At 64.3% G+C, this 45,297-nt stretch carries 46 protein-coding genes and 1 pseudogene (1 of these 47 only partly in view); 18 read left to right on the top strand and 29 right to left on the bottom strand.

The window, feature by feature from the left end; genetic code table 11:
• The 8 genes from BLT66_RS23585 to BLT66_RS23620 all read right to left on the bottom strand — a co-directional run.
• A protein-coding gene (locus tag BLT66_RS23585) for an AraC family transcriptional regulator (RefSeq protein WP_092761829.1) crosses the window boundary here: on the bottom strand, positions 1-470 show its 5' portion. The gene continues 358 nt to the left of window position 1, outside the view; only the first 470 of its 828 coding nucleotides appear in the window; it begins with the start codon at positions 468-470; its stop codon lies off the left edge, out of view.
• A gap of 24 nt (positions 471-494) precedes the next feature.
• Complete coding sequence (locus BLT66_RS23590; protein WP_092761831.1) at positions 495-1,103, bottom strand: LysE family translocator; 609 nt, start codon at positions 1,101-1,103, stop codon at positions 495-497.
• Between the two features lie 167 nt (positions 1,104-1,270).
• Entirely contained in the window at positions 1,271-3,943 is a 2,673-nt protein-coding gene (locus BLT66_RS23595; protein WP_092761833.1) for an EAL domain-containing protein, read from the bottom strand.
• Positions 3,940-6,981: a sensor histidine kinase, YfiR-like protein-associated gene (locus BLT66_RS23600; protein WP_092761835.1), complete on the bottom strand. Its 3,042-nt coding sequence runs from the start codon at positions 6,979-6,981 to the stop codon at positions 3,940-3,942. Before BLT66_RS23600 ends, BLT66_RS23595 begins: the two co-directional genes overlap by 4 nt.
• The gene (locus BLT66_RS23605) at positions 6,978-7,532 is read right to left on the bottom strand and encodes a TOL_0243 family YfiR-like periplasmic protein (protein ID WP_092761837.1); all 555 of its coding nucleotides are present in this window, start codon (positions 7,530-7,532) and stop codon (positions 6,978-6,980) included. The genes BLT66_RS23600 and BLT66_RS23605 overlap by 4 nt, the downstream gene beginning before the upstream one ends.
• Entirely contained in the window at positions 7,532-9,493 is a 1,962-nt protein-coding gene (locus tag BLT66_RS23610; RefSeq protein ID WP_092761839.1) for a TOL_0244 family TonB-dependent receptor, read from the bottom strand. Before BLT66_RS23610 ends, BLT66_RS23605 begins: the two co-directional genes overlap by 1 nt.
• A 262-nt stretch (positions 9,494-9,755) precedes the next feature.
• Positions 9,756-10,595, bottom strand: coding sequence for a pirin family protein (locus BLT66_RS23615; RefSeq protein WP_092761841.1), 840 nt, complete (start codon positions 10,593-10,595; stop codon positions 9,756-9,758).
• Entirely contained in the window at positions 10,592-10,972 is a 381-nt protein-coding gene (locus BLT66_RS23620; RefSeq protein WP_092761843.1) for a DoxX family protein, read from the bottom strand. The genes BLT66_RS23615 and BLT66_RS23620 overlap by 4 nt, the downstream gene beginning before the upstream one ends.
• A gap of 123 nt (positions 10,973-11,095) precedes the next feature.
• Between BLT66_RS23620 and BLT66_RS23625 the strand changes: the two genes are divergently transcribed.
• Entirely contained in the window at positions 11,096-12,037 is a 942-nt protein-coding gene (locus tag BLT66_RS23625) for a LysR family transcriptional regulator (protein ID WP_092761845.1), read from the top strand.
• Complete coding sequence (locus tag BLT66_RS23630) at positions 12,034-12,855, top strand: posphoenolpyruvate synthetase regulatory kinase/phosphorylase PpsR (protein WP_092761847.1); 822 nt, start codon at positions 12,034-12,036, stop codon at positions 12,853-12,855. The genes BLT66_RS23625 and BLT66_RS23630 overlap by 4 nt, the downstream gene beginning before the upstream one ends.
• Before the next feature lie 156 nt (positions 12,856-13,011).
• Here the strand turns inward: BLT66_RS23630 and BLT66_RS23635 are convergent, their stop codons facing one another.
• From BLT66_RS23635 to BLT66_RS23690, 12 genes are all read right to left on the bottom strand, one after another.
• Positions 13,012-13,302, bottom strand: a complete 291-nt coding sequence (locus tag BLT66_RS23635; RefSeq protein WP_255407058.1) for a hypothetical protein — start codon at positions 13,300-13,302, stop codon at positions 13,012-13,014.
• Between the two features lie 86 nt (positions 13,303-13,388).
• The gene (locus BLT66_RS23640) at positions 13,389-14,480 is read right to left on the bottom strand and encodes an ABC transporter ATP-binding protein (protein ID WP_092761849.1); all 1,092 of its coding nucleotides are present in this window, start codon (positions 14,478-14,480) and stop codon (positions 13,389-13,391) included.
• 8 nt (positions 14,481-14,488) lie between these two features.
• Positions 14,489-15,511 carry a Gfo/Idh/MocA family oxidoreductase gene (locus BLT66_RS23645; RefSeq protein ID WP_092761852.1) on the bottom strand — a complete coding sequence of 341 codons (1,023 nt, stop codon included), beginning with the start codon at positions 15,509-15,511 and terminating at the stop codon, positions 14,489-14,491.
• Positions 15,508-16,389 carry a sugar phosphate isomerase/epimerase family protein gene (locus BLT66_RS23650; protein WP_092761855.1) on the bottom strand — a complete coding sequence of 294 codons (882 nt, stop codon included), beginning with the start codon at positions 16,387-16,389 and terminating at the stop codon, positions 15,508-15,510. Before BLT66_RS23650 ends, BLT66_RS23645 begins: the two co-directional genes overlap by 4 nt.
• 28 nt (positions 16,390-16,417) lie before the next feature.
• Positions 16,418-17,257, bottom strand: coding sequence for a carbohydrate ABC transporter permease (locus BLT66_RS23655; protein ID WP_092761858.1), 840 nt, complete (start codon positions 17,255-17,257; stop codon positions 16,418-16,420).
• Complete coding sequence (locus BLT66_RS23660; RefSeq protein WP_092761860.1) at positions 17,254-18,135, bottom strand: carbohydrate ABC transporter permease; 882 nt, start codon at positions 18,133-18,135, stop codon at positions 17,254-17,256. The genes BLT66_RS23655 and BLT66_RS23660 overlap by 4 nt, the downstream gene beginning before the upstream one ends.
• 42 nt (positions 18,136-18,177) lie before the next feature.
• A complete protein-coding gene (locus BLT66_RS23665) occupies positions 18,178-19,410 on the bottom strand; it encodes an ABC transporter substrate-binding protein (protein ID WP_092761862.1) in 1,233 nt (410 codons plus the stop codon).
• Between the two features lie 37 nt (positions 19,411-19,447).
• On the bottom strand, positions 19,448-21,043 hold the full coding sequence (locus BLT66_RS23670) for an alpha/beta hydrolase fold domain-containing protein (protein ID WP_092761864.1): 1,596 nt from the start codon (positions 21,041-21,043) through the stop codon (positions 19,448-19,450).
• A 159-nt stretch (positions 21,044-21,202) separates the two neighbouring features.
• Positions 21,203-23,011, bottom strand: coding sequence for a methyl-accepting chemotaxis protein (locus BLT66_RS23675; protein WP_092761866.1), 1,809 nt, complete (start codon positions 23,009-23,011; stop codon positions 21,203-21,205).
• Positions 23,012-23,239: 228 nt separating this feature from the next.
• Entirely contained in the window at positions 23,240-24,505 is a 1,266-nt protein-coding gene (locus BLT66_RS23680; protein WP_092761868.1) for a DEAD/DEAH box helicase, read from the bottom strand.
• 62 nt (positions 24,506-24,567) lie between these two features.
• Entirely contained in the window at positions 24,568-25,299 is a 732-nt protein-coding gene (locus BLT66_RS23685; protein WP_092761870.1) for an SDR family NAD(P)-dependent oxidoreductase, read from the bottom strand.
• Positions 25,287-26,387, bottom strand: a complete 1,101-nt coding sequence (locus tag BLT66_RS23690) for a patatin-like phospholipase family protein (RefSeq protein WP_255407059.1) — start codon at positions 26,385-26,387, stop codon at positions 25,287-25,289. Before BLT66_RS23690 ends, BLT66_RS23685 begins: the two co-directional genes overlap by 13 nt.
• A 38-nt stretch (positions 26,388-26,425) precedes the next feature.
• Between BLT66_RS23690 and BLT66_RS23695 the strand changes: the two genes are divergently transcribed.
• Positions 26,426-27,619 carry a phosphatase PAP2 family protein gene (locus BLT66_RS23695; RefSeq protein ID WP_092761874.1) on the top strand — a complete coding sequence of 398 codons (1,194 nt, stop codon included), beginning with the start codon at positions 26,426-26,428 and terminating at the stop codon, positions 27,617-27,619.
• Positions 27,616-28,236: a CDP-alcohol phosphatidyltransferase family protein gene (locus BLT66_RS23700; protein ID WP_092761876.1), complete on the top strand. Its 621-nt coding sequence runs from the start codon at positions 27,616-27,618 to the stop codon at positions 28,234-28,236. Before BLT66_RS23695 ends, BLT66_RS23700 begins: the two co-directional genes overlap by 4 nt.
• Here the strand turns inward: BLT66_RS23700 and BLT66_RS23705 are convergent.
• The 3 genes from BLT66_RS23705 to BLT66_RS23715 form a co-directional block, all read right to left on the bottom strand.
• Complete coding sequence (locus tag BLT66_RS23705; RefSeq protein ID WP_092761878.1) at positions 28,148-29,986, bottom strand: bifunctional alpha/beta hydrolase/class I SAM-dependent methyltransferase; 1,839 nt, start codon at positions 29,984-29,986, stop codon at positions 28,148-28,150. The genes BLT66_RS23700 and BLT66_RS23705 overlap by 89 nt on opposite strands.
• 22 nt (positions 29,987-30,008) lie before the next feature.
• The gene (locus BLT66_RS23710) at positions 30,009-30,911 is read right to left on the bottom strand and encodes a phosphatidate cytidylyltransferase (protein ID WP_092761880.1); all 903 of its coding nucleotides are present in this window, start codon (positions 30,909-30,911) and stop codon (positions 30,009-30,011) included.
• Between the two features lie 96 nt (positions 30,912-31,007).
• The gene (locus tag BLT66_RS23715) at positions 31,008-31,907 is read right to left on the bottom strand and encodes an AraC family transcriptional regulator (RefSeq protein ID WP_092761966.1); all 900 of its coding nucleotides are present in this window, start codon (positions 31,905-31,907) and stop codon (positions 31,008-31,010) included.
• Between the two features lie 71 nt (positions 31,908-31,978).
• Here BLT66_RS23715 and BLT66_RS23720 point away from each other — a divergent pair, with 71 nt between their 5' ends.
• Positions 31,979-32,338 carry a cupin domain-containing protein gene (locus tag BLT66_RS23720; protein WP_092761882.1) on the top strand — a complete coding sequence of 120 codons (360 nt, stop codon included), beginning with the start codon at positions 31,979-31,981 and terminating at the stop codon, positions 32,336-32,338.
• On the opposite strand, the gene BLT66_RS23725 is transcribed toward BLT66_RS23720, so the two are convergent.
• Entirely contained in the window at positions 32,330-32,686 is a 357-nt protein-coding gene (locus tag BLT66_RS23725) for an antibiotic biosynthesis monooxygenase family protein (RefSeq protein WP_092761884.1), read from the bottom strand. The genes BLT66_RS23720 and BLT66_RS23725 overlap by 9 nt on opposite strands.
• Positions 32,683-33,834, bottom strand: coding sequence for a cytochrome P450 (locus BLT66_RS23730; RefSeq protein ID WP_092761886.1), 1,152 nt, complete (start codon positions 33,832-33,834; stop codon positions 32,683-32,685). Before BLT66_RS23730 ends, BLT66_RS23725 begins: the two co-directional genes overlap by 4 nt.
• 72 nt (positions 33,835-33,906) lie before the next feature.
• On the opposite strand from BLT66_RS23730, the gene BLT66_RS23735 reads away from it, so the two are divergent.
• The 4 genes from BLT66_RS23735 to ggt all read left to right on the top strand — a co-directional run bounded on the left by BLT66_RS23735 (position 33,907) and on the right by ggt (position 37,288).
• The gene (locus BLT66_RS23735) at positions 33,907-34,632 is read left to right on the top strand and encodes an ArsR/SmtB family transcription factor (protein WP_092761888.1); all 726 of its coding nucleotides are present in this window, start codon (positions 33,907-33,909) and stop codon (positions 34,630-34,632) included.
• Positions 34,625-35,182, top strand: a complete 558-nt coding sequence (locus BLT66_RS23740) for a GNAT family N-acetyltransferase (RefSeq protein WP_092761890.1) — start codon at positions 34,625-34,627, stop codon at positions 35,180-35,182. Before BLT66_RS23735 ends, BLT66_RS23740 begins: the two co-directional genes overlap by 8 nt.
• A 73-nt stretch (positions 35,183-35,255) precedes the next feature.
• Positions 35,256-35,690, top strand: a complete 435-nt coding sequence (locus BLT66_RS23745; protein WP_092761892.1) for a nuclear transport factor 2 family protein — start codon at positions 35,256-35,258, stop codon at positions 35,688-35,690.
• Entirely contained in the window at positions 35,687-37,288 is a 1,602-nt protein-coding gene (gene ggt / locus BLT66_RS23750) for a gamma-glutamyltransferase (protein WP_255407061.1), read from the top strand. The genes BLT66_RS23745 and ggt overlap by 4 nt, the downstream gene beginning before the upstream one ends.
• Here ggt and BLT66_RS23755 read toward each other — a convergent pair.
• Positions 37,285-37,761, bottom strand: coding sequence for a GNAT family N-acetyltransferase (locus BLT66_RS23755; protein ID WP_092761896.1), 477 nt, complete (start codon positions 37,759-37,761; stop codon positions 37,285-37,287). The genes ggt and BLT66_RS23755 overlap by 4 nt on opposite strands.
• Entirely contained in the window at positions 37,749-38,207 is a 459-nt protein-coding gene (locus BLT66_RS23760) for a rhodanese-like domain-containing protein (protein ID WP_092761898.1), read from the bottom strand. Before BLT66_RS23760 ends, BLT66_RS23755 begins: the two co-directional genes overlap by 13 nt.
• Before the next feature lie 86 nt (positions 38,208-38,293).
• Here BLT66_RS23760 and BLT66_RS23765 point away from each other — a divergent pair, with 86 nt between their 5' ends.
• The 7 genes from BLT66_RS23765 to BLT66_RS26590 all read left to right on the top strand — a co-directional run bounded on the left by BLT66_RS23765 (position 38,294) and on the right by BLT66_RS26590 (position 42,907).
• Positions 38,294-39,745 (top strand): MocR-like pyridoxine biosynthesis transcription factor PdxR, encoded by a 1,452-nt coding sequence (locus BLT66_RS23765; protein ID WP_092761901.1) that lies wholly within the window; start codon positions 38,294-38,296, stop codon positions 39,743-39,745.
• A gap of 96 nt (positions 39,746-39,841) precedes the next feature.
• Entirely contained in the window at positions 39,842-40,123 is a 282-nt protein-coding gene (locus tag BLT66_RS23770; protein ID WP_092761903.1) for a putative quinol monooxygenase, read from the top strand.
• Between the two features lie 46 nt (positions 40,124-40,169).
• A complete protein-coding gene (locus tag BLT66_RS23775; RefSeq protein ID WP_092761905.1) occupies positions 40,170-40,436 on the top strand; it encodes a helix-turn-helix domain-containing protein in 267 nt (88 codons plus the stop codon).
• Positions 40,437-40,475: 39 nt separating this feature from the next.
• Positions 40,476-40,697, top strand: a complete 222-nt coding sequence (locus BLT66_RS23780; protein WP_092761907.1) for a DUF7661 family protein — start codon at positions 40,476-40,478, stop codon at positions 40,695-40,697.
• 133 nt (positions 40,698-40,830) lie between these two features.
• Positions 40,831-41,331: a hypothetical protein gene (locus tag BLT66_RS23785; RefSeq protein ID WP_143029278.1), complete on the top strand. Its 501-nt coding sequence runs from the start codon at positions 40,831-40,833 to the stop codon at positions 41,329-41,331.
• 170 nt (positions 41,332-41,501) lie between these two features.
• Positions 41,502-42,557 (top strand): MerR family transcriptional regulator, encoded by a 1,056-nt coding sequence (locus BLT66_RS23790; protein WP_092761911.1) that lies wholly within the window; start codon positions 41,502-41,504, stop codon positions 42,555-42,557.
• Between the two features lie 86 nt (positions 42,558-42,643).
• Positions 42,644-42,907 carry a hypothetical protein gene (locus tag BLT66_RS26590; RefSeq protein WP_176955151.1) on the top strand — a complete coding sequence of 88 codons (264 nt, stop codon included), beginning with the start codon at positions 42,644-42,646 and terminating at the stop codon, positions 42,905-42,907.
• Between the two features lie 153 nt (positions 42,908-43,060).
• Here the strand turns inward: BLT66_RS26590 and BLT66_RS23800 are convergent, their stop codons facing one another.
• Positions 43,061-43,609: a YdeI/OmpD-associated family protein gene (locus BLT66_RS23800; RefSeq protein WP_092761915.1), complete on the bottom strand. Its 549-nt coding sequence runs from the start codon at positions 43,607-43,609 to the stop codon at positions 43,061-43,063.
• Between the two features lie 157 nt (positions 43,610-43,766).
• Between BLT66_RS23800 and BLT66_RS26880 the strand changes: the two genes are divergently transcribed.
• Positions 43,767-43,937 carry a hypothetical protein gene (locus BLT66_RS26880; RefSeq protein ID WP_176955140.1) on the top strand — a complete coding sequence of 57 codons (171 nt, stop codon included), beginning with the start codon at positions 43,767-43,769 and terminating at the stop codon, positions 43,935-43,937.
• 194 nt (positions 43,938-44,131) lie between these two features.
• On the opposite strand, the gene BLT66_RS23805 is transcribed toward BLT66_RS26880, so the two are convergent.
• Positions 44,132-44,683 (bottom strand): hypothetical protein, encoded by a 552-nt coding sequence (locus tag BLT66_RS23805; RefSeq protein WP_092761917.1) that lies wholly within the window; start codon positions 44,681-44,683, stop codon positions 44,132-44,134.
• 385 nt (positions 44,684-45,068) lie between these two features.
• On the opposite strand from BLT66_RS23805, the pseudogene BLT66_RS23810 reads away from it, so the two are divergent.
• Positions 45,069-45,297 (top strand): annotated as a pseudogene (locus BLT66_RS23810) (IS30 family transposase); the annotation flags it as partial.

A 45,297-nucleotide genomic window follows, 5' to 3' on the forward strand; every position in this document is an offset into this window, starting at 1 on the left:
AAGCAGTCCATCAGAAAACACACCAGTTGCTCTTCGGCGGCCAGCCCATCGGCGTCCTGCGCCAGGGTCTGGAACAGCCGGTCAAACCGCCGGTACAGCAGGGGCTGGGCGCTGCTATGGGTGGCAAACGCGGCGTAGTCGCGGCCGGCCAGCGGCAGGCTGTCGGCCTGCAGGCGCGCCAGCCACGGCGTGTCAATGAACAGCATGCGGTACGACCAGCTCTGGCCCACGGTCGCGTTGCAGGAATGGGTATCGCCGGGGTTGACCATCACCAGCATGCCCGGGTACAGCGCATCCTGCCGATGCCGGTTGCGGTAGACCGCGCTGCCCGCATCGACCACGCCAACCGAAAACTCGTCGTGGGTATGCGGCTGGTAGCAGGCCGCAGCATGGCCGGCCTGGCGCATCTCCACATGCGGCAAGCGCCTGCTGCGCTGGAAGGATTGCGAAGCCGCGGGGGCCAGGGTCATGGGGTCAAGCACCTTTTTGTCTGCTCAGGGCAGCAGCATACTGGCAACCGACAGCGCCAGGGCCAAAGCCATGCAGCGGTTGAACAGAAGCTGGTAAGGCGGATGGGCCAGCCAGCGGCGGATCCAGCGGCCCAAAGCGGCCCAGGCGGCGACCGCGCCGAAGCATACGCCGCCAGAGATGCCGCAAAACAGCAGCAGGCTGGCCGAAGCCTGCGGCCCGCCAGCGACAAACAGGCTGACACCCGAGAGCGCGACCAGCCAGGCCTTGGGGTTCAGGGTTTGCGCCCCTATGCCCAGCACCAGGCCGCGGAGCCAATCTGGCGCCGCACCCACTGGACTCGCCTGCTGCACCGGTGGGGCCGTGGCGATCCGGGCCGACAGGTACAGCAAATAAGCCGCGCCCGCGTACTGCACCCACTGGCTGGCCCAGGGATAGGCCAGCAGCACGCCATGGAAGCCGCTGCCCATCAGCCAGACGATGGCCGCATAGCTGAGGCTGGCGCCCGCCACATGCGGCAAGGCGCGGTAAAAGCCCGCACTGGCCCCGAGGCTGGCGGCCACCAGGTTGACCGGGCCGGGCGAAATGGCGCCGGCCAGGGCGAATAAAAACATGGGCAAAACGAGAGAAGGCATGCAGCTCCTGCGCGACTTGGGGTTAAGTCGGCGCAGTGTCGAATGCCTGGGCGCTGGCGTATTGAACGAAATTGCTGTGCTGCCCCGTTTACACATAAAAACAGCCCCTAGCGCAGAAAAATACTGCGCAAGCAGCTATTTATTTAGGAGCAATACCCCAAACCACCTCAGTGCCAGACCCGCTGCGCAGCCACGGCATCGGTGGGCCGGTAGCGGCGGAAGGCCTCGCGGATGTTCTGCCGCAGCTGACCGTCGTCCCAGGGCTTGGTGAGAAAGCGGTAGATCTCCGCGCGGTTGACAACATCCAGCACCGACTGCAGCTCGGTATAGCCGCTGAGCACAATGCGCATGGTGTCCGGGTACAGCTGGGCAACGATGGTGAGGAAGTCCACGCCCGTGGTCTTGGACAGGCGCTGGTCGCACAGCACCACCTGCACCGAATGGGCGGCCAACAGCTCCAGCGCTTCCAGGCTGCCCTGTGCGGTGAGGATGCGGTAGCCCTCGCGGCGCAGCGCGCGGTTCAGGGCGGACAGGGTGGACTCCTCGTTGTCCACAATCAACAGGGTGGGCTGGTCGGCGTTCTGCTCCATCGCCATCTCCAGGTGCTTGTCGCCGCGCAGCATGGCCGCGAAATCATCCGCCAGCACAGGGCGGCTGAAGTAGTAGCCCTGCATCTGGTCGCATTGGCGATTCCGCAGAAACTTCAGCTGCGACTCGGTTTCCACGCCCTCGGCGATCACGTTCATGCGCAGGCTATGGGCCATGCCGATGATGGCAGTGTTGATGGCCGCATCGCCGGGGTTGCGGGTCACGTCGGTCACGAAGGCGCGGTCGATCTTGACGGTATTGAAGGGGAAGCGCTTCAGGTAGGCCAGCGACGAATAGCCGGTGCCGAAGTCGTCCAGCGACAGCGACAGGCCCAGGCCGCGAAACGAGCGCAGGGTTTTCTCCGCCCCTTCCGGGTCTTGCATGACCAGGGACTCGGTGAGCTCCAGCTCCAGCCAGGTCGGATCCAGGGCATATTCGCTCAAAGCCTCGCGCACGACCTCCAGGATATTGCTCTCGCGGAACTGCAGCGCCGACAGGTTCAGCGCAATCGGCACCACCGGCAGAAAGTCGCGCAGCCAGGCCGCCTGCTGCGCACACACGGTACGGATCACCCAGGCGCCGATGGGGCCGATCAGCCCGGTTTCTTCGGCCAAGGGGATGAATTCGGCCGGCGACACCATGCCGCGCTCGGGATGCTGCCAACGGATCAAGGCTTCGGCGCCGATGATCTGGCCGGTGCCCAGATCGACCTTGGGCTGGTAGTGCAGCACAAACTGCTGCTTCTCCACCGCGGCCTTCAGCAGGTTCTCCATGGCGAACTTCTCGGCCATGCGGGCGTTGAGCTGCGGCGAGTAAAACAGGTAGCGCGTCTTGCTCGACCGGGTCTGCTTGAGCGCCACCTCGGCATTCTTGAACAAGGCCTCGGCCGTGTCCGCGTCCGCCGGGAACAGCGCGACGCCGAGCCGGGCCGACACATGCAGGGTCGCGCCGTCCAGTACCATCGGCGCCATCAGGGCGCTGGTGATTTTTTCACACAGGGTGCTTACGTCCTTGCTGTGGGCGTGTTCGCCCAACACCGCAAAATTGTCGGCGCCCAGGCGGGCCACGCTGCAGGTGGAGGTGACGGCTCCCTCCAGGCGTTTGGCCACCAGCCTGAGCACCTGGTCGCCCACATGGCGGCCAAAGGCGTCGTTCAGCTGTTTGAAACGGTCCAGGTTCAACGCCATCACGAAGGCACCGCTGTTCGCCCGCGCTGCGGTTTTGACCAATTGGTCCAGCCGGTCGAGGAACAGGCTGGTATTGGGCAGCGCCGTCAGCGGGTCGTAGTAGGACAGGAAGCGCGCGCGCTTTTCATATTCGATGGCTTGCAGGGCGAACGAAATGTCGCCGGACAACTCGTTCAGCAGTTTCAGCTCTTCCTCGTCAAAGAAGCCACGTTCACGCGCATACAGCACCATCACGCCAACCACTTTTTCCTCGACGACCAGGGGCAGCCCGACGATGGACAGATAACCCCGGCTCAGCGCGTCCTGGCTGCTGCGGTCCTCCCGCGCGGTGGTGCGCACATCGTTGCAAAACAGCAGCTTGCCACGGGCCAACACCTGCGCAGGAATGCCCAGCCCGGTGGCCGCCACACCGGCCTCCAGGCCCAGCGCGCTGGCCAGCTGGCCGGGCTCCGCGCCCTGGCTGGCGGCCAGCGTCAGCACCGTGCCCCCCTCTTCCGCCAGGCCGATCCAGGCCAGGCCAAAGCCGCCCAGCTTGACCACGATCAGGCAAGCCTCTGCCATCAGGGCCTGGGGCTCGCGGATTCTGACGATGGCCGAATTGGTGCCGCTCAGCACCGTGTGGATGCGGCTCAGCCGCGCTGTCTTGGCCTGCTCGATTTCCAGCTGTTTGACATAGCGCTCCAGCGTGGTGGCGCGTACCAGCGACAAATGGGTGCGCACCCGCGCCAGCACCAGCGCGGGCGACACCGGCTTGATGATGTAGTCCACGCCACCGCTGTCAAAACCCGCCGCCTCGGCGCCGGTTTCGCCGAGTGCCGATACAAAGATGACCGGCGTGCTTTCGGTCAGCGGGTCGGCCTTGAGCAGGCTGCAGACGGCATAGCCGTCCATGTCGGGCATCTGGATATCCAGCAGTATGAGTATCGGCCTGTGCTTGCGGGCTGCCGCCAGGCACTCGGCCCCGTTGCGGGCAAAGGCCAGGGGATAGACCGGACCCAGGATTTGCTTCAACGTCGCCAGGTTGCTGGGTTCATCGTCAACGATCAGTATGGGTGAGCTGCTCATTTGTGTGCCTCCAGGCCAATATCAAACTTTTCGGCCAGGAGTCGAACCTCGGCCTCGGCTTTTCGAAAGTCGAAATCGGTGATGCATGCCTGCAGAGCCTGCAGGGCATCGGGCGGCAGCAGGGGCGCCAATACCTCCAACAGCTGGCTGGCCCCGTCCGGGTTGTCGGTGTCCAGCGCCCCCAGCAACGCGACCAGCAGCGGGCCCACGCGCTGGGCGTCAACCTGCAGCGCAGCGGCGGCCGCTGCCGCCGGTTTCTCGGCGGTGAACAAGGCAATGGAAGCCAGCGCGGTATCCAACGCCGCGCGCAACTCCACCAATGCCGGGCCGGGATGGACCCCGTCTCCAGCGGCTTCCGCAGCGGCGGCGCAGCGGGCCACATCGGTCAGCGCCAGGTTGCCTGCGGCACCATGCAGCTTGTGCACCAGTGCCCGGGCGGCCCGCGTATCTGCTGCGTACTGCGGGCTGAGCTGCGCCCCAAAGTCGGCGTAGTCCGCAGCAAAGCGGGTCAGGAACCGGCGGTACACCGCCAGGTCACGCCACACATGCAAGCCCTTGCCGACGGCGATGCCCGGCATGTCCAGCGCTGCAGAGGCCGCCGGTGGCAGTGGCAAAGGCAGGGGCAGGTTCACCTGGCCAGGCTCGGCCAGGCGCGGCTGGAAGTGCGTCAGGCGCTGGATGGTCAGCATCAACTCATCTACATCGAAGGGCTTGGCCACGAAGGCGTTCATGCCGGCCTGCAGGGCAGCGTCCTGCTGCGCCTTGAACGCACCTGCCGTCAGGGCCACGATGGGCAAGCCCGCAAACTGCGGCATGGTTCGCAGCTGGCGGGTGGCCTCGTAGCCGTCCATCAGCGGCATCTGCACGTCCATCAAGACGATGTCCGCGCCTTCAGGGTTGGCCTGCAGCCAGTCGAGCGCGGCCTGGCCATCGTTGGCCAAATGCACCACTGCCCCATCGGCCAGCAGTATGCGCATCGCCACCTCGCGGTTGATTTCGCTGTCGTCCACCACCAGCACGCGCACGCCCTCCACCCGCTGGGTCATGCGCCCCAAGGGGCCGGCAGCAAGCCGGGCACTGCCATGGCCACGCCGGTGCAGGGCTTCAGACACGGCGTTGTAGAGGGTGGAGCTGGTCACCGGCTTGCTGAGAACGCCGTCCACCGCCTCTATGCCCGGCTGTCTGAGCAAGTCATCGCGCGAGAACGCGGTCACCATCAGCACGATGGGCGAGGTGGCGTCCTTGAAGGTATGGCGGATCTTGGCGGCCGCCGCCAGGCCATCCATGCCGGGCATCTTCCAGTCGAGCAAGAGCACGTCGTAGGCGTTCTTGTTGTCGAACTTGCCCTGGATCTTGCGGATGGCGGCTTCACCCGACTCCGCCTGGTTGGCCGTCCAGCCGATGGAGCGGGCGGTGAGCGACAGGTTTTCCCGCGCGGCATCGTTGTCGTCGGCGATCAGCACATCCAGCGAGGCCATTTCCGGCAGCGCGTAATCGGTCGACGCAGACCATTCAAACGGAATGGTGAACCAGAATTCGCTGCCCCGGCCGGGTTGGCTGCTCACCCCAATCTCGCCGTTCATCTTGGCCACCAGGTGGCGGCAGATGGTCAGGCCCAGCCCGGTGCCGCCAAAGCGCCGCGTGGTGGACACATCGGCCTGGGCGAATGCGGCAAAGATGTTGGCTTGTTTGTCGAGCGGAATGCCGATCCCGGAATCGCTGACCGAAAACCGCAGCTTGACGGTCTTTTCATCGCGGGACAGCAGCTGTATGCCCACGGTGATACTGCCATGGTCGGTGAACTTGATCGCGTTGCCGGTCAAGTTGATCAACACCTGCTCCAGCCGGAGCGCATCGCCGAGCACCTGGCCGGCGATGTCGGGCAGCGGTGCTATCACCAGCTCTAAATCCTTGTCGCCGACATTCGCCGCCATGATGCCGGCCAGGTTGTCGAGCACATCGGCCAGGCGGAATGGCGCATGTTCGATCTCCAGCCGCCCCGCCTCGATTTTCGAGAAATCCAGAATGTCGTTGATGATGGATTGCAGCGAACGCCCGGCTCCGCGGATCTTCTTCACCAGGTCCGACGCGTCGGCACTCAGCTGGCTGCGGTCCAGCAAATAGGCCAGCCCGAGAATCGCGTTCATGGGGGTGCGGATCTCGTGGCTCATATTGGCCAGGAAATCGGCTTTGGCCCGGTTAGCAGTTTCTGCTTCTTCGGTGCGCGTCACCAGCGTCTGGTTGGCGATCTGCAGCTCGGTGGTACGGCCGGCGACACGCTGCTCCAGCTCGGCATTGAGTGTGCGCACCGCGGTTTCGGCCCCGCTGCGTTCGGCGATCTCATGCTCCAGGGTCTGCAGCATGCCGTTGAATGAATCGGCCAGTTGGCCGACCTCGTCTTCTGTCGTTTTGTCGGCACGCAGCTGGTAGTTGCGCTGCTCCATGACACGCTGCGCCACGGTGCTGACCGCCTGGATAGGGCCGGATACCCAGCGCTGCAGCCACGCAGAAATCAGCAAACCCAGCGCCAGGCTGCCCAGCAAGACCGAGCCCAGAATGAACAGGTAGTCCCGCAACCAGGTCGCCAGCTCGTAGCGCTCCTTGAGATAGATGGTGCCTACCGTGGTGCGCTGGATGCGGATGTGTTTGAAGGCCACCAGCCCACCGTTTTCGAAGCGAAAGCCCTCGGGCTCCGGCCCTGCGGGAATCGCGGCTTCGCGGCCAGAGTTGTCTACATACTGGGCAAACAAAGTGCCGGTCGCGGTGTAGATGGCGGCCGCAACGATATCCGGATTGGCCCGCAACTGGGCCAGGTTCTCGTGCGCGACCTTGGGGTCGTCGAACTCCAGCGCTGCCGCACTGCCCTGGCCCAGGATGCCGGCCAGGGTCGTCAACTCCGCCGCCGTCTTGGTGCGGTTTTCCATCAGGTCATGGTAGAAAAGTGCGGCCCCCGCGGCCATGAGCGTAAAGAAGTTGGCCACCAGCACCATCAATAGCAGCTTGTGGCGCACCGACCTGAGCCGTAGCCTGAACATCATGGCCTCCGCGGCTCTATCTTCTGCGCCACGCCGAGCAGGCGCGCGCTGATCTTCAAGCCGCTGCGCTCAGCGTTCTGGACCGACACCTCAAAACGGATACGGTCGCCTACCGGCAGGAAGTTGATGACGCTGCCCGCATCGAGTGCACCCGCCGACTCCGTGACCACCAGCATGGACTGCGACTGGATGCTGTCCAGCAAAGATTTGAGGCGCCCGTTTTCCTGGCGGCCAATGAACAGGATCTGCACCCCTGTCAAGGCTTCGCCGGGTTTCAGGCGCTTCACCTCCAGCGCCCGGTTCTGCATGGGCTGGGTACTCTTGAGATTGCCCAGCTCGGCGGCTATGGCTTCCGCCCCCAGGATGCCGATGGTCAGCGGCGTATCGGCTTGTACGAAGACGGTGGCCGGCCATTCGACATACGCGGCAAACTTGTACAGATAGGCCGCCTTGACCTGGTTTTCGATTTCATTGGCACTGCCCGCCGCGGCCCAAACGCCCGCCGCAAAAAAAGGGACCGCCAGCAGGAGCGCCATCCGTCGGGTACGGGCCATCAGAACCTCACCGTCAGCGCAATGTCGATCGCGCGTTCTACCTGGACGGGATTGGGCTGCGTGCTGCTGCTTGCAAACTCCTGGTGCCGCCGGTCGAACAAATTCCGCCCCGTCACTGCCAGTTCCACCGATTTGGAAACCCGCCAGCCGTAGCGCGCATCCACCGCGGTATAGGCCGGAACCAGGGGCGACGGCAGCTTGCCCACATGGCGCACCGAGAGGTTCAGCTGCTGGCTATCACTGAGGTTCCAGGTGGAACCCAGCCTCCACTGCGTACGCGGGTCGTTACCGGGCGAGGATAGTGCCAGATTCGGACCGCTGAACCGCCCGTGCAGCAACACCGCGCTAGCCTCCAGCGACCAGGTCTTGCTTGCCTGGAAGCTCGCCGATGCTTCCAGTCCATCCATCCGGCCCTTGATCTGGTTGCCGACCACAAAGACCCCACTGGGCAGCACATCCAGGCTGCGCAGATAGTCGTAGGTACTCCGGAAGACCACCAACGCATACGACAGTGCGGGCCCAGGGCGGGAGCGCAAGCCCAGCTCCAGCGTATTGGCGATCTCGGAGCGGAAGTCCGGCCCACCCGCCAGCGCCAAGGGCGGCGTTCCGAGTACATACAGGTCGGTATCGATACGCGACGGCGCGCGCACCGCCCGGGACAGGCCCGCCCACAGCAATTGGTCGGAAGAGGGCTTCCAGGCCAGCTTGAGGTTGGGCAGAAAGTCGACGCCCGAATAGCTATTGCTCTCCAGCTTGCCGCCGGCTATCAGCCGCAAGTCTGGCTGCAGGGTCCATTCCTGCTGCGCGAACAGATTGGCCCAGCGCAGTTGGCGGTGCGTGGGCAAGAAAGAGAGCAGGCCCAGGTTTTCGACACGGTCGTCGCTCATGCGCAGGCCGCCGCCCCAGATCAACTGCCCCCCGCCGGCTTCGGGCATGACTTGCTGGATGTCCAGGTCCAGCGTGTCGAGCTTTTCGTTGATGACGCCGGGCATCTCGCGGCTGGTGTGGTCCCAATAGGTTTGGACCCGCAGTTCGGAGCCATCGGTCAACAGCTTGCTCCAGCGGGCCAGCAAATTGGCACCACTGGCCTTCTGCTGCGCAGGTACCGCCTGGTCGGTCGAGCCGCGGTAGAGATCACCCTGGACAGTGACGTCGCCGTCCGCAGCACGCAGGTCTGTGCGAAAGCCTATCTGGCTGTGCTCCCAGGCATCCGGCACGGCCGCTCCATTGGCGCGGATGCTGTGCCGCCCGCGGTCAGATTTGCCATACACCCGGTAAGCGCCGCCACTTCCATCCAGCACCCCGCCATGGCGAAACGCCACGCCCGAGCCAGAGTCGCCACCCGAGGCGTGCACCAGGTTGCCCGTGGTATCGGCCGCCTCCTTAGTGATGATGTTGATCACGCCGTTGACCGCATTCGCGCCCCACAGGGTGCCGCCCGGGCCACTGATGACTTCGATGCGTTCCACATCCTGCAGCAGCACATCCTGCGCATCCCAGAACACCCCCGAATACAACGGGGTGTAGACCGTGCGCCCATCCACCATCACCAGCAACTTGTTGGCCGTGCTGGAATTGAAGCCGCGGGCGCTGATCGCGTACTGGTTGGCGCCGATCTGCGCCACCTGCAGGTTCGGCGCCAGGCGCAAGGCCTCGGGCAGGCTACGCACCCCGGCGCGCCGAATCGCATCGTCTGTCACCACATAGATGGAGGCTGCGGCGTCCGCCAGGCGTTCTTCTTTTTTGGACACCGAGGTGACCTGCACGTTGCCCAGTTCTTCCAGGGACAGGTCGATGAAGGCGTGGGATGGAAGCTCGGCGCCGTAGCAGCTGCCGGCTGTCAAGAATGCGCAAATAGCGTGGCGGGCCGCGGGCCGACGTGGATAGCCCGCGCCCCAGCCGTGCCGGAACAGCCCCCGTCCAAAGCCGTTGATAGCGTGGTGGACAACCGATTGCGCCATAGTGTGCCCTCCGCCTGCTTGGCTCTTGTCTTAAGCAGTAGCGCCAGCTCCCTCCCCTTCGCCGAGAGCGGCGACGTAACCCTCACTCCAGATTGCTACAGCTGCTGCGTAAACAAATAGAACAGCTGTTAACAAAAAGTAGCACTGGGCCATTCTGGACTGCAAGCAAGAAAGACGGCATCCCCAAAAAGGGGGATGACCCGCAGCGGAAATCTACCTAACCGGCACGCGGTGGGTACGTGTACCTTGCCGGTTGGACCGCCTAAGCCCGGCCCAGCCGCCCTTCGCTGCGCAGGCGTTGGCCAATCTGCTGGATGCCGGCCTGCCCGATTTGCAGCGCTGCGGGGCTGGTATGCACCGAGTAGTTGCCCAGCACCAGGTCGTGCGCATGCGGCTCTGCCGAGCCCAGCACAAAGCTGCAGTCGGTTTGGGCTTCGAAATCAATGGCGGTCTCGGATGCGTCGAACAAGGCCAACTCGCCTTGGCGCAGCTGCTCCGGTGCCTGCAAATCGCCCTCCGCGACGGCCGCCCAGGCCACCGTATGCCCAGCCGGCGGCTGGTAGCGCCAGCGTTCGCCGGCCTGCAGCCGCACCGCCAGGTAATTGATGGGCGCAGGCGCCTGGATCGCGCTGCGCGCGCTGCCGTACTGGCCCAGCAGCACCCGCGCCGGCCCGTCCTGCGGTATCTCGTCCGGAGCCAGGTACTGGCTGAAGGCTGGAGCCAGCTCCAATGCCGGTGGCAATGCCACCCACAGTTGGAAGCCGCGCAGCCGGTCCGAGCTGCCCGCCCCGCCCGAATGCCAGGCGCCACCGCCGGCCTGCATCCACTCCACGCCGCCCTCGGCCAATACGCCCTGGCGGCCCGAGGTATCTTCAAAAGCCAGGTCACCCTGCAGGCTCCAGGACAAGGTGGCGATGCCCGAGTGCGGGTGCAGGCCGAAGCCCTTGAACGCGCTGGCATCGGCATCGAACAGGTCCAGGAACACAAAGGGCTTGAGGTACTGGCCCAGGTCCGACGGGCTCATCAGCCGGGTCACAGGCCCATGGCGTTGGCCGCGTGTACGGTGCACGATGGCCCGGTTGGCAAGCAGGGTGGTGCTCATACACCGGCTCCTGCAGCCAGCGCGCTACCCGGCCGCAGCCGATAGACCACAAAACCACACAGCACAGCCAGCACCAGGGCTGGAACCGCTGTGCCGCCGAGCACCAGCAGGTGCGTGGCGATGGCGCCCAGCATGGTCACGCCCAGCAGCAGTCCACCCCAGAAGCCGGTGCGCGGCAGCAGCAATAGCAGCACGCCAGCGATCTCGACCAAGCCGGTCACATAGCGGAACCACTGGCCCAGGCCAATCTGTTCGAAGTTCTGCACCATCATGGGCACACCCGCCAGCTTAGCCGCGCCCGCCGCGCCAAATGCCAGGGCCAACACCAGCCGCACCGCCCAGACGATACGCCCCTGGTTCTTTACCGATAACGCCATACACCATCCTTTGAAAGTTGAAAAACCGGCTCTTTCGCCGTATGCCGCAAGCGTAGCCAGGCATCAATACGGCGACTAGTCGGTAGAATTTGATTTCACTCATCCAAAATATGAAGTAATCGCATGCTGGACCTGAATGACGTGGCCTTGTTCGTGCAGGTGGTCGAAGCCGGCAGCTTTGCCGCGGCCGCCCGGCGCCTGGGCATGCCGGCCAATAGCGTGAGCCGCCGGGTGCAAGGCCTGGAGCAGCACCTGGGCGTGCGCCTGATGCAGCGTTCAACCCGCAAACTGACACTCACCGATGCCGGGCGCGGCTTCCATGCGCGCTGCGCCGAGCAGGTGCAGACCCTGGCGCAGGCCGCCCAGGAGCTGGCCGATGGCAGCCAGCAACCCCAGGGCGCGGTACGGGTGGCCGCACCGGCGGATTTCTTCAACTGGTTCCAGATGGACTGGGTGACCGAGTTCCTGGCCATGCACCCGCGGGTCAAGCTGGATTTCGTGCTCAGCGATGCCCGCGCCGACCTGATTGGCGAGGGCATAGACATCGCGCTGCGCACCGGCAGCATCCAGGAGCCCAACCTGGTGGCCCGGCAGATCGGCACCAGCAATACCTTGATAGTGGCCAGTCCGGCCTATCTGGCAGCCCGCGGCACGCCGGAGCAGCTCAGCGATCTGGCTGGACACGACTGCATCATCCGCGCGCCGATGGCGGGCACGGCCATTTGGCGCCTGGAAGGCCCGGAGGGCAAGGTCGAAACCAACGTCCAGGGGCGGTTTGGCGTCAACACCATGGACGCCGTCATCAAAGCCACGCTGGCCGGCCTGGGGGTGGCGCTGCTGCCCGCCATCATGGCCCAGCCACTGATGGACGCGGGCAAATTGCAGCCCGTGCTGCCCGCCTATGGGGTGCACGGCGTGGGTATCCACCTGGTCTACCTGAGCCGGCACCACCTGCCGCGCGCCGTGGCCAGCTTCATTGCGTTTACGATGGACAAAGTCCAGAACCACACCATGGCCGTCCAGACTGCCCAACCTAGCTCTTCCACCCGCAGAATGCCCCTATGACCGACCGCACCGTCTTCTTCATCTCCGATGGCACCGGCATCACCGCCGAGACGTTTGGCAACGCCATCCTGGCGCAGTTCTCCATGGCGCCGCGCCATGTGCGGCTGCCGTTTACCGACACGGTGGACAAGGCCCACCAGGCGGTGCGCCAGATCAACCACACGGCCGAGCTGGAGGGCAAGCGGCCCATCGTATTCACCACCCTGGTCAACATGGAGGTACTGAAGGTGATCACCGAGAACTGCAAAGGCATGCTGCTCGACATGTTCGGCACCTTTGTGAACCCGCTGGAGGCCGAGCTGGGCATCAAGTCCAACCACCGCATCGGCCGCTTCAGCGACGTGAGCAAAAGCCAGGCCTACACCGACCGCATCGAGGCCATCAACTTCAGCCTGGAGCACGACGACGGCCAGACCCACCGCGACCTGGGCCAGGCCGATGTGATCCTGGTCGGCGTGAGCCGCAGCGGCAAGACCCCGACCACGCTGTACCTGGCCATGCAGTACGGCCTGAAGGCCGCCAACTACCCGCTGATCCCCGAAGACTTCGAACGCCGCCAGCTGCCCCCGGCGCTGGTCGAATACCGCAAAAAGATCTTTGGCCTGTCGATCCAGCCCGAGCGCCTGAGCGAGATCCGCAACGAGCGCCGGCCAAATTCCAGATACGCTTCGCTGGAAAACTGCCGCATGGAGGTGAACGAGGCCGAGGCCATGATGCGGCGCAGCGGCATTCGCTGGCTGTCCAGCACCACCAAGTCGATCGAAGAGATTGCGACCACCATCCTGCAAGAGATACGGCCCGAGCGGCTGGTCTACTGAGTACTCAGGACTTACGCAGCGCCCTCTGTGTGCCCGGAGGGCGACACTGAGGGCGCTGTGCAAGTCCTATTACTATTTTTTTAATAGCGGCCGGCGCAAGTGGAATAAGCGCCGGAGCCTGATTTCTTATAAATCCGCCAGGTTGGCGGAAAACCCTCAGATGCTGAGGGTGTAGACCTTGGCTTCAGCCCGCTCGCTGCGGTTATGGCCTTGCAGAGCCACATCCCACTCGCTACCGCCAGCGCCGGTTTCCGGCACCAGGCCGTTGGTCATATGCGATACCTCTTCCACGCTGGCATCGAACTCGGCCACCGGCTCGCGCGAGGCGAGGAACAAGCGCGCCACCATCGACCCGCCAGAGTCGATGACCACCAGGTAACGGGTGGGCTGGCGGTGCGCAGACAGGCTGTGCGCCGACGGAGTTTCCATACCGAATGTTTGGCTCATAAAACCATCTTGCCACACATGCGCCGCCAGGGGTAGTGCGATTTACGCAGAGTAAATCGTCCCGACGCAGCGGGACGCACTAACGCCTAAACCACCTCGCCCGACAGCTGGTCAAACAGGTGAAAGTGGCTGGGATCGAGTGCGATCGAAAGCCGGCTTCCAGCGGACGGCCGCACATCGGGCGCCAGCCGGGCCTTGAGTTCGTGCGCACCCAGCTTGAGGGTCACCAGGTTTTCCGCGCCCAGCAGTTCCACCAATTCAACCTCCGCCTCGATCACCGGCCAATCGCTATGCTGCGGCACCAGGCTCAGGTTCTCCGGACGGATGCCGAACTCCACCGCGCGTCCTACATGCGACTGCCAACGCTGCGCAAGCGCCGGCGGCAGCACCAGGGCCTGCGCATTGGCGATCTGCAGCTGCACCTGGCCGCCCTGCCGCTCCAGTGTGGCAGGCAAAAAGTTCATCGGCGGCGAACCAGTGAAGCCGGCCACAAAGCGGTGCTGCGGGCTTCCGTAGATCTCGTCCGGCGTGCCGACCTGCACGATGCGCCCGGCCTGCAGCACCACGATGCGGTCGGCCAGGGTCATGGCCTCGACCTGGTCGTGGGTCACGTAGATCACCGTCTCGCGCACCCGGCGGTGCAGCTTCTTGATCTCGACGCGCACCTGGTTGCGTAGCAGCGCGTCCAGGTTCGACAGTGGTTCGTCGAACAAAAACACCTGCGGCTGGCGCACGATGGCGCGGCCCATGGCCACGCGCTGGCGCTGGCCGCCCGACAAGGCCTTGGGCAGGCGGTCCAGCAGATGGGTGATCTGCAGCGTCTCGGCGGCGCTGTTGACTCGGCTGTTGACTTCGGCCTCCGAGAACTTGCGCAGGCGCAGGCCGAAGGCCATGTTGTCGCGCACGGTCTTGTGCGGGTACAGCGCGTAGTCCTGGAACACCATGGCGATGTCGCGGTCGCGCGGCGCCAGGTCGTTGACCCGCTTGTCGCCGATGAACATGTCGCCGTCGGAGATAGTCTCCAGCCCAGCCACCATGCGCAGCAAGGTGCTTTTGCCGCAGCCCGACGGACCGACGAAGACCACGAATTCGCCGCTGCGGATGTGCAGGTCGATGCCGTGGATGATCTCCAGGCTGCCGTAGTTCTTGCGGATCTGCTTGAGGGTGACGTCTGCCATGCCCGCCCCTAGCGCGCCACGGAGATACAGGCCCCCGGACGCGCAATGCCCTCCAGCATGGCGGCCATCACGCGCATGGCTTCCACGCCGTCGACAATCGTCGGCAGGTCGGTGTTTGCACCGCCGAGCTGGGCAAAAAAGGCCTTGAACAAGGCGTTGTAGCCTTTGAAGTCCTCGTTGGCGGCGGCGGTGAAGTTCGGCTTCCAGCTGAGGTTGTCCACGCCATCGGCCAGGGTCGCGTCCAGGTCGTCGGCCTTGAACAGCGGGTTGCGGAAATGCGTGACCTCGATCACACCGTTGACTTCCACACGCTGGTGGTCGCCCATGATCTGCAGCCGCTCCATGGGCGTGCCGCGTGACTGGATAGTGCCCATCACCACAGTGCCGATGGCGCCGTTCTCGAAGCCAAAATGCACATGCAGCAGCTGCTTGCCCGGTGCGATCTCGTTGCGGAACACCGTGACATTGAGCACCGGCGCGACGAAGTAGCGCACCAGGTCCATGTAGTGCACGCAGTGGTGCAGGTAGAAACCGGTGTAGTCCACATTACCGCTGAAGTAGGTGGGCGCGGTCATGTATTCGCCAAAGAAGCCCGCCACCGGACCGAACTCGGCGCGCTTCACCACGTTGTGCGCCATGCGGTTGGCGGTGGCAAAGCGCTTCATGAAACCCACGCCCACGGTCTTGCCGGCCTTGATTGCCGCAGCCTGGATGGCCAGCGCATCGGCCACGTTGGCGCCTGTGGGCTTTTCCATGAACACATGGCAGCCGCGCTCCAGGGCCGCAATCGACATGTCGCGGTGCTGCGTTGGGCCCACCGCCATGCCCACCACGTCAAGATCCGGCACCTCCAGCAGCGTGTGGAAGTCGGTACCCACATGGGCCACGCCGTAGCGCCGGCCGATCTTCTGCGCGGTCTCGGCGTTGATGTCGCAGACCGCCACCAGTTCCACATCGTGCCGCGCCAATTGCGGTAGCAGCATCTGTTCGGCATGCCGGCCGCAGCCTATCCAACCTACGCGGTACGTCATTTCCGGCCTCCGTTCAGGGCGATCAGGTTCTTCAGGAAGCCGCAGGCGGCAGCCAACTCTTCCTGCTCGTCTTTGACTGGCGGCTTCCACTGCGCGAAGGGAATACCAATGCGTTCATCGCGGCGGCGGAAGGGCTCCAGCGAAATGGTGCCGGTGTAGCCGATTTCAGCCAGGGTGCGCACCACCGGGTTCCAGTCGATGTGGCCCGTGCCCAGGTAGCCGCGGTGGTTTTCGTTGGCCTGGAAATGCAGCATGTGGGCCGCGCCCTCGCGCAGCGCGGTACAGATGTCGTCGTCCTCCATGTTCATGTGAAAGGTGTCGAGCACCAGGCCAACGCTCTTGTGATTCACCATCAGCATCAGCGCCACGCCCTGGCGGGTGGTGTTGAGGATGTCGGTTTCGAAGCGGTTCAGCGGCTCGACGCCGAAGCGGATGCCGCAGCGGGCAGCCGCGTCGCCGCCCTTCACCAGTCCTTCCACACACCAGTCAACGCGCGCCTGGCGCAGCGACTCGGGCACGACATGCGGCGCACGCCCGGCGAACACCAGCGGGTTGCCGTACAGCGGCCCGCCCACAATCTGGGCACCCAGGGCCTGTGCGGTTTCGGCGCAGTAGGCCAGATAGTCACGCCCGGCCTGGCGCTTGGCGGGTTCGTCGCTGGTCAGGTTGCGGTCCAGGTTGACCCGTGCCGCCAGCACCACGCCCAAGCCAGCATCTTCCAGTGCGCGGCGGGTAGCGGCCAGGTCCAGCTCGCCGGGTTCGGGCACCAGCAGCTCAGCGAAGTCGTAACCCGCGGCCTTCCAGCGGTCAAACTGGGCGAAGTCCGCCGCGACGAACGGGCGGTTGAATTGCATCGAGATGATGCCGATGGGGTTCATGGAATGTGTCTCCTTTTGGAATGGGGAATCAACCCTTCACCGCGCCTTGAGTCATGCCCGCGACGAGCCGTTTTTGAATGAGCATAAACAGCAGGGTGACGGGCAAGGCCCCCACCACGCCGCCCGAGGTCAGCAAGCCCCAGGCAATTTCGTATTCACCCACCAGGGTCTGGATGGCGACGGTGAGAGTGCGCACGTTCTGCCCGGCCAGGATCGAGGCGTACAGGTACTCGTTCCACGAGGTGATGAAGATGTAGATGCCGGTGGCGATGATGCCGGGCACGGTCAGCGGTATCACCACCCGAAACATGGCGCCGATGGGGGTGCAGCCGTCGACCATGGCGGCCTCGTCCAGGCTGCGCGGGATGGCGTCGAAATAGCTGATCATCATCCAGGTGGCGAACGGGATCGAGAAGGTCGAATGCGCGAGGATCAGACCCAGGTGCGTGTCCAACAGGCCCAGGCTTTTCATGATGATGAACAGCGGAATGATCAGCAGCACGATGGGGAACATGTTGACCAGCAGGAACTGCAGCATCAGCGCGCGCCGCCCGGCAAAGCGGAAGCGCGAGAACGCATAGGCGGCCGTAATGCTGACCGACAAGCCCAGCAGCATGGTGCCGCTGGAGACGATCAGGCTGTGGCCCAGGTTGCTCAGGAAAGTGGTCTTCTGGAACAGCCGCAGGTAGTTCTCCAGCGTGACCACCGTGGGCAGAAAAGTACGCTCCGGCGAGAACAGCGTGGACTCCTGTTTCAGCGAGGTCAGCAGCATCCACAGATACGGCCCCAGCGCGAACAGCACGATGGCCAGCATCGGCAGGTGCAGCGTGAAAATGCGCCGCAGCGGCTGGTGTTTGACGACGCTCATTCGATGCCCTTCCCGACCCGGCGCAGGTAGACGTAGATCGCGCCTAGCAGCAACAGCGAGAAACTCACCGCCAGCGCCGAGCCGTAGCCGAAGTCCATGCTGGCATAGGTGCGCTTCAGCGCGTACAGCGGCAAGGTGTGGGTGGCATAGCCAGGGCCACCGCCGGTCATTACGTAGATCACGTCGATCGAATTGGCGACCCAGATGATGCGCAGCATCACCGCCGTCACCAGCACCGACTTCAGCGCCGGCATGGTGATGTGCCAGAACTGCTGCCAGTCGCTGGCGCCGTCGATGTCGGCCGCCTCGTACAGGCTGTGTGGAATGGTCTGCAGTCCAGCCAGGATCATGATGGCGAAGAACGGAAAGCCCTGCCACACCAGCGCGGCGATGATGGCGTACAGCGAGGTGTCGGGATTCGCCAGCCAGGGCATGGCGGTCTGCAGCAGGCCCAGGCGCAGCATCAGGTCGTTCAGCAACCCAACCTGCGGGTTATAGATCCACGACCACATCAGGCCGATCACTACGCTGGGCAAAGCCCAGGGAATCAAAATCAGGCTGCGCGCCAGGCCGCGCCAGCGGAACTGCTGGTTCAGCAGCAGTGCGGTGACTAAGCCGAGCAGCAGCTGCAACGGTACGGTCAGCCCGATCCAGATCGCCGTGCGCCCCAGCGAGGCCCAGAAAACCGGGTCGTGCCAGATGGCGATGTAGTTGTCCAGCCCGATGAACTTCACCGCGCGCGGCTTCCACAGGATGTTGTTGTACAGGCTGGTAATCAGAGCCTGCAGCATCGGGTAGAACACCACGATCACGGTGGCCAGCACTGCCGGCGACAGCAGCACGTAGGGCAGGATGCTGGTGCGGGATTTCTGGCTCATGGTGTGCCGTGCCGAGCGGTGCAATCCATTGCTTGGCCTTGATTATTTGGCGTTGAAGTGCTTGTCGATGGCGTCCATCATTTGCGCGGACGTGATCTCGCCATTCAGCGCGCGCTGCATGGTGGTGGGCCAGACCGAGGACACAAAGTCTGCGGTTTGCGGCACCAGCGGCAAGGGCTTGGCGAAGGCCAGCGAGTCCATGGTCGCCTTCACGAAGCGGGCGGGCTGCGGCACCTTGAGCGCGCCGCTCTTGGTCACCGTCAGCTGGCCGGTGGCTTCGTTGAACTTCAGGTTGTTGTCGCTCTCGCTCAAAAAGCTCATCCACTTCCAGGATGCCTCCTTGACCTTGGAGGTCTTGAACATGGTGGTGGACTCATCGCCGAAATAGGTCCAGCGGCCGCCGCCGCACGAAGGCACGGGCACGGCCGAAACCTTGTCGCCCAATGCGTCGGCCATGCTCTTGGCCGAGCCGATGTGGTGGAAGATCATGGCCGTGCGGCCGGCCTTGAAGGCGCTGATGATTTCGTTGAAACCGTCGTTGGGGGCAGAGGGTGGCGCCACCTTGTGCTTGCGCAGCAGGTCGATGTACCAGCTGTTGGCGGCCACGGCCTTGGGCGTATTCATGGCACCCGGCGCGAAGCCGGTTTGCGACAGCACGAACGGCCCCCAGTTGTCGTGCCCACCCTTGCCGCCGCGCATGCCAAAGCCGTACAGCTCGGTGCCGCCGTTGGCGCTGGCCGGCAGGGTCAGCTTCTTGGCGGCCTCCAGAAAGTCTTCGCAGGTAGCCGGCGGCTTCAGGTTGTACTTGGCAAACAGGTCGGTGCGGTAGTAGAGGTAGATGGCCACGTACTGCAAGGGCATGTAGTAGTACTCGCCGTCCGAGGCCTTGTTGATGTCCAGCAGGTTGTTGGCCAGGTCGGCCTTGCCGGGCCAAGCGGCCAAGCGCTTGGTGATGGGCTCGATGGCGTCCATCTCCAGCAGCTGCGGCTGCAGCGCCAGCCGGGTGACGGCCACGTCGGGCGCTTTGCCGCCAGCGATGGAGATGAACAGCTTGTCGAAGTAGTTGTTCCAGGGCACGTTCTCGGCCTTGATTTTGATGTCGGGGTTCTTGGTCTCGAAGCTCTTGACCAGCTCGTCCATCAGCTTGGTGTTTTCCGCGTTGTCCACGTGGTACCAGAAATTCACGGTCTGCTGGGCGGCGGCGCTGGCGCTAAAAGCCAGGGCCAGCGCACCGGCAAAGGCGCTGGCGAGCAAGGGGCGGCGTAGGATCTGCATGCTGTCTCCTGTAGGTTTTATGGGGCAGGGAAAGTGATCACCAGGACCGGGTGAACGCGGCGGCATCCTGGAACGCGGCCTGGGCTTCGGGCAGCTCGCTGCCCATTTGCATGAAGCCATGCACCACGCCCTCCACCACCTTGAGCTGGCACGGCACATTGGCCTGCGCCAGGCGCTGGGCCAGCAGCAGGCTGTCGTCACGCAGCGGGTCCAGCCCGGCGGCATTCAGGAAGATCGGCGGCAGGCCTTGCAAATTTGCCAGCAATGGCGAAACCCGCGGGTCGGCCGGGTCGCGGCGGTCGCCGCTGAGGTAGTGCGCGCGGTACCAGGCCATTTTTTCGGTGGTCAGGCCAAACTGGCCCTGGCCGCAACGCAGGTGCGATTCAGTCTGGTGGTTGGCATCGAACACACCATAGAACAGCAGGGCCGCATCGGGCAGTGTTTCGCCCGCGTGGCGCAGATCCAGCATCGTGGACAAAGCCAGGTTCGCCCCCGATGAATCGCCCGAGATAAACCACGGTGCGCCCAGGCCCCGCGCAGCCTGCTCGGCGCGCAGCCAGTGCCAGGCCCAGACGGCATCGTTCAAGCCCGCTGGAAACGGCGCATCGGGCGCCAGGCGGTAGTCGATGCCGACCACGGTCAAGCCGCTGAGTGCCGCCAGGCGGCTCATCGCCCCCAGATGGGTGTGGATGGAGCCGAAGACCCAGCCACCGCCATGCAGATACAGCAGCGTGCCCTTGCGCGCGCCGGCCTTAGGCGCGATGCGCACGGCCGGCATCTGGTGCGCCGGGCAAGGAATGCTGAAGTAGTCGATGGTGAAGGCGGTGGTGTCTATCTGGTTCCAGCGCGCATTGATGGCGTTGAAATTGGTGCGCGCCTGGTCCAGCGGAATCTGCATCGGATTGGGCAGGTGCGCATCCTCTTTTTGCAGGCGCTGGAAGATGGCGGCCATAGCGTCGGACATGCGCAGTTCGGGCGCAGCCTTGCTAGCGCCGTCGGCATCGCCAATCACACTCGATACATGGTGAAACAGCACGCGCTCGAGCTCGGCAGCGCTGCCGGACTGCACCGCCTCGACGATCTTCCAGTGCCGCAAAGCCGTGTCGCGCAAGGTGCGGCGCGTGGTGGACTGGGTGATCTTGTAGCGGTGGCTGCACAACGAGCAGCGGTCCAGGATGGGCATCAGCGCCGGTAAATTGGCGGCCTCGTACAGCGTGTGGTGGAACTCCTGGTCCAGCTCGAACAGGCCGTATTCATCGCCCTGCTCGGCCAGCACCTCCATCTGCTGCACCAGCGCGCTCAGAGCGGCAATGTGCGCAGAGGTGAAGTTCCCCATGGACAACGCCGCCGCCCGCGATTCGATGCGCGCACGTATGTCCAGTGACTCCTGACCCTCGGTGGCCGACACCGATGACACCAGCGTGCCCCGGTAGCCCTGGCGCACGATCAAACCGTCCTCCTGCAGGCGCATCAGCGCTTCGCGCACCGTGCTCTGGCTGCAGTTCATCTGCTTGGCGACTTCGAGCTCGACCAGTTGCTGGCCAGCGGGCAATTCGGCCAGGACGATCTGCTTGCGCAGATCGCGGTAAACGCTATTGCTTTTACGACCGGAAGAAGGGGTATTTAGCTTCATGACAGGCCAAATTTTATTATCGATAGTCTGAACATTAACTATCGATAACCCTATCAACCACCCTCTTCAAGCAGTAAGCACTCTCTTTTTAATAGCTACCTACGCAATAGCTGTGAGCGCCAGAGGCCAGAATCATTTTTTTTTGACCGACCGCTCCACTTAGAAACTGGTCCAGTCGTCTTCGTTGATGGCCGGCTTGGGGGCGCTCAGCTTGGCCACGGGCTTGGCGGCGGGCTTTGTTGCAGGTTTGGCAGGCGCTGCCGGTACACGGGCAGCAATAGCGGCGGGCTTGGGAACCGCGGCGGCGCGGGGTGCACCGATCTTGGCGGCGGGACGGGGCGCAGCGGCACGCTGGGGCGCGGGCACAGCAGCACGCACGGGTGCGCGCGCGGCCGGTGCGGCCTGCTGGACGGCACTGCCATCCAGCTTGAACACCGCTACCACCTGCACCAGGTCCTGCGCCTGGTTGCGCAAGCCGTTTGCGGCGGCGGCCATTTCTTCGACCAAGGCAGCGTTCTGCTGGGTGGCCTGGTCCATCTGCGTCACGGCTTCGCCGACCTGGGCCACGCCCAGCGACTGCTCATTGCTGGCGGCGCTGATCTCGCCCATGATGTCGGTGACCCGGCGGATCGAGCTGACCACCTCGGTCATGGTCACGCCGGCCTGGTCGACCTGGGCCGTACCCTGGGCCACGCGCTCGACGCTGGCGTTGATCAGGTTCTTGATTTCCTTGGCGGCTTCGGCGGAGCGGCCGGCCAGATTCCGCACCTCGCTCGCCACCACCGCAAAACCGCGGCCTTGTTCGCCGGCACGGGCGGCTTCGACGGCCGCATTCAGCGCCAGGATGTTGGTCTGGAAAGCGATGCCGTCGATCACGCTGATGATGTCGGAAATCTTCTTGCTGCTGTCGTTGATGCCCTTCATGGTCTCGACCACCTGGGTCACCACGTCGCCGCCCTGGATGGCCACGGTAGACGCGCTCATGGCCAGCTGGTTGGCCTGGCGCGCGTTGTCGGCATTCTGTTTGACGGTGGAGCTGAGTTCTTCCATCGAGGCGGCGGTCTGCTCCAGCGCGCTGGCCTGGCTTTCGGTGCGGGCGCTGAGGTCGTCGTTGCCCTGGGCGATTTCGGCACTGGCGGTCGCCACGCCTTCGGAGCCGGAGCGCACATTGGCGACCACGCGCACCAGGCTGACCTGCATATCGTGCAGGCTGGACAGCAGTTGGCCGACTTCGTCGGTACGGTCGTTGGGGATATGCGCCGTCAGGTCGCCAGAGGCCACTTGGCGGGCCACCGCGGTGGCTTGCGCCAGGGGCCGGGTGATGGTGCCCGACAACAACCAGGCAATCAGGGTGCTGAGCGCAATGCTGACCACGCCCAAGGCCAGCATCAGGCTGCGGCTGGCGCTGTAGTTGGCCTGGATATCCTTGGCCACGGTGTCGATTTCGTCGCGCTGCTGCTTTACCAGGGCCTCGACCTTGGCGATGTAGGCCTTGGAAGCTGGCACGAACTTTTCGTCCAACACCTTGCCGGCCTCTTCGGTTTTTTCTTCCTTCTTGAGGGCCAGGATTTCGTCACGCGCGGCGACGTAAATCTTGCGCTGTGCGCCGATTTCGGCGAACAAGGCTTTTTCCTTGTCGGTCGTCAGCAGCTCCTCCAGGGCTTTTTGCAGCTCGGCCGAGCTCTTGGACGAAGCCGCCTGGTCTTCCGCAAAATAAGCGGCCACCGAAGGGTCGCTGCTCTTGGCGATCGCACCAGTGCGGCGCACGCCGGTGTGGATATTGCGGTACCAGTCGCTGACGACGCGCTCGGTCTGCACCGGGCTCGCCACCATCTCCTGCGTTGCCTGGGCCACCGAGCTCAGGCGCGACAGCCCCATGACGATGCTGATCAAGGACAGGATCAACACCAGGGCAAAACCCAGACCTAGGCGTTTGGCGGTGGACAGATTGGTAACGAAATTGGGCATGGCGTGTGTCTCCGGCTGTGATGACGAAGAAATATGGAACAAAACAGGGTTATCGGCAGTTCTGCGGCAATCTCAAGCCACGGATGTGGCCGTTTGCGCCCCAGACACCGGGCCAGAGGAAATCTGCCGCCATTATGCAAACACTATGCTTTCAATAGCATTACACGCACACAATATATGCGCTGCAAGGCATTTTTATCTATGCCCGGCACACGGGCGCCGCGGAGTCTAGGCTTGGCCAGCCGCAGCGGCGGCGGCGCGCAGCTTGTCTTTCTTGCTGGGCCGCTTGCCCTTGATACCGCCGTTGGACGGCGCTGCCGGGGCCACGTCGGTGGGGGGCAGCTCCACGGGCTCAAAGCCCGCGACTTCTTCGCGCGACAGGCTCAGGCCCTGGCGCTTCTCTATCAACGCAAAGTGGGCGGCCATGTCGGCGGTGACGAAGCTGTAGGCCTCACCGCTCTGCCCAGCCCGGCCGGTGCGGCCGATGCGGTGGATGTAGTCCACGGCCGAGCGTGGCAGGTCGTAGTTGACGACGACTGGCAGCTCGGTCACGTCGATGCCACGGGCCGCCAGGTCGGTGGCCACCACCACATGCACGCGGCCGGCCTTGAAGTCGTCCAGCACCTGTGTGCGCTTGCCCTGGCTCAGCTGGCCATGGAAGGGCTCGGCCAGGATGCTGGCCTTGCGCAGCTTGTCGGCCACGATTTCGGCAGAGAACTTGGTGGCCACAAAGACCAGCACGCGTTCCCACTTGTTCTGTTGCACCAGGTGCCGCAGCAGTTGGGTACGCCGGCTGGCGTCCACCGCAATCGCGCGTTGGGCAATGGCCGGGGCCGCCAGGTCGGTGGTGGGCTCGGCCGCCAGCTCGATGCGCACCGGGTCGCGCAGCAGTTGGGCCGCCAGCGCGTCGATGGCTGGAGGAAAGGTGGCCGAGAACAGCAGGTTTTGCCGCTGGGCCGGCAGCAGGGTCAGCACGCGGGCCAGCTCGTCGGCAAAGCCCAGGTCCAGCAGGCGATCGGCCTCGTCCAGCATCAGTGCCGCAACGTTGGACAGCTGCAGCGCGTTGTGGTCCACCAGATCGAGCAGGCGGCCCGGCGTGGCAACCACGATGTCGGCACCGCCACGCAAGCCCATCATCTGCGGGTTGATGGAGACACCGCCAAAGATCACGGCGATCTTCAGCGGCTGCGGTAGGTGCTGGGCCAGGCCGCGGAAGACTTCGGCCACCTGGGCCGCCAGCTCGCGCGTGGGCACCAGCACCAGCACACGGGTACGGCGCTTGCCATCGGCGCGTGGGGCATCCAGCAGACGCTGCAGCAGGGGCAGCGCAAAGGCCACCGTCTTGCCGGACCCGGTGGGCGCGGCGGCCCAGACATCGGCGCCGCGTACAACCGCTGGAATGGCCGCAGCCTGGATGGCGGTGGGGACTGAATAGCCCTGTTCGCGCACGGCGCGCAGCAAGGCGGGAGCAAGTCCCAGGGAAGCAAATGGCATGGAGGATGCGTCGGGCAAGACGTCGAAGAAGGGGTAGGAGTTTACCCCCGGGCCTCAGATGCTCAGCGGCGCAGCGCCAGCAGACTGCGCGGCAGCCGGTTCAGCAGCCCCACCAGCCAGCGCATCTGCCAGGGGAACACCCGCACCGCCTCGCGGCGCTGGATGGCCTGCGCGATGTGGGCCACGGCCTGGGCCTCGGACTGGACGAAGGGCTTGTGGCTGGCATCGCCGTGGTTCAGTACACGTAGTTTTTCGGTATCCACATAGCCGGGCACGATGGCGGTGACGGCGATGCCAAACGGCTGCAGCGCGATGCGGTAGCTCTCGCAGATGCTCAGCACGCTGCGCTTGGTGGCGCTGTACAGCGAGGCGCCGGGGTAGTCTTTCAACAGCCCGGCAATCGACGAAATCGCCACCAGCTGGCCCGACTGCTGGGCCAGCATTTTCTCGGCCGCCAGCTCGAACGCGTGAGCCAGGCCGCTGATATTGGTCTGCAGCATGCGCTGCGTGGTGGCGGCATCCAGCACATGCTGCCGGGTGTTGAAGTAAAAGCCGGCGGCCACCACCAACAGGTCTAGCCGGGGCACGGCGAGTTGATCGACCAGTTGCGCCAGCGCCGCGCGGTCGGTGATGTCCAGCTGAAACGTCTGCAGGCGCGGTTGCTGCTCGGCCAGACCCGCCGGCAGCCGCGCCAGATCGCGCCCGCAGACTGCCACCTCGTCGCCCTGCTGCAGATAGTGCAGCGCCAATGCCAGGCCGATGCCGCTGGTGCCGCCAATGATCAGGATGCGCATGATGCTGCCTGGTTGTAGCGGTCGGGGTTGCGCATGGCCGAGATGTCGTTCGGCTGGCGCCGGCGCAGCGCCTCCATGCCGCGCTGGTAGCCGTACTGCCACTGCGCGTCGATGTACTGCACATAGGTGGCGTAGCTGGCGGGCACGTTCAGCGCGATACGGTTGCGCAACCAGTCCAGCCGCTTGCTGATCTGCTGGGTGGGCAGCGCGGCGGTGATGTCGGACGTGTCGAACCACACGTCGGCAAACTCGCCGTTGACCTGGCGCATGCGCTGGTTGCCGTCCAGGCCCAGCACGGTGCGCCAGGCGGGGATGGAGAAGGTCTGGTCAAACGACTCTTTGAATTCGATCATCACCTCGTCGGCCAGTCGGCGCGCCACTTCGATGGGGAAGAGGTCGACAACGCCACCCAGGTAGTTGTCGGCGCCGTAGCTGTAGCAGGGGAAGTAATAGAAATCGATGATCGACATGCAGGCTGCGGCATCCAGCGGCATGCTGGTGTTGGTCAGCACCGCGTCGGCTATCGCGTGGTTGCCCCAGCGCGGGTCGGCAAACGGCGAGACCATGCCTTGCAGCAGCGCCGCCGCGCGCGGCGCGCAGAACACGGTCTGCACGAACAGCTTGCGCGTGCCACGCGCCTGCCCTACTTCACCCGGGCCGTAGAGCAGCTTGCCGCCGATGGTGGCCACCGCCACCTCGGACTCGGCGGCCGGCGTGGGCAGCGGCAGGTGGTGTGGCACTTCGAACAGGTAGTCGTTGAACAGATCCGGCAGCACTGGCGCCGGTGCCTGCGACAGCTTGCGCCGGGCCGCCTGCAGCAAGGTACGGCTGATGCGGGCCTGCGGCGCCGGCTGCAGGCCTTGCCAGAACGCGTACATCTGCGGCGAGCTGAGCCAGGCCTTGCGCTGCGCATCGTCGGGCAGCGCCTGGATGATGGCCGCGGCCAGCGCACCGCCGCAGGTGGCCAGCAGCAGGTCGGGCGCACGGCCGGCATCCCGCGCCGCCGCATACATGCCCAGATAGATGCCGAAACGGAAGCCGCCGCCGGCGAACACCATGCAGCGTTGGTACTTTTGTGCCTGATTCATCCAGCTAAGATAACCCATAGAAATTAGCAAGGTAATTCATGGCCCCTGGGAGCGAGGTGACGAAGCAACAGCGCCTGCTGCACCTGGGGCTGAACTGCCTGGTCTTTGGCATCTGCTACCTGCTGGCCAACCGGCTCGCGCAGCAGCTCGAAGTCAACCGCCATGTGGCGCTGGCGCTGGACGCACAGATCCCGTTCTGGCCCTGGATGCTGCTGCCCTACCTAAGCAGCGGGCTATGGCTAACGGCAACATTTCTTACCCTGCGCAGCCGCGACACCTTGCGCGTATTCAGCCAGCGGCTATTGCTGGCCACGGTGCTAGCAGCCCTGGTGTTTGTGCTGTACCCCCTGCGCTTCAGCCTGCCGCGGCCCGCGGTGGACACACCCTGGCTGGCCACCCTGTACGGCATGCTGGCCTGGGTGGACCGACCGTACAACCAGCTGCCATCGTTGCACGTGGCGTACTGCCTGCTGCTGTGGGCATCTTTGCGCGATCTTCTGGCGCCGCTGTGGGCGCGCAGCCTGCTGGCCGCTGGCCTGCTGCTGACGGCGGTGTCCACGCTGTTTACCTACCAGCACCATCTGCTGGACCTGCTGGGCGGTGTGGTACTCGGTGGCCTGTGCGTGTACGCGGTCCGGCCCGTGCGCAACGCGCCGAATGTGGCCTTGTACTACCTGGTGGCGGGCGGTGTAGCCGCAGTGGTCGGCCTGGCCGCCTGGCCTGCGGTGCTCACGCTGTATGGGGTGCTCAGCCTGTGGCTGGTCGGCCTGGCCTATGCGCGCGGCGACCGGCAGTTTCTACACAAGCGCGAAGGCAGGTACCCGTGGTGGATCGTCCTTCTGTACGCGCCCTATCTGCTCGGTTACCGGCTCAGCTGGCGGGCCGTGGCATGGCACGAACGGCACCGCCCCGCGATCCAGCAAATAGCCCCCCAACTGTGGATAGGCCGCCGCCTCAGCGAGACCGAAGCCCGGCTGCTGCCGACCGCTTGCAGCGTGTTCGACCTGTGCTGCGAGCTGCCGGAAACCCCGGCCTTGCGCCACCAGCGCTACCAACACTTTCCCCTGCTCGACATCGTGGCGCCGCCGGCCGAGGTGGTGCACGACATCGTCACCGCGCTGCGCCGTGAAACAGCAGCCGGCCATACCGTCTACCTGCACTGCGCCATGGGCTACCGCCGCTGCGTGCAGATTGCCAAGGCCTTTAACGCATTCAACGAATACACCCCATGAGCTTCTCGATCTACCAACTCAAACCCCGCTTTCAGCAGCTGCTGCGCCCGGTGCTGGCCCAGCTCGCGCGCTGGGGCATTAGCCCGAACCAGGTGACTCTGCTGGCCATGGCTTTGTCGCTGCTGTACGGAGCAGCATTGGCGCTGTGGCCGGGCGATTGGCGGCTGTGGGCCGGGCTGCCGCTGTGTATGCTGCTGCGCATGGCCTTGAACGCCATCGACGGCATGCTGGCCAACTTCACCGGGCAAAAAAGCCGCTTGGGTGCGGTGCTGAACGAGCTGGGCGACCAGGTATCCGACGCGGCGCTGACCCTGCCCTTCGCCCTGGCCGCCGGCATCTACGCTCCCTTGCTGGTACTGGTGGTGCTGGCCGCGCTGCTGGTCGAATTTGCGGGCGTGCTGGCCCTGCTGGTGGATGCGCCACGCCGCTTCGACGGCCCCATGGGCAAGAGCGACCGGGCCTTTGTGTTCAGCCTGCTGGCCCTGCTGCTGGTGGCGGGCGCCAGCAGCCTGTGGCTGAACGGCTTGCTCAGCCTGGTATTGCTGCTGCTGGGCTGGACGCTGCTGAACCGTCTACGGGCTGCGCTGCGGCTACCCGCTGCGCCACCGACACCGTAAAGATACCGGCGATCCCCACCTCGCTGCGCAGCTTGCGGCAGCCCACGCTGGCGACCAGCGCGTCCATCTCGGCCTGCGGCCGTGGCCGCATCTGCCAGGCCCCGCCCAGGTGGTTGTTCAGGGTCTTGGCGATCATCAGCAGTTGCGGATGCCAGGGCTGGCCGGTGTAGACCAGATGCCCGCCCAGCTTGAGCTGCTGGGCGATCCCCTGCAGCGACTGCAGCACCCGCTGGTTGTCGCTGAACAGCTCGTACAGGCCCGAGACGATGACAATGTCGTACGGCGCCTCGTCATCGGGGTAGCTGTCGGGGTCGAAGGCGTCGCGGCGCTGGAAGGCGATGTGGTTCTTCAGCTGCAGCTCCATACTCAGCTCTTGCGCCTGCTCCAGGTTGCGCGGGTTGATTTCACGCAGGGTGATTTCCAGCGGCCGGTCCTGGAAGCGCTTGGCGGTTTCCAGCACGTAACGGCCGCTGCCGGCGGCGATGTCGAGTATGCGCAGCGGCTGGTCGGCCGGGTACTGGGCAATCAGCTCGCCCAGCAGCCCCTGCAGCTGCGCCTTGCGCTGGCGGATACCGCGCCAGCCGATGGCGTCCAGATAGCCCTGGTCGATCACCGCACCCACGCCCAGGCGGCCGCCGGCCTGGTTGCGGTACACGTAGTCGAGCGAGGCGCCGGAATCAAAGCCCTGGCTCAGACCGATCTGCATGCCGTTGCTCAGATGGCCCAGGCGATCCAGCATGGCTTTTTGCAGGCCGAAGAAAGCCTTTTCCCAGGCACTGCCCACCATGTCCTGCTGCAAGGCCTGGTAGCGGTGGGCGCTGGGGCTGTGGGTATGGGCCAGGTGGTAGTCGCTCAGCGGTGGCAAGGGCTGCGCAAAGCATTCTTCGATAAAGGCCTGGCTGGCCTGCAGCGCTTGCTGGGCCTGCGGCTCATCTTCATAAAAGATAGCGTGGTGGCAATTGGGGATCAGCACAAAGCGCTTGAAGCGCGATGCCAGGCCGTCGAAGAAGCGGCGCTGCGGCGCCTGTTTGACCACGTAGTCCTTGTCGGCCACCAGCATCAGCACCGGGGTGTCGATGGCATGGGCATCGTCGACCACCCGCTGGGCGGTGTCGGCCAGGTCGATCAACACCCGGGCCGAGATGTTGCGGGTGATCAGCGCATCGCTGTCGTACAGCAGGGCCTGGCCCGCAGAATGCGTGAGCATGCGCGAGCGGATGTAGCTGGTGATGCGCAGCCCCGGCTTGAAGCGCAAGGCCAGCCGCAGCGCGGGCTTGGCCAGCGGCACATACAGGTTGATGTCGAAAGCCGCTGCGGCCATCACCACGCCGCGCACCCGCGGCGCAAAGTCGTGCAGCCAGGTGGCGGCGATCACCGCGCCCACGCTATTGGCCACGATGAGCATGTCTTCCGCAGCAATGCCGTGGGTGGCCTGCAGATGTCGGACGAAGGCCTCGAAGTCCTGCACCAGCGCATAGAAGTCGGGCGCATCGCCGCGCTCGCCGGGCGAATGCCCGTGGCCGCGCGCGTCCCAGGCAAATGCCCAGTCCTGGGTGAAGCCGAGCTGCTCCACCAGCGGCTGGATGCGGCCCGAATGCTCATGGCCACGGTGCAAAAACACCAGGGCCCGGGGCGGCCCGTCGACCCGCGGCTGCACCGGTTGCCAGCTGCGGTAGAACAAGCGGGTGCGGTCAAAACTGTCGAAGCCGGACTCTTGGGTGGTCCAGGCGCTAGATAAAGAAGGGGGCATGCCAAAGTCTCAAATTAAACGGTCATAGCATCAGGCCGCAATACAACAGGGGCGCGGTCAGCACCAAGCTGTCCACGCGGTCCAGAATGCCGCCATGGCCGGGGATCAGCTGCGAAAAATCCTTGATGCCCAGGCGCCGCTTGGCGGCAGAAAACACCAGGTCGCCAGCCACACCGGCCAGCGACAACAGCAGGCCCAGCGCCAGCAGCAGCGGCAGGCCAGCCAGCTGCAAATACAGGCCCAGCGCCGCCGACACAACCAGGCTGACCAGCACACCGCCGACCAGGCCCTGCCAGGTCTTGTTGGGGCTGATGCGCGCCGCCAGTGGGTGCCGGCCAAAACATTTGCCGCTGACGAACTGGGCAATGTCGTTCAAGGCCGTCAGCGCAAACAGGTAGAAGAACCAGGCCAGGTTCACCGTGCGCGACGGCGTCAGCTGCAGCAAGCTAGGCAAGAAGCTCAACCCCGCGCAGAGCAGCAAGAACAACAGCAGCAAGATCTGCGCAGGCTGGCGGCGCAGCCCGAAGTACACGGCCTGCGCCAGCAGCAGAGCCAGCAGCAGCGCGCTGGCCATGGCCGTGTTGTACAGCGCCAGCGTGGTCTGCAGCAGCAGCACCGCCACGCACACCGCCTGGAAGCGCCAGCGCGGCCCCGCATAGTGCGTGCTCAGCTCGCGCAGCGCCAAGCTGGCGATCAGCAGCGACAGCAGCACCGGCCCCACCGGGTACAGCAGCATGCTCAGGCTGACCACCGGGAAGATGCGCCACCAGGCATTGATCTGCCGGCGCAGCGCGCTGTCGGGCGCGGTCCAACGGCCGGCGCCCAGGCTGGCCAGGGCCAGCAAACCGTACAACAGCAGCATGGCCACCCAGATACGCGGCGCCATGGCGGTGCCAGCCAGCGTGGCTACAGAAGAATCAGACATCGGGAAAATGGGGGCATACGCAACCCAGAATGCTACAACTAATATAGCTACTCGCGCCGATAGAACCTGCGCAAACGGCCTGGTTTATCCACATTTTCAATTACAAAATGTAAGCATACCCTGGCCGAGCAGGCGGGGTGCTGCCTGGCCTTTACCGGGCGCCATCTGGGCCAGCCACGTCCCAGGCGACACGCCAAAGCTGCCTTTGAAGCGCCGGTTGAAATGGCTTTGGTCGGCAAAGCCCGCGGCCAGCGCCACCTGAGCCAGCGGCTGGCCGGCCAACAGCGCGGTCTGGGCCTGGCGCAGGCGCACCGCATTCAGGTACACATGCGGCGGCACACCAAAGCGCTTGGCAAAGGCGCGGCTCAGATGGACCCGCGACAAGCCCACCTGCTGGGCCAGCCGTTCGACCGTCAAGTCGTCGGCAAAGTAGGTTGCGATGTAGTCGCGCGCCTGCTCCATGCGGTCGCGCCCGGCGTCCAGGCAGTCGGATACGTCACCAGCGTGTTCACCGTAGCGCTGCAGCAGGCCGATCAGCGCGGCGCTGGCCAGTGCCTCGGCGCGCAGCCGCTCCTGTGGCTGGGTGGCGGCGGCCAAAGCCTGGTGTAAAACTTGGGCGGCCTGGGGGTCGTGCGCCAGCGGCTGCCGAAAGTAGGCGGCCACCCGGGTGCCGGCCGCGCTGTCGCGCCAGGCCTGCAACACGGCCGGCTCCAGGTACAGCATGGAATAGCCAAAGCCTGCGTCGGTACCACGGCTGCCGTCGTGCGGCTCGTCGGGGTTGAACAGAATCACGTCGCCCTGCTGGCTCGCATGGCGCGCGCCGCGGCACTGGAAGGTCTGCACGCCGGTGTGGGTCAGGCCGACGGCGTAGGTGGGATGGCTATGGCGCTCAAACGCGTGGGCGGTGAAATGGGCTTGCATCAAGGTCATGCCCGCGCCAGCGCCGGGCTGGAAATTGGCCCAGTCGGTACGGGTATGCGTCAAATGGCCGTCCATGCAACATTTGTCCAATACGAAGATGCGCTGCGCGCGCAGACTGCGGTTTTTTGATTCCACAGGAATACCGCATGCCTTTGCAGACCATCGATCTTGCCAGCAAACTAAGTCAGTTCAGCGGACATTTTGCACCGCGCACCGTCGCCTTGTTCAACGGCCACGACGTGATGGTGGCCAAAATTTTGGGCAGCTTCTCCTGGCACTCCCATGCCGATAGCGACGACTTCTTTCTGGTGCTGTCCGGCCGGCTGTTCCTGGACCTGCCCGACGGCCTGACCCTGCAGCTAGACCCTGGCCAGATGTTCGTCGTGCCCAAGGGCATGGAACACCGGCCGCGGGCCGATGTGGAGACCCACATCCTGCTGATCGAGCCCACCGGCACACCCAACAGCGGCGACCCCGCCACCGCAGCACCGCGCCGCTTACTCTGACGAACCCCCGTGCCGGGCCCGGCTGTCGGCCGGCGCCTGCTCGCGTTCGTGCAGGCCGTAGTCGCGCACTACCGAGGCGATCCGCAAGCGGTAGTCCTGGAAGATGGACGCCCTGCCCTTGGCCTGCGCCGCCCGGTGCGCCTCCAGCTGGCGCCACTGCTGCACCGCGGCTTCGTCGCGGAAGAATGACAGCGACAGCAGCTTGCCCGGCTGGCTCAGGCTCTGGAAGCGCTCGATCGAGATAAAGCCGTCGATCTGCTCCAGCAGCGGCCGCAGTGCGGCGGCGATGTCCAGATATTCCTGCTGGTGCTCAGGCTGGGGGATGACTTCAAAAATGACAGCGATCATGGGGACTCCTTGGGAATGGAAAACACCGGAATGCGCGCGTTCAGCGACGGGCGGTAATGCCAGGCCAGCCGCGCCTTGTCCAGGCAGGGCAGCAGCGCCTGCACCGCCGCGGTGGCAATGCCGCAGGCCAACGCCTGGCCCGGGCAGGCATGGGGGCCGTGGCCGAAGCCGTAGTTGCGGTAGCCGGCACGGTCCAGCTCAAACGCATCCGGCCGAACATGCAGCGCCGGGTCGCGGTTGGCGGCCGCCAGCAGCAACAGGATAGTGTCGCCCGCCGCCAGCTGCACGCCGGCCACGCGGGTCGGCTCGGCGACAAAACGGCGCGTATTCTGCACCGCCGGATCAAAACGGCTGGCCTCCTGTACCAGGGCCGCCACCCTCTCCGGCGCGGCCCGCAACGCATGCCACAGGCCCGGCTGGGTCTGCAAGGCGACGATGCTGTTGCCGATCAACCCCGCAGTGGCGTCATAGGTTTGCGACAGCAGGCCGACCAGATTGGCCCACAGCGCGTCGGCCTGCTGCCAGCCTACGGCCTCTGCCTCCTGCAGCACCCGGGCTGCCAGGCTGTTCGCGGGGGCCGGGCTCTGCTGGAACAACTTCCGCAGCTCTTGCGCGGCAACCGAAGCCTGGGCCAGCTGCGCCGGCGTGCTCAGCGGCGACAGGCAGACCACAAAGTCGGCGGTCCAGTCGGTCAGCTGGGGCCAGGTGGCGGCGTCCAGCCCCAGCAGGCGCGCCATCACCTGGCTGGGCAGACGGTGCGTGGCAGCATGCAAGGCCTCGGCCAGCGACGCGCCCAGGGCCGCGGCGGCTTCCAAGGCATAACGCTGCACCACGTCCAGCGGCACCGCGGCCAGGGCGCGCTGCAAAGCCAGCTTAGGGCGGGCGTGTGGGTCGCCGTCGTTCATGCGCACCAGCTGGCCGAACAGCGTACCGGCAGCCGATCCGGCGATGGCCTGCGGCACGGGCTCGGTCAGCGGCCGGACCCGGCATAGCGGGTTCAGCAAAACCTCGTCGACCACCGCGGCCCGGGCCGCAATCCATAGCCGCAGGTCGGGGTCGAACCACAGCGGCGGGCCGGCACGCAGGCTGGCGTAGTAGGGATAAGGGTCGGCGTGCGTCGGGGCGGCGAGAGCGTGCAAAGTGGGCATGGCGGCTTGTGGGAGAAATCAGGCTGCAGTATGCTGGCGCCGCCGCCACAACGATTCGTTCACCACCGCAGCATGCTTGCAGAACCTGCCCCCTCTGACAACCCCGATAACCAGTTGGCCCGCGTTGCCGCCGCGATTGCCGAACCGGCCCGCGCGCGCATGCTGTGCTGCCTGATGGACGGCCACGCGCGCACCAGCACCGAGCTGTCGGTGGTGGCCGAGGTCAGCCCGTCCACCGCCAGCGCGCATCTGGCCAGACTCAAAGACCAGCAGCTGGTCACCCTGGTCTGCCAAGGCAAGCACCGCTACTACCGCCTGGCCAGCAGCGATGTGGCGACCGCACTGGAGGCGCTGCTGGTCATCGCCGGCATGCCGCGCAGCCCGTTCGTTCCGCCCACACCCAGCAAGCTGCGCCACGCGCGCACCTGCTACGACCATATCGCCGGCGCGCTGGGGGTGGCGCTGGGCGACCGCATCCTGGCGCACGGTTGGCTGCTGCCGCAGGCGGCGGACGACGGCAGCTACACGCTATCGACCCGCGGCGAACAGGTGTTCGAAGGCCTGGGCATCGACGTGGCCGCCGCCCGCCAGCTGCGCCGCCGCTTTGCCTGCGCCTGCCTGGACTGGAGCGAGCGCAAGCCACATATCGGCGGAGCACTGGGCGCGGCACTGCTGCAACTGAGCCTGCGCCGCGGCTGGGTGCGGCAAGACCTGGACAGCCGGGCGCTCAGCACCACGCCGCTGGGCCAACGCGAGCTGCCCACCGTGTTTGACCTGCGGGAGCCCGCCCATGGTTGAGCCGCTGGACATCAGCACCGAGCGCCTGCGGCTGCGTCCCTGGCAGGACAGCGACCGCACGCCCTTCGCCGCCATGTGCGCCGACCCGGCGGTGATGGAATTCCTGCTGCCGGTACCCGACCGCGCCGCCAGCGATGCACTGCTGGACCGCTTGCAGGCCGGCATCACAGCGCGTGGCTGGGGCTTCTGGGCGGTGGAACTGCGCAGCACGCAGACCTTCATCGGTTTCATCGGCATCCAGGTGCCGGGCACGCTGCTGCCGTTTTCGCCGTGTGTGGAAATCGGCTGGCGCCTGGCCGCCGCCCACTGGGGCCAGGGCTATGCGAGCGAAGGCGCGCGGGCTGCGCTGGCCCATGGTTTCGAACGCCTGGGGCTGGATGAAATCGTGGCCTTCACCACCGTGCATAACCAGCGCTCGCGCGCGGTGATGCAGCGCCTGGGCATGCAGGCCGACCCGGGCACGTTCCAGCACCCGGCCGTACCCAGCGGCCACCCGCTGCAGGAACATGTGCTGTACCGCCTGCGGCGCAACCGCTGGGGCATGGCGTAAATACTATTGTTTTAATAGCTGCCCGCGCAGGTATCTATTGCGCCATAGACCTAAAACACTCACAATTTTAGCCATGACCTTTGACACGCCCAAGCCCCCCGCACACGACGCCGGACTCCAGGCCCAAACGCTGGTGGAAATCTTTCTGCGGACCATCATGGTCCCCGACCCCGAAGGCGCGCGTGCCTTTGTGTCGCCCGACCTGCGCATCCGCTTTACCGGCGGCCGCGAGATGCGCGACCCCAGCGAATGCAGCCGCTTCAACGCCGGCCGCTATGCCTGGGTGAAAAAGCGCTTCGAGCAGACCGATGTAGTGGCCGGCGCCACCGAGGCCGAGGCCGTCGTCTACAACATCGGCACGCTGTACGGCGCCTGGCCCGACGGCACCGCCTTTGAGGGCAACCGCTATGTCGACCGCTACATCGTGCGCGACGGCCTGATCGTGCAGATGGATGTGTGGAACGACAGCGCCGAATGGCTGCTGCAGCGCGCGGGGCTGGCGGTATGACACTCTGCACCACCTCCACAGTCACTTCGACCAAGGGCATGGTCACCAGCCCGCATGCGCTGGCCACCCAGGCCGGGCTGGACGTGCTGGCCCGCGGCGGCAATGCCATCGAGGCGGCCATCGCCATCACCGCCTGCCTGTGCGTGACCTACCCGCATTTCGCCGGCCTGGGCGGCGATGCCTTCATGCTGATCGCCGACAAGACGGGCCAGGTGCAAACCCTGTCCGGCATCGGCCAGGCGCCGCAGCACCTGCCCCACTACAGCGGCAGCATCCCGGTGCGCGGCCCGCAGGCCATGCTGACCAGCGCGGCCCTGGTCGATGTGCTGGGCCAGGCCTATGGCATCAGCCATGACAGCTGGGCCGGCCAGCACAGCTGGCAGCAGCTGCTGGAGCCGGCCATAGGCTTTGCGCGCGACGGTTTTGCGATGTCCGACTCCGAGCGCTTCTGGCTGGACATGCGCCTGCCCGACGCCGCCAACCTGCCCGACATCTACGCCAACTTTCTGGTCAACGGCGAGATCCCCGCGCCGCACAGCGTGCGCCAGCAGCACCCGCTGGCCAGCACCCTGGAAACCCTGGCAGCCCGTGGACCGCGCGACTTCTACGAAGGCCAGCTGGCCTCGCGCGTCGCCAAGGGCCTGGCCCAGGCCGGCTCGCCGCTGACCGCCGCCGACCTGGCCCAAACCCGGGCCCGCGTCGAAGCCCCGCTGCGCACCGCCTACCGTGGCGGCACCCTGCTCGCACACCGCCCGCCCACGCAAGGCATCACCACGCTGGAGATCATGGGCATCTTGCAGCGCTTCGACCTGCGCAGCATTCCCGAGGGCAGCGCCGACTACTACCACCTGCTGGTCGAGGCGGTGAAGCAGGCCTTCATCGACCGCAACCGCCATGTGGCCGACCCCGAGCAGGTAGAGGTGCCCATCGAGCGGCTGCTGTCGGCCGCACACCTGGACCACAAAGCCCAGCAGATCCGCATGGACCAGGCCCTGCCCTGGCCCCACCCCTTCCAGACCGGCGACACGGTGTACATCGCCGCGACCGACAGCGCAGGCAATGCGGTGTCCATGCTGGCCACCATCTACTTCGACTGGGGCAGCGGCGTACTGGTGGGCGACACCGGCCTGCTCTGGCACAACCGCGGCTCGGCCTTTTCGCTGGACCCCAAGCACCCCAACTGCCTGGCACCGGGCAAGCGGCCGTTCCACACGCTGAACCCCGGCATGTACCTGCAAAACGGCAAGCCCACCATCCTGTACGGCACCCAGGGTGCCGACGGCCAGCCGCAGACCCTGGCGGCCATCCTGACACGCATGATCGACTACGGCATGGACCCGTACACCGCGCTGGCCCGGCCGCGCTTTCTGCTGGGCAAAACCTTCTCTGACGCACGCGATTCGCTCAAGGTGGAAGAAGACGTGCCGGAAGACGTGTTTGCCGAGCTGGCCCGGCGCGGCCATGCGCTGAGCCCCATCCCCGCCCAAAGCCCGCTGATGGGCCACCCCGGCGCGATCCGCATCGACCCGGTCACGGGCAGCATGCAAGGCGCCCACGACCCGCGCAGCGATGGCCGGGCCATGGGCTTGCCGGACTAACTCTTATCCTCGTCATCCGGTAACGCCAGGCTGAAGCGCTGCTTGGGCAGGCCCAGCGCGCCGGCGCGGTGGTAGAAGTCGATGGCTCCGTGGTTCCAGTCCGGCGTCTGCCATTGCAACTGCTGGCAGCCCTGCGCCTGCGCATGGTCGCGCACCGCCTGCATCAGCACCCCGCCCAGGCCCTGGCCGCGGAATTCGGGCATTAAGTACAGGCAGTCCATGTGCATGTAGTGCGCGGCCTGCAGCGTGGAAAACACCGGGCTGGCAGTCGCATACCCCACGGCCTGCGCACCGTCCAGCGCCAGCCAGGCATGCAGCGCACCACACGACAAAGCTGCAGCCAGGCGCTGGGCAAAACCATGGGCATCGAAGTCCAGACGCTCAAACTCCGCATGGGCTTGGCACAACGCGGCCAACTGCTCGGCATCGTCTGGGCCCGCACTGCGGACCCGGGCGAAACTCAGCAAGCGCATTCCATGGCCGGTGTGTCCGCGGGCATGCGGCCGGGCGCACTACCGGTGGCGATAGGCTGGCCGTCGCGCACCCAGAAGTCCAGGCCGCCGAGCATTTCCTTCACCGTGAAGCCCAGCTGGGCCAGCTTGTAAGCGCCCTTGGTCGAGCCGTTGCAGCCTATGCCGTCGCAGTAGGTGACATAGGTTTTGCTGCGGTCCAGCGTGGCGGTGCTGGCAGCATCCATCAGGCGGTGCGGAAAGCTGATGGCGCCCGGCACATGGCCCTGGGCGTACAGCGCCTCGGCGCGGGTGTCGATCACCACGATGGCGTCAATCTGGTTTCGCAGGTCTTCGGCGACATCCCAGGCGTCGGCGTGGAAACTCAGCTTGTGCAGCATGAAGTCGCGGGTCAGCTCTGGGCTGGCGGGTGGAAAGGCGAGAACTTGGGAGGTCGCAGCAGTGGTCATGGCAAGGTCTTTCTGAAGGGGATGCTGGCAGTGTAGAAAGCATTGGCCTTAGCATTGATACCAATTCATAGCCCCGTATAAGACCCATGGACACCCGCCCACCGCGACTCTGGCTGAACCTGTTTGCCTCGCAGGCGCACCCCGAATGGGGCTTGCGCGAACAGCTGTGCGCCACGCTGCGCAGCTCGATCCGCGACGGCCAGCTGGAGCTGGACGAGCGGCTGCCGTCGACCCGCGCGTTGGCGCTGGACCTGGGTATCTCGCGCGTCACCGTCGAAGCGGCGTATGCCCAGCTGGAGGTAGAAGGCTATCTGCGCCGGCACGTTGGCCATGGCAGTTTTGTGGCCATCGACATGGCGCGGCCGGGCGCACCGCCGGCCCGTGCTGCAGCGCCGCTGGTGGTGCCGGCCACGCTGTCGGCCCGCGGCCAGCGCATGGTGGACAGCGGCGGCTGCGTGGAGCCCACGCGCCTGCAAGCCTTCGCCGCCGGCAGCCCGGACCTGCGGGCGTTTCCACACGCCGTCTGGCGCCAGCTGCTGAACCGTCGTTTGCGCGGCGACACGGCCGAGCTGATGCGCTACGGCGATCCACAGGGCCGCGCCGATCTGCGCGAAAGCATTGCCCACTACCTGGTACACACCCGCGGCGTGGCCACTGCGCCAGAGCAGGTGCTGGTGCTCACCAGCTCGCAACAGGCGCTGCAGCTGCTGGCGACCACGCTGCTCAACGAAGGCGATGTGGTGTGGATGGAAGAGCCCGGCTACCGTGGCGCCGCCACGGCTTTCGTATCGGCCGGCGCCCGGCTGGTCCATGTGCCGGTGGACGCCGAGGGCATGCTGCCCGACCCCAGCCTGCCGGTGCCCAAGCTGATCTACCTCACGCCCTCGCACCAGTACCCGACCGGCGCCACGCTGAGCCTGCAGCGGCGCCTGGCCTTCATCGCTTACGCCCTGCAGCACGGCGCCTGGATTCTGGAAGACGACTACGACAGTGCCTTCATCTACGAGGGCCGCGCCAGCCCGGCGCTGCAGGGGTTGGACAGCAGCGGTCGGGTGGTCTACATCGGCACGTTTTCCAAGACGCTGTATCCATCGCTGCGGGTCGCGTATGCGGTGCTGCCGCCGGGCCTGGTGGCGCCGCTGGTCACCGCACGCAGCATCTACGACGGCCATGTGTCGCAGCTGAGCCAGGCGGTAACGGCCGACTTCATGGCCATGGGCCATTTTGCCGCCCATCTGCGGCTGATGCGTCAGCTCTACAGCAGCCGCCACGCGCTGCTGCTGGAGGCGCTGCAGCGCAAACTGCCCTGGGCCCGGCCCGTGCCCAGCGTCGGTGGTCTGCAGCTCAGCGTGCTGTTGCCCGCGGGCAGCGAAGCCCGGCTGACCCGCCAAGCCGCCGCCATGGGCATCGCCACCCCGAGCCTGGGTGCGCTGTACCAGGCTGGCCGCCAGGTCGACGGCTGGATACTCGGCTTTGCCGCGCTGCAGCCCGAAGAGATACGCGCTGCCGTGGATGCGCTGGCCCGGCTGAAGCCCTAGGTTTTTCAAAATATATAGCAGCTGGCGCAGGTACTATCTGCGCCAGAGGGCTAAAAAGCTTGTAAATACTCGAATGCCACCACAGCAAGGACATGCATGCAGCACGTATTGATCATCCACGAAGTCCAGGACTACACCGCGTGGAAAAAGGTGTTCGACGCCGCCGCCAGTATCCGCAAGGACGCGGGCGAGCTGTCCTATCAGGTACTGCGTTACGACACCGACGCCAACCGGATAGTGCACTTCTCGCGCTGGACCTCGTTGGCCGATGCGCGGGCCTTTTTTGAGTCACCGAGGCTGGCGCAGATCCGCAAGGAGGCGGGGGTCAAGGCACCGGAGTTCATTTACTTGGAACAATTGGAAGCGGGGGTGCTGTAGTGGCGCTAAAACTAACTGCAAGCCGCAATGCGGAGACAATCCAGCAATGACACAAGGCAAGCGAATCTCTCCCCATATCGGTAACGATGCAGTGCAGGCAATCAAGGACATGGGTGCCGCGGCAAGGTCCGCCCGCGTGGCCGCAGGCGATGGACAAGCCGCTGCCGCAACCCGTCTAGGCGTTCACGTTCAAACCATCGCCCGCATCGAGTCGGGGGAGCCGGGCGTGGCCATTGGACATGTGCTTGGCATGCTTAGCCTGTACGGCATCACCGTGCAATTGCAGTCTCCGGAGGCGGTACAGCACCCTTAACATCGCCATCCGGTGTACAGGAAAATAGGAGCATGAACGGTGAAGTATGTTTTCAACGTGTTCGGGCGCATCGTTTCCATTGAACGACACAACGATGCATGGACTGCCTTCCACATTAGCCCGGAAGGGAAACGTCGGCCCGTGGAGCTCGCCGTCCCTTCTGAAATTGACCGCAGCGAGCTTGCCCAATATTTGTACGACGTCTACCACGAGGATGCGACGCCAACAAACGGTGACGTTTCCGAGATTCTCCCCAAGTGAACCTGGCTTGGGGCACCGGCAGTTTGGCTCTTATCGGCCATGAGCGGTCGGTCGGATTTGTCACCGAATCGCTCTCGGATGCTGACATTCGTCGCCCTTCGCGGCTAAAAATTTGAAGCAGAGGTTCTCACAGATGAGCGTTCCTGAAACTATTCCCGAACTTACGGCGCTCTTTGAGCGACTTGGAGCCCGAAACCCCGAGTCTTGGGCAAGCTCGCAAATCCGCGAGCGCATCCCACAACTACATCGCTACTTGTTCCTTCGCCAATGCTGGCAACACGTGATTGGGGAAGACAGCACCGGTTGGGTCGACTTTCACATCAAGCAAGCGGAACAAGACGCACAGGGTTCTTTCGCAGGTATGGGAGCCGCTTTGAAGCGCGCGGTTGCCGCCGGGGTAGCGACCGAGGACCTCTCGCAAATTGCGCGTGGCGTTCAGGTCGAGTTGCTAAGCCAGCTCTGCTACATGCTTGAAGACAATGGACTCTTGGAGCCAGAGTTGAATGGTGTGGGTTGGGGTCTTTTCCAGACGGACGAAGAAGGGAACCCATTGGAGCCAATCTATTCGCTTCACGAATCCGTGCTGGACCTCGACCCCACGGGTAGGGAAATGCGCCCGAAGACGGCGCCCTGAATTGGTGACCGGCTACAGTCGGCCAACTGCGGACATTCGAAGCTCGGCTCCAATTGAGCCAGAAGCTGATGTACGTACGCTTTTTTCAAAAATCGCTTGCCCCGACCCTTACGGCCACCTTTATAAAAACATCTTTCCGAATGTGAAGAGGTGAATTTGTGAACAGTCGAATGCGATTCCTGAACCCTTCAAAGGCCGCCAAACGGCTCGGCGTTTCCGTGAAGGCATTGCGTATCTACGAGCAGCGTGGTCTTATGACGCCGACGCGCACCGAGGCTGGCTGGCGGTCTTACGGACCGGCGGAAATGCAACGTGCCGGCGAAATTGTGGCCCTTCGTGCGCTGGGCCTAAGCCTTGCGCAAGTGGCCAGTGTCTTGGAAGGCGAGGCCGAGGGACTTGAACCTGCCTTGGCCTTACATCAGGCCGTGCTTGAAGGTGATGCGCGTCGACTGGCAGACACCATCGAACGTGTTCGTGGTCTACGAGCCCAATTGGACAGAGGGCAGAGGCCAACCGTCACAGAGTTGACGCGCTTGCAGGTTTCGACCAGTGGGCTGAGCGTCGAATTCGAACTCCCCTGGCCCTGGGGTGGTGAATTTTTCCAGTTGCAAGACATCCGTCCCCTGAACTACATCGTGGGTCCGTTGGGCAGCGGAAAAACGCGATTGGCCCTGCGCTTAGCCGAGGTGCTGCCGTCGGCGGCGTTCCTTGGCCTAGAGCGGATTGCGGCAGGTGATGCGAAGGCGCGTCTAGATGCCGACTCGAACCTACGATTGCGCGTCAACCACGCGATTGATTGGCTGGTCGAAGACGGCGCTGTTGTCTCCGAGGCACTAACCGCTTTGCTGGTCGGACTGGAAGCCGAAGGGCCGACCATTCTGGTCGTCGACATGGTCGAGCACGGACTGGATACGCCCACCCAACAGGCGGTGTCTGCCTATCTGCGACGCCGTATGTCCGTGGAGCGTCCGCTCTTCTTGATGACACGTTCTGCTGTCATCCTCGATTTAGCTTCCGTTGGAACGGGAGAGTCCATTCTTCTTTGCCCTGCCAATCACAGCCCACCGATTCGCGTGGCACCCTATCCAGGTGCTGCCGGCTATGAAGCCGTCACAACTTGTTTGGCGGCTCCTGAGGTGCGCGCGCGAACAGAAGGCGTCATTGCATGGCGGCCTCGGGGAAGTGGACATGATTATGAGGATGGGCACCTCTCAGCTCGTTGCTAGCCGCGTTTTGCCGCGTGGAGGCGTTTACATATCCGGCAGAATGTGGCCATAACCAGACCTTCGTCATGACGCCAGAAAATTACCCCATGGTTGGCAGATTCAAGAATGAAACCACCGGCACCCTGACGTTGTATCTTGAGATGGTTCCTGAGGAGGTAATCCTTGAGCCTGGCGATGAGGTTGAGCTTCTTGCACAACCCACTGACGACCTGCTGCCTCTCAACGTAGCGCCCGTGGAGGATGGTCTCCACATCCACGCTCACAAAGAGTGGAATCCGGATTGGCACGTCAGATTCCGAGGCCAAGTTATCAAGGCCGGCAATCCGACCCGTCTTGTTGATTACCGCTGAAGCCAAGTATTTTCAATGCTTGCCTTCACTACCACGAGTAGCCGGCCGAAGTCGGCCAATACCAGTCAGTGACTGTTTGAGAAAGCGGACGCTCAACGCCAAACCAGAAACGTCGGCTGGAGCGTCTTGTTGGGGGTATGTGACGCCATACCGCTAATCTACCGCCTTAGGTGCGCTGAGGCTCTTGCTATAGAAACCAGACTGATCGAAACAGCAAACCCTTCCCTTTCCAGACGCAAGCATGTCGCAAGCATTTTCAACCCGGCTTTTTCGAGTCTTGGCCTGCTTTGCAGACTCAATCCAGTGAATCCAATCAAGGCGTGCGATGGTCGTTGTTCCCTCCCATCCGGCCTTGGCTTCTGGAGACGCAGCAAAAGCCTCCCGTAAATCATCTGGCATCTGCGGTTCCGGTTCTGGGTTAGCTGGGGAAATTTGAACGGCAACCATTTCACCAACATCCGCATGAGCAGCCTCAAGGAGTTCCTTGCTCACCCTCAGCCAATGACTCAGTTGGCCATCTGGATCGAGCGTAGCCTGAAAAGGATAACCATTGATGGTGCCTTCCACAGAGGTCCTACCTCGCCTCGGCAACTTTTCACTTGCGGCTTTTGGTAGAACAAAAAAAGCCCACGAGTCGTCCTTACCGGACTTTGCCGGACGCAGCAGTTTCGTCTTGAATGTAGACGCAGTTGCTTTTGCCATTTCAGAATACCTTTGACGCCCAACGTTTGACTTAAGCGGACCGCCGTAGGCGGGCCCGCTTGAATGATGGGATGGACTCCCCCGTTGTTTTACGCAAGAGTTGCCGACTGATCTTCATTGGCGTGGGGAACAGTTCTTTCAACGTAAGGAGTCCGTCATGCATGCTACTACCGTTGCTATTGATCTTGCAAAAACCGTCGTCCAGCTTGCCGTTGCCGATGCGCAGTGGCGCATCGTGGAAACCCAGCGTCTGACACGCAGCCAGTTTGAGCGCTGGTTTGCGAACCGTGAAGTGGGTTTGGTGGTTATGGAGGCCTGCCACTTGTAACGATTGGCGCATGGGTAACGCAGATTCCATGTCGGCACGGACCACAACAGAGTCCACTTTAGATGTCGGATATACGACTGCAGGCGCTTCCCCTAAAGCCAAAACATCGGTCAGTTTCTTGCGTTTGTGGGGAAGTCCATATACGAGGGGTTAGGCGTCAGCGGTGCCGCAGGACATGTGAGATGGAAGCTCAATTAGTACAGCATGAGCATTTGTTTGCAGTCGGGAATTTTGTCTGCCCGCGCAATACTCTCCTTTTTGAGTGCGGTGGTACTTGCAAGCTTGCTGCCTGCTGTGGCATTCGACCGTGATATGTCGTTGCCTCTTTGCTCAACCTCTCTACCCAGTGTCTGGCACAGCTCGCGATTAGACTGACGCTGTTGAAGCTCTGACAGTAGTTCCGCTTTCACCCTTGGGGCATCCGTGCCGGGAAGCTTTGCAAATGTCCACTTGTCGAAGTACAGGGTGTTCTTGTCGGCGGATAGGGCTAGCGGAACGGAGCCTACACCTGTGTTCACTGTTAGCTGCGGTCCAGTCTTGGAGAGCGCGCGGGCGGCTTGCTTCTTGCCCGAGAGTTCCGTCGCACGCAGATCAGTGAGAAGGTAGGTATCGCCGTCCCTCGAAATCTCGAGTATCTTCGGAGGCTGACCGGTCGTTTGCCATATCCCGATGTAGCCTGCGTGTTCGTCTGCATTGCAATCCGGGACGGAGAGGAGCAGGAAGAGAACGGTGAGAAGTGTCTTCACGGAGGATCGCCTGAGGTGAGCGGTGGTTGGATTCTGACGCCTAACGAATAGCGTTTATCTGCCGCGCAGCAATGCAAAAGATGGTAGCGAACTTCATACGCGGCGAATAAACCTTGTTGGACTGAACCAACGTCCGGGATGTCCGTTGATCGTTGTTGACGGAATAGGGGATTACTCAAACTCCCCCTACCTATGGCGCAAATTATGGCGTGATTCGGGGGCCGCTCAAGCGGCTATTTCTGTGACGCATGCACCGAAGCGACGGCCCCGGTAGATTAGCCTGCTGCCCGCACAGGGGCGCGATGCCCACCGTCGGCTTTGGGCGGCGGATTCAACCGGTCGATGCAACACACTGAGAACTGCGTGAGCAGACGGAGTGTTGCAGATGAAGTACCGGACACGAAACTACTATACCGACAGCCAGAAGGCGCTGATGTGGGAGCGATGGAAGGAAGGTTGGACGCTTCACCAGATTGGCCAACTGTTTGACCGGCCGCACACTTCGATCCAAAACATTTTGGTGAAAACGGGTGGCATTCGGCCGCCGGAACGGTGCCGGTCCGCGACAGCCTTGACTTTGTTCGAAAGGGAAGAGATATCGCTCGCGATCGTTG

Source organism: Rhodoferax sp. OV413, assembly GCF_900104385.1.
Taxonomy (GTDB): domain Bacteria; phylum Pseudomonadota; class Gammaproteobacteria; order Burkholderiales; family Burkholderiaceae_C; genus Rhodoferax_B.

Excerpts from the sequence above, each read along its gene's own strand:
- BLT66_RS23710 (WP_092761880.1), bottom strand. The coding sequence starts at position 30,911 with ATGTCTGATTCTTCTGTAGCCACGCTGGCTGGCACCGCCATGGCGCCG.
- BLT66_RS23590 (WP_092761831.1), bottom strand. The coding sequence starts at position 1,103 with ATGCCTTCTCTCGTTTTGCCCATGTTTTTATTCGCCCTGGCCGGCGCC.
- BLT66_RS23785 (WP_143029278.1), top strand. The coding sequence starts at position 40,831 with ATGAGCGTTCCTGAAACTATTCCCGAACTTACGGCGCTCTTTGAGCGA.
- BLT66_RS23775 (WP_092761905.1), top strand. The coding sequence starts at position 40,170 with ATGACACAAGGCAAGCGAATCTCTCCCCATATCGGTAACGATGCAGTG.
- BLT66_RS23660 (WP_092761860.1), bottom strand. The coding sequence starts at position 18,135 with ATGAGCCAGAAATCCCGCACCAGCATCCTGCCCTACGTGCTGCTGTCG.
- BLT66_RS23675 (WP_092761866.1), bottom strand. The coding sequence starts at position 23,011 with ATGCCCAATTTCGTTACCAATCTGTCCACCGCCAAACGCCTAGGTCTG.
- BLT66_RS23605 (WP_092761837.1), bottom strand. The coding sequence starts at position 7,532 with ATGGCCCGTACCCGACGGATGGCGCTCCTGCTGGCGGTCCCTTTTTTT.
- BLT66_RS23600 (WP_092761835.1), bottom strand. The coding sequence starts at position 6,981 with ATGATGTTCAGGCTACGGCTCAGGTCGGTGCGCCACAAGCTGCTATTG.
- BLT66_RS23735 (WP_092761888.1), top strand. The coding sequence starts at position 33,907 with ATGCTTGCAGAACCTGCCCCCTCTGACAACCCCGATAACCAGTTGGCC.
- BLT66_RS23800 (WP_092761915.1), bottom strand. The coding sequence starts at position 43,609 with ATGGCAAAAGCAACTGCGTCTACATTCAAGACGAAACTGCTGCGTCCG.
- BLT66_RS23670 (WP_092761864.1), bottom strand. The coding sequence starts at position 21,043 with ATGAAGCTAAATACCCCTTCTTCCGGTCGTAAAAGCAATAGCGTTTAC.
- BLT66_RS23645 (WP_092761852.1), bottom strand. The coding sequence starts at position 15,511 with ATGACGTACCGCGTAGGTTGGATAGGCTGCGGCCGGCATGCCGAACAG.
- BLT66_RS23685 (WP_092761870.1), bottom strand. The coding sequence starts at position 25,299 with ATGCGCATCCTGATCATTGGCGGCACCAGCGGCATCGGCCTGGCATTG.
- BLT66_RS23745 (WP_092761892.1), top strand. The coding sequence starts at position 35,256 with ATGACCTTTGACACGCCCAAGCCCCCCGCACACGACGCCGGACTCCAG.
- BLT66_RS23665 (WP_092761862.1), bottom strand. The coding sequence starts at position 19,410 with ATGCAGATCCTACGCCGCCCCTTGCTCGCCAGCGCCTTTGCCGGTGCG.
- BLT66_RS23630 (WP_092761847.1), top strand. The coding sequence starts at position 12,034 with ATGACCGACCGCACCGTCTTCTTCATCTCCGATGGCACCGGCATCACC.
- BLT66_RS23650 (WP_092761855.1), bottom strand. The coding sequence starts at position 16,389 with ATGAACCCCATCGGCATCATCTCGATGCAATTCAACCGCCCGTTCGTC.
- BLT66_RS23655 (WP_092761858.1), bottom strand. The coding sequence starts at position 17,257 with ATGAGCGTCGTCAAACACCAGCCGCTGCGGCGCATTTTCACGCTGCAC.
- BLT66_RS23595 (WP_092761833.1), bottom strand. The coding sequence starts at position 3,943 with ATGAGCAGCTCACCCATACTGATCGTTGACGATGAACCCAGCAACCTG.
- BLT66_RS23690 (WP_255407059.1), bottom strand. The coding sequence starts at position 26,387 with ATGAATCAGGCACAAAAGTACCAACGCTGCATGGTGTTCGCCGGCGGC.
- BLT66_RS23680 (WP_092761868.1), bottom strand. The coding sequence starts at position 24,505 with ATGCCATTTGCTTCCCTGGGACTTGCTCCCGCCTTGCTGCGCGCCGTG.
- BLT66_RS23765 (WP_092761901.1), top strand. The coding sequence starts at position 38,294 with ATGGACACCCGCCCACCGCGACTCTGGCTGAACCTGTTTGCCTCGCAG.
- BLT66_RS23790 (WP_092761911.1), top strand. The coding sequence starts at position 41,502 with ATGCGATTCCTGAACCCTTCAAAGGCCGCCAAACGGCTCGGCGTTTCC.
- BLT66_RS26880 (WP_176955140.1), top strand. The coding sequence starts at position 43,767 with ATGCATGCTACTACCGTTGCTATTGATCTTGCAAAAACCGTCGTCCAG.
- BLT66_RS23640 (WP_092761849.1), bottom strand. The coding sequence starts at position 14,480 with ATGGCAGACGTCACCCTCAAGCAGATCCGCAAGAACTACGGCAGCCTG.
- BLT66_RS23625 (WP_092761845.1), top strand. The coding sequence starts at position 11,096 with ATGCTGGACCTGAATGACGTGGCCTTGTTCGTGCAGGTGGTCGAAGCC.
- ggt (WP_255407061.1), top strand. The coding sequence starts at position 35,687 with ATGACACTCTGCACCACCTCCACAGTCACTTCGACCAAGGGCATGGTC.
- BLT66_RS23700 (WP_092761876.1), top strand. The coding sequence starts at position 27,616 with ATGAGCTTCTCGATCTACCAACTCAAACCCCGCTTTCAGCAGCTGCTG.
- BLT66_RS23770 (WP_092761903.1), top strand. The coding sequence starts at position 39,842 with ATGCAGCACGTATTGATCATCCACGAAGTCCAGGACTACACCGCGTGG.
- BLT66_RS23755 (WP_092761896.1), bottom strand. The coding sequence starts at position 37,761 with ATGCGCTTGCTGAGTTTCGCCCGGGTCCGCAGTGCGGGCCCAGACGAT.
- BLT66_RS23720 (WP_092761882.1), top strand. The coding sequence starts at position 31,979 with ATGCCTTTGCAGACCATCGATCTTGCCAGCAAACTAAGTCAGTTCAGC.
- BLT66_RS23610 (WP_092761839.1), bottom strand. The coding sequence starts at position 9,493 with ATGGCGCAATCGGTTGTCCACCACGCTATCAACGGCTTTGGACGGGGG.
- BLT66_RS23760 (WP_092761898.1), bottom strand. The coding sequence starts at position 38,207 with ATGACCACTGCTGCGACCTCCCAAGTTCTCGCCTTTCCACCCGCCAGC.
- BLT66_RS23635 (WP_255407058.1), bottom strand. The coding sequence starts at position 13,302 with ATGAGCCAAACATTCGGTATGGAAACTCCGTCGGCGCACAGCCTGTCT.
- BLT66_RS23695 (WP_092761874.1), top strand. The coding sequence starts at position 26,426 with ATGGCCCCTGGGAGCGAGGTGACGAAGCAACAGCGCCTGCTGCACCTG.
- BLT66_RS23715 (WP_092761966.1), bottom strand. The coding sequence starts at position 31,907 with ATGGACGGCCATTTGACGCATACCCGTACCGACTGGGCCAATTTCCAG.
- BLT66_RS23705 (WP_092761878.1), bottom strand. The coding sequence starts at position 29,986 with ATGCCCCCTTCTTTATCTAGCGCCTGGACCACCCAAGAGTCCGGCTTC.
- BLT66_RS26590 (WP_176955151.1), top strand. The coding sequence starts at position 42,644 with ATGGTTGGCAGATTCAAGAATGAAACCACCGGCACCCTGACGTTGTAT.
- BLT66_RS23615 (WP_092761841.1), bottom strand. The coding sequence starts at position 10,595 with ATGAGCACCACCCTGCTTGCCAACCGGGCCATCGTGCACCGTACACGC.
- BLT66_RS23740 (WP_092761890.1), top strand. The coding sequence starts at position 34,625 with ATGGTTGAGCCGCTGGACATCAGCACCGAGCGCCTGCGGCTGCGTCCC.
- BLT66_RS23730 (WP_092761886.1), bottom strand. The coding sequence starts at position 33,834 with ATGCCCACTTTGCACGCTCTCGCCGCCCCGACGCACGCCGACCCTTAT.
- BLT66_RS23620 (WP_092761843.1), bottom strand. The coding sequence starts at position 10,972 with ATGGCGTTATCGGTAAAGAACCAGGGGCGTATCGTCTGGGCGGTGCGG.
- BLT66_RS23725 (WP_092761884.1), bottom strand. The coding sequence starts at position 32,686 with ATGATCGCTGTCATTTTTGAAGTCATCCCCCAGCCTGAGCACCAGCAG.